This is a genomic window from Catonella morbi ATCC 51271 (assembly GCF_000160035.2).
Lineage (GTDB): Bacteria > Bacillota > Clostridia > Lachnospirales > Lachnospiraceae > Catonella > Catonella morbi.
The window spans coordinates 288,358-346,028 of the sequence record NZ_KI535368.1; the positions used below are offsets into that span (position 1 = coordinate 288,358).

A 57,671-nucleotide genomic window follows, 5' to 3' on the forward strand; every position below is an offset into this window, starting at 1 on the left:
AAAATACATACTTGAAGCTAATATAGCAGCAGGAAGTGCCTCAATAAAGTAAAAAAATATTAAATCAAATTATTCCCTGATTTTACCCAGGTAAGATCAGGGAGTTTTTATGAAAATTTACAGAATTTCCGGAAACAGTCTTACTCTTTTTTTCCAAAGAAATATGATACAACAGCGATTACTATAACTGAGCCAAGTACAGATGGTATAATAGCCATTCCTGCAAGGCGAGGTCCCCAGTGTCCAAAGAGACTTTGTCCGACAGCAGAGCCTATGAGTCCGGCTAAAATATTTGCAATCCAACCCATAGACTTATTCTTTTTAGTCACAAGACTTCCTAACCAACCTATAAATGCACCCACTAATAATGCCCAAATCATAATATCAACCTCCTCACGGTGATTTTATTTTAATCCAAGCAACTTATCTAAACCATATTATGATTTATATGGCTTGGATTTAAGTAGTATATCATATCCGGATTAAAATGTCTTTACTAATATATAGCTAAAGTATTAATTATTTGACAATTATTTGGCAGTAGACCGGAAATTGACTTGCAAATGTTGAAATTTAAGTGTAGGGTAATAGAAATAGCATATTAAAAAATAGTTATATAATTTCATACAAGAGGAGGGAAGAAAAGTGGAAGAAAAGCAAAATGCTGAGAATAAAATGTCAAAACAGGGGATTGACAGTGTAAAAAGTAACTCAGATTTTAGAACCAAAAAGATAATTCAAACAAGCATAGCAGGGATTGTAACCAATATATTGCTTGCTGTATTTAAGGCAGTTATTGGTATTATGACCAATTCAATAGCTATAGTACTGGATGCTGTAAACAATGCTTCAGATGTAGCAAGTTCTGTGGTAACGATAGCCGGAACGAAGCTTTCTAAAAAAGAGCCTGACAAGGCGCATCCGTTCGGACATGGACGAATAGAATATCTGAGTGCGATGATAATAGCTGTTATTATACTTTATGCAGGTATTACCTCTGCCGTTGAGGCGGTAAAGAAAATAATTACTCCGGACATTCCTTCGTATTCAACAGTTCCGCTTATAATTGTTGCAGTTGCGGTTGTTGTAAAAATAGTTTTAGGGCGTTATGTGAAAACAGTAGGAGTTATGGTGAAGTCAGACTCACTTATTAATTCAGGTATAGATGCGAGTATGGATGCAGTGATTTCTGCAGCAACTCTTGTCGCGGCAGTTATATATTTGAATTTTAATATTTCAGTTGAAGCTTATCTTGGAGTGATAATATCAATTTTTATCATAAAAGCGGGAATCGATATGCTGAGAGAAACACTTTCGCACATATTGGGAGAAGCCGCGGATTCTACGTTGGCACAGAAAATAACGGAAACAGTGATGGAATTTCCGGAAGTGACAGGAGCTTATGATCTGGTCTTACATGACTACGGACCGGATGTTTATCAAGGCTCACTCCATATAGAAATTCCTGACATATATACAGCAGATAAAATTGATATGTTAACAAGGAAGATAGCAGTGGCTGTGTATGAAAAACATAATGTTGTTCTTACTGCAATAGGCATATACTCATTAAACTCCACTGATAAACTTGCTGTTCAAATTAAAGATACTATTGAAGAGCTTGTAATGATGAATCCATATATTCTGCAAATGCATGGCTTTTACTTTAATAAGGAAGAAGCCTCTATACGCTTTGATTTGGTTGTCAGCTTTGAAGCAAAGGATAGAAGGCAAGTATATGAGTATGTTGTAGGTAAGATTCAGAAACACTATCCGGAGTATAAGGTAGAAGCTGTTATGGATACTGAATATAGTGATGTGACCGATAATAAATAAATTACTTGAAAATATTACCTATCAATAAAATTCCTTATCTACAGATTAAAAATATATCTTGTGATTATATTACGTGGATTGTGAAAACTGTAATTTATGGTGTGATTAATTTTACATAAAATACATGAAGAATAGTATAAAAACAGCATGCTGAGAGAATTGTTAAAAACATATCAAACTTATTTCAAAAAACTTTAAAATAGTTGTTGACAAATATGTCAGATCTGTGTTAGAATACTATCCGTTGCCCCACAAGAGCTACTTAATAAAAAGCTTCAAAAATGTAGTAAATAAGCGGCTCTTAAGGCAGAGAACCTTGATAATTAAATAGTGAGACAATCTTGAAAATTCAAACGAACGCATACAGATAGTAATATCTGTATAACCTAGACATTAAATTCTTAATGAATACAAGTCGAAGACGAAGTATGAATTTAGAATTTAAGTCGTTCTTTCGAAGCTTAGCGAGAAAGAACACCCTTAAAAACAGTAAAAATTATCAACTTTAGCCGGTTGATAACGGAATAAGCAAGAGATGATAAATGTCAGCTTGTTCTGACAAAGGCAAACACTTTTTATGAGAGTTTGATCCTGGCTCAGGATGAACGCTGGCGGCGTGCCTAACACATGCAAGTCGAACGGAGATTACGGACGGAAGTTTTCGGATGGAAGACTGTAATTCTTAGTGGCGGACGGGTGAGTAACGCGTGGGCAACCTGCCCTATACAGGGGGATAGCAGCTGGAAACGGCTGGTAAGACCGCATAAGTCGGTTAAATCGCATGATTTGATCGGGAAATGAGCAATCAGGTATAGGATGGGCCCGCGTCCGATTAGCCAGTTGGCAGGGTAAAAGCCTACCAAAGCGACGATCGGTAGCCGGACTGAGAGGTCGGACGGCCACATTGGGACTGAGACACGGCCCAAACTCCTACGGGAGGCAGCAGTGGGGGATATTGCACAATGGAGGAAACTCTGATGCAGCGACGCCGCGTGAGTGAAGAAGTATTTCGGTATGTAAAGCTCTATCAGCAGGGAAGATGATGACGGTACCTGACTAAGAAGCCCCGGCTAACTACGTGCCAGCAGCCGCGGTAATACGTAGGGGGCAAGCGTTATCCGGATTTACTGGGTGTAAAGGGAGCGCAGGCGGTTTTGCAAGTTGAGAGTGGAAGCAGGGGGCTCAACCCCCTGACTGCTCCCAAAACTGTAAAACTTGAGTATGGGAGAGGCAGGCGGAATTCCTAGTGTAGCGGTGAAATGCTTAGATATTAGGAAGAACACCGGTGGCGAAGGCGGCCTGCTGGACCAAAACTGACGCTGAGGCTCGAAAGCGTGGGTAGCAAACAGGATTAGATACCCTGGTAGTCCACGCTGTAAACGATGAATACTAGGTGCTGGGATGCATAAGCATTTCGGTGCCGTCGCAAACGCATTAAGTATTCCACCTGGGGAGTACGTTCGCAAGAATGAAACTCAAAGGAATTGACGGGGACCCGCACAAGCGGTGGAGCATGTGGTTTAATTCGACGCAACGCGAAGAACCTTACCCGGTCTTGAGATCCTCCTGAATACTGAGTAATGTCAGTAGTCCTTCGGGACAGGAGAGACAGGTGGTGCATGGTTGTCGTCAGCTCGTGTCGTGAGATGTTGGGTTAAGTCCCGCAACGAGCGCAACCCCTATTTTTAGTAGCCAGCGGTTAGGCCGGGCACTCTAAAGAGACTGCCGAGGATAACTCGGAGGAAGGCGGGGATGACGTCAAATCATCATGCCCCTTATGACCGGGGCTACACACGTGCTACAATGGCAGTTACAGAGGGAAGCGAAGATGTGAATCGGAGCAAATCTCAGAAAGGCTGCCTCAGTTCGGATTGTAGTCTGCAACTCGACTACATGAAGCTGGAATCGCTAGTAATCGCGAATCAGAATGTCGCGGTGAATACGTTCCCGGGTCTTGTACACACCGCCCGTCACACCATGGGAGTCGGAAATGCCCGAAGTCAGTGGCCTAACCGTAAGGGAGGAGCTGCCGAAGGCAGGTCTGGTGACTGGGGTGAAGTCGTAACAAGGTAGCCGTATCGGAAGGTGCGGCTGGATCACCTCCTTTCTAAGGAAGAAGAAGTAGAGATTGTCTTACTGTTTAGTTATCAACGAGCAACGTGGATGCGAAAGAAAAAATTGTGAAAGCTTGCTTTCAGACAAATTTTTATGAGCGGACACAGTGCGACTTACTCTAGCGAGGACGAACGAAGTGAGTTCAAGCTAGGAGGAAGGTGCGAGTTGTGGATAACGAAGTATTTCTAGTGACGATGCGTCCGGGGGTCACACCCGTTCTCATCCCGAACACGAAGGTTAAGGCCCGGGCGGCCGATGGTACTGCACTGGAGACGGTGTGGGAGAGTAGGTGGTTGCTAGATTTATGGGCTTATAGCTCAGCTGGTTAGAGCGCACGCCTGATAAGCGTGAGGTCGATGGTTCGAGTCCATTTAAGCCCACTCAGGATAATATCCTGAAATGTACCTTGAAAACTGCATACCGAAACATTGTTTTCTTATATGAATGCAAGCCGTAGGCGAAGCATGAATTTAGAAAACAAGTTGTTCTTTCGAACGTAAGTGAGAAAGAACTTCAACAACATCGAGCGTTCTTTTTTTGTAAAACAAAGAAAGAACAAAACAATGTATTAAAAAGATTTAATACTGATACGCTAGTCAGTGTTAAATTAAAGAGAACCAAAAGAGTTATCTAAAATACAGTTGAGATAGGTCACTCGCAGAAATACTTCGTATTTCCGCTCGTGATAGGCGTTTCGTAGAAACGCCACCATCTGTCTATAGACCGCCGTTTACAAGCAAGCTTGCAACGACGTCCCATAGACATCTGGCCTTCCCATCTCAACTCAGGTCAAGTTACAAAGGGCGCAGGGCGGATGCCTTGGCACCAGGAGCCGAAGAAGGACGTGATAAGCTGCGAAAAGCTGCGGTGAGGAGCAAATATCCATTGATCCGCAGGTATCCGAATGGGGAAACCCGGCAGAAAGAACTTCTGTCACCGTATGATGAATCCATAGTCATACGGAGGGAACCCGGCGAACTGAAACATCTAAGTAGCCGGAGGAAGAGGAAGAAACATCGAATCCCTAAGTAGTGGCGAGCGAAAGGGGACGAAGCCCAAACCAAGGATTTATCCTTGGGGTTGAGGACCACAGACGAAGAAGCAGTAGGTAGTAGAACGGTTTTGGGAAAGCCGGCCAAAGAGAGTGAAAGCCTCGTATACGAAACAGACTGTGATTCAGTGGTATCCGGAGTACTACGGGACACGAGAAACCCCGTAGGAAGCAGGGGGGACCACCCCCCCAAGGCGAAATACTACCTGGTGACCGATAGAGTATAGTACCGTGAGGGAAAGGTGAAAAGAACCCCGGGAGGGGAGTGAAAGAGAACCTGAAACCCTGTGTCTACAAGCTGCGGAAGCACGACTAACGTGCGACCGTGTACTTTTTGTAGAACGGTCCGGCGAGTTGCCGTTGCTGGCAGGTTAAGTACTTAAGGTACGGAGCCGAAGGGAAACCAAGTCTTAACAGGGCGATAAGTCAGTAACGGCAGACCCGAAACCGGGTGACCTACCCATGGCCAGGATGAAGTCTGCGTAAAAGTGGATGGAGGTCCGAACACACGTCTGTTGAAAAAGGCGGTGATGAGCTGTGGGTAGCGGAGAAATTCCAATCGAACTCGGAGATAGCTGGTTCTCCCCGAAATAGCTTTAGGGCTAGCCTCGGTATAGTCTAATGGAGGTAGAGCACTGAATCGCTGCGGGGGCGTCAAAGTCTACCAAAGCGTATCAAACTCCGAATGCCATATAGATGTTTACCGGGAGTCAGACTGTATGAGATAAGTCGGACAGTCAAAAGGGAAACAGCCCAGACCATCTGCTAAGGTCCCAAAGTGTATGTTAAGTGGTAAAGGATGTGGGGTTTCGAAGACAACTAGGATGTTGGCTCAGAAGCAGCCATTCATTCAAAGAGTGCGTAATAGCTCACTAGTCGAGAGGTCCTGCGCCGAAAATGTCCGGGGCTGAAACATAACACCGAAGCAATGGAACATACCGTAAGGTATGTTGGTAGGGGAGCATTGATAACACGAAGAAGCGGTACCGTAAGGAGTCGTGGAGAGTTATCAAGAGAGAATGCCGGAATGAGTAGCGAGATGAAGGTGAGAATCCTTCAGGCCGTATATCCAAGGTTTCCAGGGTAAAGCTGATCTTCCCTGGGGAAGTCGGGACCTAAGCTCAGGCTGAGAAGCGTAGGCGATGGACAACTGGTTGATATTCCAGTACCTCTGGCTATCAGAAATGTGGGGACACGGAGATTCAGGAAGTGCCTGTAAAGGATTCAGGTGCAAGCATGGTTTATGCCGGGCAGGCAAATCCGTCCGGGAAATTGAACTGTGTGATGCGGACCGAAATATAAGTAGGGAAGCTTCTGGGAGAGCCGTCAAGAAAAGCCGCTATTGTGTAGTCAGAGCCCGTACCGTAAACCGACACAGGTGGATGGGGAGAGTATCCCAAGGCCGGCGGGAGAAGCATTGTTAAGGAACTCGGCAAAATGGCCCCGTAAGTTCGCGATAAGGGGTGCCTGTAGAGATACAGGCCGCAGAGAATAGGCTCAAGCAACTGTTTAGCAAAAACACAGGTCTATGCGAAACCGTAAGGTGATGTATATGGGCTGACGCCTGCCCGGTGCTGGAAGGTTACGGGGAGTGCTTAGGAGTAATCCGAAGGTACGAACTTAAGCCCCAGTAAACGGCGGCCGTAACTATAACGGTCCTAAGGTAGCGAAATTCCTTGTCGGGTAAGTTCCGACCCGCACGAAAGGCGTAATGATTTGAGCGCTGTCTCAACAATGCACCCGGTGAAATTGAAGTACCAGTGAAGATGCTGGTTACCTGCGCCAAGACGGAAAGACCCCATGGAGCTTTACTCCATCTTGGTACTGGGATTAGATATATGATGTACAGGATAGGTGGGAGACTGAGAAGCAGGGACGCCAGTTTCTGCGGAGTCAATGTTGGGATACCACCCTTCGTGTATCTGGTTTCTAACCTTTGCCCGTGATCCGGGCAGGGGACAATGCCAGGAGGGGAGTTTGACTGGGGCGGTCGCCTCCGAAAGTGTATCGGAGGCGCTCAAAGGTTCCCTCAGAATGGTTGGAAACCATTCGCAGAGTGTAAAGGCAGAAGGGAGCTTGACTGCGACACCGACGGGTGGAGCAGGTACGAAAGTAGGACTTAGTGATCCGGTGGTATGTAAGTGGGAATGCCATCGCTCAACGGATAAAAGCTACCCTGGGGATAACAGGCTTATCACTCCCAAGAGTTCACATCGACGGAGTGGTTTGGCACCTCGATGTCGGCTCATCGCATCCTGGGGCTGTAGTAGGTCCCAAGGGTTGGGCTGTTCGCCCATTAAAGCGGTACGCGAGCTGGGTTCAGAACGTCGTGAGACAGTTCGGTCCCTATCTGGCGCAGGCGCAGGATATTTGAGGAGAGCCGTCCTTAGTACGAGAGGACCGGGATGGACGAACCGCTGGTGGACCGGTTGCAGTGCCAGCTGCACGGCCGGAGAGCCAAGTTTGGCAGGGATAAACGCTGAAGGCATCTAAGCGTGAAGCCCCCTCCAAGATAAGATATCCCATAGCGTAGGCTAATAAGACCCCTTAGAGAGTATGAGGTTGATAGGTCAGTGGTGTAAGCAGAGTAATCTGTGTGCCTTCTGATACTAATAGGTCGAAGGCTTGACCAAAGAAAAGGAAAAAAGATGTTGTATTCGGTTGCAGTTTTGAAGATATATGAGATAAAGGACACTTAGGTGTTCTTTTTTTTGTGTATATCACAATAAAAAGAAACCACCGGCTATGCCGGTGAGTCTCCAAATAGCTTTAGTTTCAAGAAAAGATTTCCTGTGATTAACAAAAAATTTTTCAAAATTTCCTATTAAACAAAAATCTATTCGATGGATGTAAAGCTTTCTGTAGCGAAGTTTGCATTGTGGTACTGCTTGAGTGCGAAGTGTGTGTTTGCACAACTTTTTAGAGAAATTTAAGTTAAAAGTAAATGAAAGTAAATAACCATATGCTAATATTAAATGTATGATATATATTCATTATAATAGTAAAGGAGAAGGATTTATGAAGAAAAAAATAGCTCTTTTAATGTGTTGTGCGGTTATGACATCAACACTTTTTGCCTGTGGAGGAAAAAACGATTCTAAAAGCAGTGCCAATGTGCCAAGTGCGGGTACATCCCAAAGTAAAAGTACAGCATCGGGGACAGGAAGTTCAGGTAATGGCAGTACAGCATCAGGTACTGATAATTCAAGCACCGGTAATTCTAAAGGTAGCAGCAGTACCTCAGGAACAGATATTTCCGGCTTGAGGGTAACCGAGCTTTTAAGTAAGATTTGTGAAGATACAAAGGTACCTGCTAATGATGTATTTGACTTGAATAAGGAGAGCTTTGAAGGATACAGCTTTATTAAATGGGTTGACGGAATTGAAGCTGCCTGCTCAGAGGGACAGATTACCACAGATGCCCATTCTTTGGTGCTTATAAAAGCAAATGGTGCTGATGCAAAGACTATGGCTGAGGACATAGCTAAGAAGGCGGATCCAAGAAAGTGGATTTGTGTCGGAGCAGAGGTAGGCAAGGTATTATATACTGATAAATATGTATTAATGGTTATGACATACGAAAGAGCCTTTGACGGAATTAAGACAAATTTTGAAAAACTTATGGGCGGAGATGAAGTTAAGGTTATTGACATGGAAAAATCCGGTAAACTGGAGTAAATGAGAGGAAACTAAATGGAATTAAAGAAAACTAAACAGCCGATTATGGGACTGGCAGCACTTCTTATTGTCTTATTTCATTTATTTCCGGCGTCAAGAAGTAATGATGTATTAAGCAGTGTTGTAAGATATATTGTAATGACAGGCTATATCGGTGTTGATATCTTCTTTTTTATGACAGGATATATGGCTCATTTTTCAAAGACTGACAATTACTTTCAGTATATTAAAAGGAAATTTTTAAATATATATCCGATATTTATCTTTTCCTGTATCCTGTTTGTTATTATGGGTAAGCTGTCAATAATGAAGGCGTTGTATACGGTTTTGGGAGTTGAACTTTTTTTAAGCGGGGGAGGATCTTTTCTATGGTTCATCCCTGCAATTATGATATTTTATCTTCTTGTACCGTTTTATAAAAAGCTTATAAAAAAAATGGGCAGTGCTCAGACTTTTGTGGCTTCTGTTATTGTTTGGGCTGCCTTGGTATTTGCCCTTGAAAATATCTTGACAAATCACAGTGTAAATATATTTTTATGCAGAATACCGATAATTCTGTTAGGAACAATGCTTGCAGCTTATGAAGGGAAATGGAAACAAACCTATAAGCTTACAGCGGGAGTTTTTCTGGTTGTCGTAGGAGTATTTTTGACTTGGAAATTTGGATATATGATAAAGGCGGATTTTTTTGTAAGTGATATATTTTATGTAATTGTAATTCCTAATATAATCGGAATTATCCTGCTTGCAGATGTAATCTTTGGAAAAGTCAAAACATATGTGTTTGAAGGTTTGGGCAAAATATCACTGGAATTATATTGCCTGCAAATGGTTTTTGGAAGCTTAATTTTCGGAAAAGTAATAAAATATGTAAGCAACAGTAAACTGGCTTTTTTAGTTGTATTTATATTGCTCATAGTTTTATCAGGTTTGATGCACACTGAAAAAAAGATTATAAAGCGATAAGTTTGGAAAACACTTTAAAAAAATATGTAGTTATAATAAAATAATACGAGTATGAGGTTCTTGAGATTTTTAAATTGGGTATAAGATAGGAGATTTATATGCTGGAAGAATTAATAAAGATTTGTGGGAACTGTGCCGAATTATTTTATCAGAATAAAAGTGAGGAAGCTTATAAAATATTGGATGGGATACTCACTTTTACAAAAACCAATCTTTTAAATATTTTTGAGGGATATTCAAACGAAATTGTGCAGTTGTTTATGGGGAAGTTAAGGATTCTCATAGATAGATATAATCATAAGGATAATCTTGGAATAGCAGATCTTTTGGCTTTTGAGCTCTTTGATTTTGAAAAGACAGTTTGCAAAGAAAGTGATTCTGAGAATGGTGTAAATCTGGGAGATGGATATTTTTACAGAGAATACAGTTTATATGACAGAAAGCTTGCAGGAAGAACCTTTGCTGAACAGTTTGTTAATTCAAAACCATATTCTACAGTAGTAGTGTTTGGAGATGATGAAACTGCAAATGATGAGCTTAAACATATTTTTGAGACAGATGATACAAAGACTCTGTATCTCGTGACAACTGAAATGGCAGGGAAGCCGGAAGTAGAGGAAAAATTATCTTCTGTTATAAATGTGCATAACAGAGAACTGGTGCAGCTTGTGTCATTTCCTAATTTTGATAGGATATACGAAAATAAATTTAATGAACTTAAAAGCAGGGTTAAATATTATATTAAACTGGAAACTTTTACGAAAAATTCGGGTATCAGAGATGCAAGTGAGATCGGGAAAAATATTTTAGACAATATTGAGTATATTTTAAATGGAAGCTCTGTAAACAAACTGATAGAGAGATTTAAATCAGAGGACTTGGGAGAGATTCCGGCTATCATAGTATCTGCAGGTCCATCATTGGATAAGAATATTAAAGAACTTAAGAAGGCGGAAGGTAAGGCTTTTATAATAGGTGTGGATTCTGCACTTCGTTCACTTCTTGATAACGGAATTAAGGTAGACCTGGCAATCAGTGTAGATCCTGCCAAGCATAGACAGCCTTTTGAACACGATAAAATTAAGGAGTTGCCTTTTGTATTCAAGGTGAATTCTCCTAACTTTGCTGTTAAAGCGAGCAAGAATAAAATCTTTTTTGAAGACGGTTATGGATTTAAGTATTATTCAGAAATGCTGAAATCTGTAGCTGGTGTAGAACTGGGAGAGACCAAGACAGGCGGCTCGGTTGCCAATAATGCATTTTCGCTGGCAGTGGATTTAGGCTTCAAAAAAATAATTTTTGTAGGTCAGGATCTGGCATTTACAGGCGGAAAGAACCATGTTACAGGATTTATAAATAAAGAAGTTTCTCTCAGAAATAAATCAATTCCAAGTATGGCAAAAGCAATAGGCGGAGGCATGGTAGAAACAAGTCTCCAAATGTCCTTCTACAGAGAATGGTTTGAGCAAAGAATACTTGAACTGGAGGGTGCTATAGAGGTAATAAACGCAACTGAAGGTGGAGCAGCTATAAAGGGAAGCAGTGAAATGTCTCTTGAAGCAGCTATTAAAGAAAATTGCAGCACAGAATTTGATTTTGAAAGTATAATTTCTTCAGTAGAACCTATATTATCAGAAGAAAAACAGCAGCAGATACATCTAAGACTTGATGGACTGAAAGAGGAGCTGGATGCCCTTGAAAATAAACTGAAGTCAGGGATAAGAGATTACCGGAAGCTGATTGAGTTTGAAAAGCTTGGTAAAGGAAATGAAAGTGAATACAGAAAGCTTATAAACAGGCTTGGTGAAATAAACCGCCTTGATGAAGAGGTAGCTCTGCTTGATTTTACAAGGCTCTTCTATAAGGAAGGCGAAGAGGGAATTACAGACGATATCTATACCGGAGAGGGACTTTCAGTTACTGATATAGCGAGGAAGGGTGAAGCCCTGCTTAAAAGCTATATCAAAGGAGTAGATAAATGCAGAGTGGCTATTGAGGGTAATAACTAATAAATTTGAAGTTATAGAGGTATTAAGATGGAAAACTGTGTTTATATTATTTCCGGTCCTCCGGGTGTTGGGAAAAGCAGTGTTAGTAATGAGCTGGCCTATACTTTTAATAAAAGTGCCGTAATAGAAGGAGACATGATTTATTTAATGGTCAAAGGCGGTTTGGTAGCACCCTGGGAAGATGACGGCTACTATATGGATTTGTTCTGGGATAATATAATCAGTATTACCAATAATTTAATTGATAGGAATATTACAGTAATAATAGAATACGTAATATTCGAAGAACAAATCAAAAAAATTAAAGAGTTTCTTCAAAAGCGGCAAATTAAATTAAAATACTGTGTTTTACTGGCAGAAGAACAGACTCTTAAAGAAAGAGATTTATCCAGAAAAGAGATAGAAAGAACCGGTGATTTATCAATTAAATCAAGAAATGAGTTTTTATCTAAAAATATTAATAAGAATAATTTGCTTTATACTGATAATTTAGATATTAAAGAAACTGCAAATATAATAAAATCTTCAGATAGATTCTTTGTTTAAGAGAGACAATACAGTTTTATAAATGTAATTATTTTAGTTGCAGAAGTCAGGTAAGCAAGCGCATTACCCGACTTCTGCAACTTCCATCATCAGCTCCAGTCTATGCTTATAAGTGTGTCCGGACTTAACCTTTTCATAAGCATTTCTTGCAATTTCAGCCCTTTCTTTATCATGGCTCAGGTAATAATCAATCTTAGCAAGAAGGCTCTCCTCACTGTCATAGAAGTCAAAATCCTCTCCGGGAGTAAAATAATCAAATAAATCAGCCTGATAGTTGGTTAAGAGGAAACCACCCGCACCGAAAATATCAAAGCATCTTAAAGGAATACCGGTCTGAATACTGCGAAGAGTAATGTTCAGGTTTATCTTGCTATTTTTAAATACAAAAGGCATGATATCATAATAATCCACAGCCCCCATGTTTTTGATTTTTGGAAGTTCGGGAGTTTTATTATGAGTGTAGAGTTTGGTTTCAAATCTATTTGAAACGGCAGTAAGTAAGCGCTTCCTTTCAATGGCAGTTATTTTTCTGGCTATGAAATAATTGGCGTATACATACTCTACAGTTTCAGTTCCGTATTTATTAGGGCTGTAGTCAAGCGATTTTTTCATAGCTTCAATTATATCTTTAGTCAGAAGTTCCTCAATAAAGAAATATCCGCTTATTTTAATCTGAGCCTCTATTATGGCATCTATATAGCCCCTGGTATAGTCGTCAAGGTCAGTCATTCTGTCAAGAAAATTATGCTTTTCGTTATAAAGAGAGCCTACAAATGAAACATCACTTGAAAGAATTTTATTTTTATCGGCGGGAAGAGCCATTTTATCAAGGCGTTTTACATTGGCACAAAGCGGAAGATAATAAACTGTGGTAATGCCGAGTTTTGCAAGTTCTTCGTAAGAATGTTTATCAAAAATAAATACATGGTTCACAGAACTTATAATAGTATAAGAGTAGAGTGAAGTCAGCGGGTTATCATAAACAAATGCCAGGTATTTTATATTATGCCTCTTGCATCCGTTTGAAACAGAAGGAAAATAATTAAAAGAGAATACAAAGAGATAATTCTTCTTTACAAACATATCATCAAAGGCCTTATCAAAGTCCGGGTCATTCGGATATGAAAATATATTGTCATGGTAAAAAAGTTCTACCTCAAAACCTTTTTCCTTCATTGCCTCTATCATATCAAGTTTACCAAATGAAGGAGAATCTATAAAAAGGATAGTTTTAGTCATTGTTTACCTCTTTTTTCTTTCCGAGAAATGCCATTTCAAGCATTTGCATTATTCTTTCAGGATAATTATGATACTTAACAAGCTTTTTATAACCGTTATTAGCTATTTCAAGTCTGTCATTTTCATGCGTAAGGTAATATTCTGCCTTATAAAGCAAATCTTCCTCACTTGTATAAGCTTCCAAATCTTCGCCTATGTTAAATATATCAGGCAGTTCAGTCTGATAGTTAGTTATTAAAAAGCCATCGCAGCCCAGCACATCAAAGATTCTAAGCGGAAGTCCTTCGCGTATAGATTTGGCGGTAAAGTTTAGATTAATCTTACTGTTATGAAATACTAACGGCATTTCGGTAAGAGTTTTAACCCTGCCTTTATTGTTTACCGGAATTCCATCAGTCAGACTCCCGGTATAAAAATCTACCTTAAATTTACTTCCGAGGGCAGTAAGTAGGTCTGTTCTTTCCATTGAAGTAATTTTATAGTCCATATAGAGGCGGACAACAGTCTTTTTATCCTCAAGAGTGTAGCTTTCGGGAGGAGTATAAAAGTCAGGCATATTTTTAATAAATTCTTTTATCGCCTCATCTGAAATTACTTCTTCTATAAAATGATAGCCGTAAATCTTCTGCTGGGCTTTCATTAGCCCCATAAGGTAGCCGCTTAGATAAGGAGACGGATTTAATCTGTCATAAGGACATTTCTCGGTATAAAGTGAGCCTACGAAAGAAATATCCGAAGTGAATCTTTGTTTCTGCCGGGGAGTGGCTGAGTTTATAACACTTGCCCATCTTTTTGGATTGGTGGCAAGAGGAAGATGGAAGATACATTCGGGATTCAGAGGGTGAAATTCCTTATATTGAGACAGGTCAAAAAGGAAAATTCTGTTCCATTCATTTTTTACAGTGCATGAAAAAAGCTCTATAACAGGACTGTCTACAGTCTGGCAGATATATCTTATCTTATATATATTACAGACTTCGGAAAGAAAGGGATAGTAATTTATACTGAATACAAAATCATAACTTTTTTTATTCAGTGCAGCAGAGACCAGTTCCACTCTCTTTGCAGCCGGAATATTTTTATCCTCTATTTCATAAGTTAATTCATCTACTGTATTTCCTAGCTCCTTAAAACCTTCAATAAAATCAGGTTCACAGATGCTTCCATAGCGGTAAAACAGAAGGTTCATAGGAACTCCTTTCAAAATCTGTCATAGTTTGGCCAAAGCTCTTAAATTGCCTGAACTTGTAACAAATTATAGGCCGGATAGCAGTTAAAAGTCAAGATTTCCATTTACAAATCACCTCAGTTCTGCTAAACTGATATAGTTACCAAGAATTTTAGATAAAGAAAAGGAGGCACAATTATGATTAAAATAAAAACAGATACCCATACTCATACCCTGGCATCCGGGCACGCCTACTCGACGATAGAGGAGAACTTAAGGGCAGGAAAAGAACAAGGGCTTGAGTTAGTTGGAACAACCGACCACTTTAGCTCTTTTTTTGTGCCTTCAACCACTTTTGCCTGCTATGGTTTTTTTATAAATAGAGGGGATTTGCCGGAGATTTGGCATGGTGTAAGGCTTTTATTCGGGGCAGAAGTGGATATAGTAGACCTTAAGGGAAATTTATTTGGGCATGATATTTATATCCCGTTCCCATATAAGAACGGAAACAAGGTTACCTATGAAGAAGGCATATTAAACAGGTTAGATTACCTTATTGCAAGTGTACATTTTAAAGAGTTTACAGCTAACTCTACTGTTGTAGAAAATACTGAACTTTATATTAAGGCACTTGAGCATGATAAGGTGAAAATCTTAGGCCATATAGGACGTTCAGGGCTTGAGTTTGATGTGGAAGAAGTTGTAAGAGCGGCTAAGGCTATGAATAAAATGATAGAAATAAATGAAGCCTCCTTTGGTCATGGTGATATTATAAAGGAGAGATGCCGCAGGATTGCAGTTACCTGTGCAGAGACCGGAACCAAGATAGCAGTAAACAGTGATGCACACTGCTCATTTAAGATAGGCAAATATCCTAACGCAATTAAGATGCTTGAGGAAATTGATTTTCCGGAAGAGCTTATAGGAAACAGAGATGCCGAAACTTTCTTAAGTATGGTGTGCCCTAAGTAGAATATAATTATTCACAGAATTTAAGGGTGAATAATACAGAAACATAGACTACAGTTGTAGTGTAATGAATATACTGTTATGGGGATTCTGCACTTAATATTGTTTGACAGGAGAAGATATGAAACAAAGTAAATTTAATACTAATAGAGAACTTCTTTTATACTTTTTAAGGGGAAGCAAGAGATATTTTATAACTGCGATAGTCTGTATTTCTCTTGTGAACCTGCTTACCCTTATAATACCGAGGGTAATAAGTTATGTTGTAGATACACTGATTACAGGTAAAGAGAGTAACTTTCCGAACTTTGTAACAAATTTTATAGAAAGTTTGGGAGGTGCGGCTCATCTTAGAGAGAATCTATATGTGGTGGCAATCTTTCTTATAATTATAGGAATATTGGCAGCAGTTTTTAACTATCTATACAGATATTACAATACCAAGGGAGCCGAAACTCTTGTAGAAACCATGAGAAATGATATCTTTGCGCATATAGCAAAGCTTCCTTTCTCGTGGCATACAAAGAATCAGACGGGTGATATAATCCAGCGTTGTACCTCAGATGTAGATGCAGTGAAAAACTTTGTATCCAGACAGTTGACCGAGATGGTGAGGACTGTATTAATGCTCGCCTTCTCTATTTATTTTATGTTTGGAGTAAATGTGAAGCTGGCTCTTATTGCCCTTGCAATTATTCCGATAAATATAGCCTATTCGATATACGGTCATAAAAAAATGGGCAAAATCTTTGAAGAAGCCGATGTGGAAGAGGGAAAGCTTTCAGCTGTTGTACAGGAGAATCTGACCGGAGTAAGAGTAGTAAGGGCTTTTGGCAGAGAGCTTTTTGAAAAGGAAAGGTTTGAAAAACAGAACCATGATTATTGGAAGATGTGGATTAGGCTTGACTGGGTACTTGCCTGGTTTTGGTCTATAGGAACATTTTTTCTCAGCATCCAGACCATGATAGTGGTCGTGCTTGGAGCAGTTTTTGCTGTTAAGGGAGAAATGCTTGCAGGTGAATATATTGCGTTTTTTTCATATAACATTATGCTTGTGTGGCCTATAAGAATGCTTGGAAGGCTGGTTTCAGGCCTTAGCCGAAGCGGAATCGCAGCAGAAAGAATAAGATATATTATGGCTTCGGAAGAGGAGGAAGATAAGGGAAAGAAGCTTACTCCTAAGATGACGGGGGATATAGTATTTAACAATGTAAATTTTGCTTATGATGATACAAAGGAAATTGTTAAAAATGTATCATTTACCATAAAGGGTGGTACTACAGTTGGCATACTCGGTGGAACAGGTTCGGGTAAATCCACACTTATGCATCTTTTAAACAGACTCTATGAACTTCCTAAGGAAAACGGAAGCATAACTATATCTGATGTGGATATAAATGATATTGAAATAGGCTATCTTCGTGAAAATGTAGGAATGGTACTTCAGGAGCCTTATTTATTTTCAAGAACCTTGGCTGAAAATATAGCACTTGGCGGTAAGGAGGCAGAGAGAGCAGACATAGAAGAAGCAGCAGGTACTGCAAGTCTTTTAGAGACTATTGAGAATTTTAAGGAAGGCTTTGAGACTACAGTTGGAGAAAGAGGTGTTACACTTTCGGGTGGGCAGAAGCAGAGAACAGCCATTGCCCGTATGCTTATCGGAAAGTCACCTATTATGGTATTTGACGATTCGCTTTCTGCCGTTGATGCGGAAACTGATGCAAAGATAAGAAAGGGACTTATGGAAAAGGGAAAAGACAGCACAGTTATTATCATTTCCCACAGAATTACAACCCTTATGGCAGCAGATAATATACTGGTATTTGATAAGGGGAGCCTTGCTGAATCAGGTACTCATAATGAGCTTTTGGCTAAAGAGGGCATTTACAAGAAAATCTATGACATACAGTCTGTAGCTCTTGACTACGAGTCGTAAGGAGGTTATATGCAGGATAAAACTACGATAAAGTTCCTGCCCTGGCTTGGCATACCTAAGCTTTGGCCATATTTTAGGGCATATAAAAAAGAGATGGTAATAATGTTTGTAACAGCGGCTATTTCGACCCTTTTTGAAATAGTATTCCCGCTTTTTAATCAATATGCAATAAATAATTTCATAGGGAAAAGAGAATTAAACGGAATTGGAATGTTTGTGGTTCTATATTTTATAGCAATCGTGATTCAAATTATAATGCAGTTTATTTCGCCTTATGTTGCTTCAAATATAGAGATAAGTGTTGCAAGAGATTTAAGAAATTCAAGTTTTAATCATTTACAGTCACTTTCATTTTCATATTTTAACCAGAATAATGTAGGCTATATACACGCAAGGGTAATGAGTGACACCGGAAGAATCGGTGAGATTGCAGCCTGGTACTTCTTTGACATTATGTGGTCAACAGTCTATATTGTAGGTGCTTTTGCGGTAATGTTCAGTTTAAATGCAAAACTGGCACTTGCAATAGCAATCATTTTGCCGATTGAAGCCATAATAGTTTCAATCTTCCAAAAAAATCTCTTGCACCTGAATCGTGAAGTAAGAGAGATAAACTCTGCAATTACAGGAAATTTTAATGAAGGAATCACAGGTGCAAAGGAGATAAAAACTCTCGTTGCAGAAGGAAGAATGAAAGAAAATTTTGACAGAGATACTCTCAACATGAAAAGAAAATCTATAAGAGTGGCTCATTTTTCAGCACTTTCTTCTTCTTTGGTTTCACTTGTAAGTTCGGTTGTAATTGCGCTTGTACTTATGCAGGCAAGTATTTTAAGTCTTGAAGGAGTTATGCTTATAGGAACCCTGTCTGTATTTATGTCCTATGTGCAGGGGATAATAGAGCCTATAAGTAATATCACACTGACATTTGCAGATCTCATTGCTTCATCTGTAAATATTGAGAGATTTACAGGGCTTATGGCTACGGAATCGGATGTGGCAGACAGCAAAGAAGTTGTGGAAAAATACGGAGATATATTTAATCCAAAGAAGGAAAACTGGGAAGAGCTGCATGGTGACATAGAGTTTAAGGATGTGACTTTTAAATATCCCGACGGAGATGAATATGTGCTTGAGAATTTTAATCTGAAAGTTCCACAAGGCACTAATGTGGCTATTGTGGGAGAAACAGGTGCGGGAAAGTCAACCCTTGTAAACCTCGTCTGCCGTTTCTTTGAGCCTACCAAAGGGCAGGTGCTGATAGACGGCAGGGATGCAAGGGAGCGTTCCGGACAGTGGTTACATTCAAATATAGGCTATGTATTGCAGTCTCCGCACCTTTTTTCAGGTACAATCAGGGAGAACCTGAGATATGGCAAGCCTGATGCAACTGATGAGGAGATAATGAAGGCGCTGGAGCTTGTGTCTGCTACAGAAGTAGTAGAGAAGATGGACAAGGGGCTTGACAGTGAAGTGGGAGAAGGCGGAGACCTGCTTTCAACCGGTGAGAAACAGTTGATTTCATTCGCCAGGGCAATAATTGCAGAGCCTAAGATACTGGTACTTGATGAGGCTACTTCTTCTATAGATACTGTGACCGAAAAGATAATTCAGGACGCGATAGATAAGGTAATCACAGGAAGAACTTCCTTTGTAATAGCCCACAGACTTTCAACCATAGTAAACGCTGATGTAATCCTTGTGGTAAAGGACGGTAAGATTATAGAGCAGGGAAAACATAAGGAGCTTATGAGGCAGAAAGGATATTATTACGGGCTGTTTACAAGACAGTTTGAGAACAGTGTGGTGGATGAGATAGGATAAATTTTGATTTAAAGTAAATAACAGACTGACTTGGAAGCAATTCTTGGTCAGTCTGTTATTTACTTTGCAGAAACATTTGTAATCTGCCCCAATATACCAATAAAAGGGATATTTTACCGGCTTAGCTGATTAAATACTTAGCTAAAGCGGAATAATACCTGTCTTATGGGTAAGGTATGACTAATAGTTTTACAAAGCCATAACTACTTCCATTGGCAGACCTGTAAATTTTGTTATAAGTTCGGGGTTAACTCCTTCTTCCCTCATACTTCTGGCTATTTTGAATTTTTCCTTTTCAGCACCTTGTTCTTCACCACGAGCTTTACCACGAGCTTCACCCTCACTAATCCATTCCTCTTTCCATCTCTGTAAAGTTTCGTCCATTTTTACAGCACCTCCTTCATCAAACTTAAATCTGGCTTTAATTTCGCTTGTCACAGGGAATTCTTCCGTATTATAAGTATCATTTTCAGTAAACACTTTCATCAGTTTGGAAAATTTAGAGCCGTTGTCGATTACTGCATTTGCGTATATTTCGGTAAGCCCGTCTTCAACAACCTGTCCTGTTTCCATAACCACTTTTTTCACATGATAGAGTGGGAGTCCACTCTTAAACATATCAAAGGTAGAGATAAAGATTACGCAGACATCAGGAACAAATTCAAACTTTGTTCCGGTTTCTGTTATATTTGTAGTTAAGATAGAACCGTTATATCTGACTCTTCTAAGATGGTCATCATTATCTGCCTTCTGCACCTCAATATTAATATGTCGTCCGTCCCCGGTTATACATTTTGCATCCATAATTATAGAACGCCCATGAAGATTTTCCACCTTGCATTGAGGTATATTCTCAGTAACTATGAGTTCATCATCATCTAGGATGACTCGGAGTATTTCTTCACAAAACTCCCTGCTTTCCGCCATCTTGCTAAACATCAAGTCATCAATCGGGTTCAGCCCTCTGGCATACTCTTCAAATTCTTTCTTGGTTGGCATTGTAGTCCTTTCTTTTTTGGATTTGCTATAATGCCTATGTGGCTATTATAACAGATATTTTGAAAAATATAAACTTAGAAATTCCTGCTAAGTAGAGAAAAGATATACTCAGTTTAGAATTAACATAGATATGAGCCACAATAATCAAAAAGAGTTTGAGACCTTGATAGAAACTTACAGAATGAATGAAATTTATAAATCATAGTGATTATTATGACTCATATTTACAAGTAAAATTATAAGATATTTTAAGTTTTTAGCCAATGGTAAAGTGTACAAAAATTAGGGAGTTTACTATACAAAGTAAACAAAAAATAACAGACTGATTTAGAAGTAATCCGCTATCAGTCTGTTATTTAATTTGTAACAATATTTTTAATATGCTCATTTTTACAAAGATGACGGTATATGAATATCTTTTGATATTTATATACTATAGCCCAATTATTCACGCCATAGGTCACAGACCTCTTATCATGCATAGTATAGTAGGGTAAACCGTTTTTGGTCTGTGACTACGGGGGATATTACCAAACAACTGTGAAATATCGTAAATCAAAGACTGCGTCTTTATTACGATACTTCAAAAGATGTTTCGTGAATAATTTGGGCTATATTATTTTACGTATACCTTCGCATATTTTTCTGGCAACGAGGGGATTGTTCATTGTATATAAATGAATTCCGTCTATGTCACTTGCAAGGAGGTCAATAATCTGGCTTAGAGCATAGGACATTCCTGCTTCGAAAAGTGCTTCCTTATTATCCTCATACTTGTGTATAATTTTTTGAAAGCGAAGAGGAAAAGCAGCCCCGCACATCGTTATCATTCTCTTTATTTGTGCGGCATTTATTACAGGCATAATGCCCGGAATAACAGGAACATTTATATCTGCAACCTTGCAGTTTTCCTGAAAGCGAATGAAGATATCGTTATCAAAGAATAACTGAGACAGCAGAACCTCTGCCCCTGAATTAACCTTTGTTTTTAAGTGCTTTATTTCGTTAACCACACCGTCTGATTCAGGATGACACTCAGGATAGCAGGCAGCCAAAAAGCAGAAATTCCATCTTTCCTTCATATAAGCAATCAGGTCGGAGGCATGCTTAAAATCATCTTTTTCCGGGAAGTTTGGATTCTTATCTCCTCTGAGAGCAAGCACATTTTCAAGTCCCGCATCTGAGAGAACCTTTGCAAACTCATCAATTTCAGCTTTGTTGTAGTGAAGGCAGGTAAGATGAACTACAGGTTCTACATGGTACTCGTGTTTTATTTTCCTGGCTAATTCTATGGTGCGGTTGCAGTTTGAACTGCCCCCGGCACCAAAGGTTACACTTATATAATCGGGCTTAAGTTCACAAAGAACAGCCAGAGTTTCATCTATATTTTTTAACTCACTATCCTTTTTGGGCGGAAATATCTCAAAGGATAGAACCTTTTTATCTTTCTTTTCTTTGTAAACTTGGGAAACTTTCATAAATTATGCCTCATTCCTAATTATTTTTGCCGCAGCCACCATATTTTTCAGGCTTTCTTCTGTCTCAGGAATGCCTCTGGTCTTTAATCCACAGTCAGGATTTACCCAAAGTTTATCTCTGTCAATTTTAGAAAGCATAGTATGAAGGGTGGCAACAATTTCATCAACTGAAGGTACCCTAGGTGAGTGAATATCGTATACACCCGGACCAACCTCTGTTTCAAAATTATGTTCTTTTAATGCTGTAAGTATCTGTAAGTCGGAGCGGGAAGCCTCAAAGGTAATAACATCCGCATCCATATTGTCAATAGCAGGGATAATATCAGTAAACTCGCTATAACACATATGTGTGTGAATCTGAGTTTCAGGTCTTACTCCGCTATGTGTAAGGCGGAAAGCAGGGATAGCAAAGTCAAGGTATTCCTTCTGCCAGTCGGATTTTCTGAGAGGAAGTTTCTCTCTGAGAGCTGCCTCGTCAATCTGAATGATTTTAATTCCGTTCTTCTCTAAATCAAGAACCTCATCTCTTATTGCAAGAGCTATCTGAGAAATGGACTCCTTGATTGATATATCCTCTCTTGGGAATGACCAGTTAAGTATAGTAACAGGGCCGGTAAGCATTCCTTTCATGATTCTTTTTGTAAGTGACTGGGCATAAGCAGACCATTCTACTGTAATAGCCTTCTTTCTGTAAACATCACCCCAGATAACAGGAGGTTTAACGCATCTGGTACCGTAAGACTGTACCCAGGCTTTCTCGGTGAAGAGGAAGCCACCAAGAGCCTCACCAAAGTACTCAACCATGTCATTACGCTCATATTCACCATGGACAAGAACATCGATATCAATGTCTTCCTGGAATTTTACACAGTCGGCAATCTGCTTTTTGTTAAACTCTTTATATTCTGCCTCTGTTATATCGCCCTTTCTGAAAGCTGAGCGGTTTGCCTTTACCTCTCTGGTCTGCGGGAAGGAACCGATAGTAGTAGTCGGGAACTCAGGAAGACCAAATTCCTTTTTCTGTAATTCCTGACGTTTCCTGCGCTCAGGGCTTCTTGTATAGTCACTTTCAGTAACAAGTGAAAGCCTTTTATGTACATCTTCGCTATAGCAGTCTCTTTCTCCGGCAAACAGCTTTACATTAGCCTGATATGAAGCCTCATTCTTATAATTTGCATTTTCAGCAAGTGCCTTAAGTTCAGCTAGCTCGCAAAGCTTCTCTTCAGCAAATGCAAAGTATGAAAGATGATTTGCTGATAACTTGGTCTCGTGCTTTGTTGTATATGGAACATGTAAAAGTGAGCAGGAGGTAGATAAAACGCAGTTTATTCCCTTTTTCTGTAATCTTGTTAAGGTCTGTAAAGTCTTATCGTAGTTGTTTCTCCAGATATTCTTTCCGTTTACAAGGCCTGCAAATAAAAGTTTGTCCTCCGGGAAACCATGCTTTTCAACAAGAGAGAAGGTTTCCTTTCCCTCTATGAAATCAAGACCGATTCCGTCAAAAGGAAGTTTAATTAAATCTTCGTAAATGTCTCTTACATCACCGAAATATGTCTGAACTAAAACCTTAGAACTATTCTTGGATGAGAGAAAAGCAGAATAAATCTTATTAAATAATGCGATATCTTCGCTATCTGTATCTCTTACAAGAGCCGGCTCATCAAACTGAATCCAGCTTATGCCGGTTTCTTCAGCTTTCTTAACATAACTCTGATATGCACTGATAAGAGCATCTACAAAATCATTTGAAGATTTCTCACCGGTAAAGCGGCATAGTTTAAGCAAGGTGTAGGCACCGATTACAATAGGCTTAGTCTCTATACCAAGTGACTTTGCCTCGTTATACTGCTCAAACGGCTTGTTGCCTGATAACTTGATTTCTGTATCATCTTCAACCTCAGGCACTATGTAATGATAGTTTGTGTTAAACCATTTTTTCATTGCAAGAGCCTTTACATCGCCGGAAGCCCCCTGATAACCGCGAGCCATTGCAAGATAGGTATCAAGCTCCGAGAGATTAAGTTCCTTATAACGCTTAGGAACAATTCCGAATAATACTGCTGTATCAAGCAGAATGTCATAAAATGAAAAATCATTACTTGAAATGAAGTCTATACCTGCTTCTTTCTGGGTATTCCAGTGGATTTTTCTAAGTTCCTTTCCTGTCTGTAGGAGTTCATCTGCTGTGATTTCTTTCTTAAAATATTTTTCAGAAGCGAATTTTAATTCGCGTAAAGTACCAATTCTAGGGAATCCGATTACCGATGTTTTCATAGTTTCCTCCAACTCATATTTATTCTTTATCTGTAAACTAGGTTTATTATACGTGGTAAGCCTTACTTTGTATAATACATATTAATATAGGATTGTTATAAGATAAAACTATATCAAATTCGAAAGATAAGGGAGAAACTTTTACAGTAAGTTGAGAAGATTAACCGAGGGAGCAACCCAAAATTATTAATTATATAAAACAATAAAAAGGCTAAATATCTATTTGTTTTATTCATTGAATGTACGGCTTTTATCTTATGTGCATTGCTATCATATCAAAAATCTGTAAAGAATTTTGATATAATTGATTTGCAGACAAAAACATATGAGATAATGCTTGAATGCGGGGAATGAGCGTTACTTGAATTATACTTGCCATACAACCAGCTTTCAGATAGAATATAGATGTAGTTTAAGCTGTAAAGCTAAACATAAAAAATTCTAAAAAGAATAATTGGTTGACAAACAGTGGGCTCTCGTGACAACGGGCTCTATGGAGAATTATAACAGTTGTAACATAAGCCGGGGAACTCTTGGAAATATCCGGAGTATAGACGGGAAAAGATGGAAATAAAGCAGAGCAACAGGGTTTACGCCTGTTAAAAATTTTAACAAATAGGAAGTAAGTCGGGTAGGATAGGGGGATTAACTATGCTTTGGCTTGAGATAAAGAAAAATACAATTACTTACGCATTCGTATTGGCAGTAGGACTAATGGTGGCTTTTACATTACAGTTGCTTACTCCTCGTACAGATTATTATTACGACAAGCCTCTAAGCTCCGGAGAATATACATATTTTAAATTGAAGGAAGATATAAAATACGGTAGTATAATTGTTTACGGCGGAGAAGAAGGAAACGGAATACCTGTTGAGTTAGAGCTTAATGATGAAATCAGGGACAGGATAAGAAATATAATAACAAAGATAAATCCGGATTACAAAGCGAATGAGAAAATGCCGGATGTCAATATAGCTCTAAACGATGAAGAAATCATAAAACTGGTACGGGAATTTGAGAAAACCATAGGGTACAGAACAAACTACCATTATGGTGATAAATCAAGACTCTATGTCGCATATAAGAATAGAAGATTTGGAATAAACAGAACTCATGAAGACGGCCGCAATACTATAGAAGAAGAAAGAGCGGATTTTGAATCTTCATTAAATGAAGGCCTGTCAGAGGGCTACGCAAGATATTTAATGAACTACTTGGGTATTCTGGCAGTACTTTTGTCTGCTATTATATCAGCCACTGTTTTTATCAAAGACAGGAAAAGTCGTATCAGTGAATTCTTATATACTTCAAATAGAAAAAGCAAAGAGATTGTAATAACAAGGCTTGTATCCGTTATTTTGCCAATGCTTGTTGTAACCTTAGGGATTACAAAAATTGGTATGCTGCCTTTTTATGATTCGGCAAGAGAGTACGGGCACAGCTTGTCTGACATTACATTTATTAAATATTGGCTGATATGGATAGTCCCGTCAATAATAATTGCAGTCACACTTTCTGTTTTTCTGGATATTTTATTTAATAATATATTTGTGGTTGTCGGTGTACAGTTCATATTGTGGCTGTTATCTGTATCTGCATTTATTGGAAACTATGAGCCATGGAGAATCGTAATAAGATTTAACTCCTTTGGGATGAGCAAATATTATGACAGCATAAAAAATGCCATATATGTAAATCGTCTGTTCATGGTAATTTTGTCAATTTTGATTTCAACAGCTTCGGTATATTTGTATGATAGAGCAAGGAAGGGTAAAAGAATCAGGATAAATGCGTTTAATAACCTGTGGAAGCGACTGATTCTTGGAATAAGCTTAAGAAAACAACAAAGTATAAACTTCAGAAGCAGAAGTTTTTTATCTTACCAGCTCGATTTTGCCTGTAATATAAATGTTTTGATGAGCATATTGTTTTTAACACTGATACTTGTCGGAACCTGCGTAGGCAGAAGCTTGACAGAATCTGATATAAAAACTGCGGGGGAGAGTATAGTTATATATTTTTCAATGTTTATGCTTATTCCACTCTGCAACATAGAAAAGAAAAACAGTATGTCAGAATTTACATGTGTAAGTAATACAGCATATACTAAAATATTTTTTACGAGGCTTTTATCCGGAGTCATAATGACTGTGGTGCTGATAACATTTTCACTATACTTTATGTCAACACTTAATAACGTAGCTTTAGGCTTGTGGGTATTATCAATCTGCGTAAGTTCACTGTATCTTGGGTTGCTTGGGGTAATATTCTCTGAAGTAACAGGTACGGATAAAACAGGCTATATATCTTATCTGGGATATTATTTTTTTTGTGTGAAAGAGAAGGAAAATTTCAAATTATTTAATGTATGCTGTTATACCAATAGGCTTAAATACTCGGTAATATCTCTGATAGCAGGTATTGTTATAATGTCGGTAATACTATTTTTCATAATAAAGAGGAAGGGATTGGGTAGGAAATTATGGAATTGCAGGTAGAAAGACTGTGCAAATCTTATGTATATAGCAGGGCACTTAAAGAAGTAAGCTTTCATATAAAAGAGGGAATGTACGGACTGCTTGGAAAAAACGGAGCCGGGAAAACTACACTTATGAAGATATTGGCAGGTATTCTTGAAAAGGGTTCGGGCGAAATTTATTTCGATGGCAGTGAAGTAAAAGATATTAATGAAATCAGACACAGAATAGGGTACATACCTCAGAAATTTTCATTTTATCCAAATATGACCGTATTTGAGATTATGGATTATTTTTCGGTATTAAATAAAGTAAAAAAAGATAAAAAAGGCAAAATAGAAAAATTACTTGACTTAGTTCATCTCGTGGGGCAAGAGCATACTAAAACTAAAAATCTTTCCGGAGAAATGAAGCAAAGACTTGGGATAGCGGTTTCTCTTATAGGAGATCCCGACCTGCTTCTGGTGGACGAGCCGACAATGGAACTTGATCCGATGGAAAGAACAAATTTAGGTAATGTGCTGGCTTCTTTAGCAAAAAACAGGACTATTCTGCTCTCATCACATATAGTTTCAGACTTTGAAACTACCTGTAAAAGGCTGATTGTTCTCGATGAAGGAGAAGCTGTGTTTGCAGGAAGCAAGGATGAACTTATGGAAAGATGCAGGAGAAATGTATGGGAAATAAGAGTAGCGGAACATGAGTTAATAAAATACGAAAATGAATATCTTATTTCGAAAAAAGAACTGTTTGAAGAAGGCTTCCTTCTAAGAATAGTTTCGGTGGAAAAGCCTATGGGAATGGCTTATGAAGTATCCCCGACTCTTAATGATGCTTATATGTATCTGGTCAGGTGACTGAAATCAGACAAAATGACTGTGAATTCCCTATGACACAGGATAAAATGTAAGCAGGATATAAAACAGGAGAAGAAAACATTAAGCTCATCAATAAGATATGTTGCTTTTTCGCGGAGAATGTTATTCTTCTTTAGTCGGAGTACATAACCGGCGCCGTTTTCTTCACACTGTTTATAAAGTTCAGATCTGGCAAATCTGCTGTTACCTTGAAGCAAAAGTTTAACGGACGGATAATCTTCCAAATATTCATCCAAGATTGGCTGCAGGAAATTCCCACACCTGTACAGAATATTGGATTCCATCATGAAGCTGTATTTTGATAAGTTCTCTTGCAAGTCGGAAAGAATTATAATAATTTTGACACTTGTATAATGACATTTAAAATTACAGTATTTTAACTATATTTAATTCTTTATCAAGAAGTAATAAATCTGCGTAGGCACCGGGTTTGATTATACCGGCTTTGTCACCGAGACCTATGCTCTTTGCAGGGTTGGTTGAAGCCATTTTAACCGCCGATTTAAGCGGAATTCCTATCTCAACCACGTTCTTAAAGCAGGTGAAAAGGTCTGTGCAGGAGCCTGCAATTATACCGTTCTCAAGGGTTGCTTTGTTGCCTGTTTTATTTACCTTCTGTCCGCCGAGAGAGTAAGTTCCGTCCTCCATTCCGGTAGCTTCCATAGAATCACTTATAAGAATGATTCTATCCTCACCAAACAGGCGGAAGGTACTTCTTATCATACAAGGATGGATATGTACCTTATCGCAGATAAGTTCAGCCATAACTCCTGTATTTTCAAAGGCTGCACCGACTATGCCGGGATCTCTGTGGTTAAAGGCAGGCATAGCGTTGAAAAGATGGGTTACATGGTTTGCGCCATTCTTAAAAGCCTCGTCAGCCTGTTCAAAGTTAGCTTCAGAATGTCCGACAGAAATGGACACATCATTTGCAAGTTCTTTAATAAAGAGGTTAGCACCCTCTGTTTCGGGAGCAAGTGTCACGAGACGGATATTGCCGCCGCTTACCTTGTTTAGCCTTCTAAATACTTCTACATCTGAATTCATTATATATTCAGGGTTCTGAGCACCCTTTTTGGAAGGAGAGATGAAAGGACCTTCCATATTGATACCAAGTACCCTTGCATGCTTTTTCTCGGGCTTGTAATCATTGATTGTAGCAAATATTCCTGTAAGCATTTCTTCTGAAAGAGTCATAGAGGTTGGACAAAAGGCTGTCACACCCTGACTTTTTTCAAACTCAGCTATCTTATAAAGCCCGTCAAGGTCTGCATCACAGAAGTCATGCCCTACTGCTCCATGCGTATGCACATCTATAAGCCCGGGAATTACATAAAGTCCTTCTGCATCAATAACTTCGTTGTCAGCAGGTGCTTTATCTGTGATAAGTTCACCATCTATATAAATCTCTCTTTTTTCAAAGTCGCCATTCTCATTATATACTAATCCGTTTTTAATTATCATGATAACCTCCGTATTTCCTTGCAGGCTAAGCTTATTTCTTTGCGATAAGAGCATAAGCAGCCTCATCAGCAACTATAGTTACATTATTGTGGAACTGAAGTGCGGAAGCCGGAACCTCAGGAGTTACAGGTCCGTAAAGCGCCTTGCAAAGTGCATCTGCTTTTTTCTCGCCTGAAGCTATAAGTAAAATCTGCTTAGCAGAGAAGATACTTCCTACACCCATAGAATAAGCAAACTTAGGAACTTCATCTATGGAATTAAACAGTCTTGAGTTGGCATTAATGGTGCTCTCTGTAAGGCTTACCTTGTGAGTACCCTTTGCAAAAGAAGTATCAGGCTCATTGAAACCGATATGTCCGTTTTCGCCAAGTCCGAGAAGCTGTAAATCAATAGGACCACGGGTTTTTATAACCTCATCATATCTTGCACATTCCTTAGCCTCATCAGCCTCCATACCGTTTGGAAGAAATACATTTTCCATCTTTATATTTACATGATTAAAAAGATTATCCCTCATAAAATAAGCATAACTCTGATTGTGCTCTGCAGAAAGCCCCACATATTCGTCAAGGTTAATGGAAGTAATCCCGGAAAAATCTAAATCACCCTTCTTATAGCCCTCTACAAGCAGCTTATATGCCCCAATAGGTGATGAACCTGTAGCAAGACCAAGCACAGAATCAGGTTTCATTACAACCTGTGCAGCTATAATATTTGCAGCCTTTTTGCTCATTTCCTCATAGTTTTTAGTAACAATTATCCTCATAAAACCCTCCTAAATAATAATAAGTGTTATATAATTAATTTACCCCAATTATCCTACTATACTATGCAGAATAAAAGGTCTGTGACCTATGGTGTGGATAATTTGGGATTTATTAACCTATCAGCATATTGGATATAAATTGCTGATAAAACATACAAAATAAGTATACCCCTTTGTTAAAGTAAAAGCAATCTCAATTAGAGCCTACTTACAATTTAAGATAGAATTGATTATTTCTTCAGTCTGCATTCCTCTTGAACCCTTAACTACAATGGCATCCCCTTTTTTAAGTAAAGATTTAAGGTAATCAGACGCTTCTACATTTGTAGAAAAATGTCTGGTAACGGGATTGGTTTCAAGGTCTTCTGATTTTACACCAAGTATGATTTGCTCACTGTCTTTGCCTACTGTTATAAGGCAATCTATTTTATTTTCTGTATTTTCTTTATTGTAAAACTTGATATATTCTCCAACCTTATAATGCTCGGTTTCAGCGTATTCACCGAGTTCAAGTACATCTGCAAAGACTACAAACCTTCTGTTAATAGGTTCTGTGCCTCCACGCATTTCACCGATAATCTGTACCGAGGCCTTCATGGAATCGGGGCTTGCATTGTAGGTATCATCTATTATGGTAAGCCCGTTAGACTTGATGATGTTGCCACGTCCCGGAAGAGGCTCGTATTCAGCAAGGCCTTTCTTTGAAACAGCAGGTGAGATACCAAGCTTAAGGGCTACAGCTATGGCAGCAAGGGCATTTCTTACATTGTGAAGCCCGAGAGTTTTAAGGTGAATCTGTTCCGATACAGCTTCTCCGTTTTCAGACTTATAGTTTGCCACAAAATCAGTACCGCTGTCAGAGATTGTTATAGAAGAAGCATAAAAATCAGCCTTTTCATTTATTCCAAAGGTGACTATGTGTTTTACGTTCTTAGGTCTGAATTCGCTGTTTTCTGCGGCGACTTTCATAAGCAGCTCATCATCTGCATTTATAAAAAGCACGCTGTCCGCAGTAAAACAGTCAGTTATATGCAGTTTTTCTTTGAGAATATTTTCTTTGGAACCAAGGTTTCCTATATGGGCGGAGCCAACATTGGTAAAGATTGCATGGTTTGGTCTGCCTGCCTCCACTAGTTTTTCCATTTCGTGAAATTCACTTATGCCCATTTCTATAATAGCTGCTTCATTGCAAGGTTCAAGTCCAAATAATGTCAAAGGAAGCCCTATGGTTGAGTTGGCATTTCCTTTGGTTTTGTGGATATTTATTGAGGAGAGGGCAGCGGCAACCATCTCCTTTGTAGTAGTTTTACCTACACTTCCGGTAATACCTATAAAGGGGATGTTAAATTTCTCACGATACCAGAGTCCGGTATCAAGCAGAGCTGCTTCTGTATCTTCAACTTCAATGGCGGCAGTTTCGCCTATGCCGGAAGGCAGTTCATGCCCTTTTTTTATAAAGAAGGCCTTTGCACCGTTCTCAACAACCTGAGGGATAAAGTTATGGGCATCCACCCTTTCGCCTATAATAGGCACAAAAAGTGCATTCTTAAAGGGAAGACTTCCGATTTCTCTTGAATTGGTAAAAAAGCCGTTTATTACGGTATCGGCACTTCCGTTTAGCAGCCTGCCATTTGTAGCATTTAATATGTCTTGTACTGTAACTTGCATAAATACTCCTTATTGTATATCTCAATTTATCCTGCTGTACTATGCAGGTTAAAAGGTCTGTGAACTGGCGTGAATAATTGGGATTGATATATATTTCATTTTATACTACAATGCTGCCGCTAAAGACGGTTTCACAAGGACCGGTCATAAAAATGTGACCTGTAGCCCTGTCATATTTTATAATTAAATCTCCTCCTAAAAGATGTACGGTTACTTCATCTTCCACAAGATTATTTAATATGGCAGCATAGGCGGATGCACAGGCTCCCGTACCGCAGGCAAGGGTTTCGCCCGAACCGCGCTCCCATACACGCATTTCAAGTTCAGTACGGCTTATTACCTTTATAAACTCAGTATTGGTACGGTTTGGGAAAATCTCATTAAACTCAAATTTTGGACCGATAACAGGCAGGTCAAGGCTCTTTGTATCATCTACAAAGGTTACTGCATGTGGATTGCCCATCGAAACACAGGTAAAATACCAGTCTTTTCCTTCGATATTTATAGGCTCATTTATGAATTCATTTTTAGCTGATACAACAGGGATTTCACTTGGAGTTATGATAGGTCTTCCCATATCCACAGTAGCAGCCCTTACGTTCCCGTTTTCAACCTTAAGTTGTAATACTTTTATACGGTTTTCAGGGATAATTCCTGTTGTTTCTTCTTCGTTACTTCGGACTCCGGTTTCTATGCGGACCTCTTCTTTGTCAGTAAGGCCGAAATCATAGACAAATTTTCCTACACAACGGATACCGTTTCCACACATTTCTGCTTCTGAGCCGTCTGCATTGAAAATTCTCATTCTAAAATCAGCTGCTTTAGAAGGACAGATGAGGATGATACCGTCACTTCCGATTCCGGTATGTCTGTCAGACAGTTTAACGGATACTTCCGTCGGGTTATACAATTCATTTTTAGTACAGTCTATGTAAAGATAGTCATTTTTACAGCCATGCATTTTTGTGAAATTTATTTTTTGCCTGTTATTTTCCATAAAATTCTCCATTCATATATGCTTTTTCATGACTGTATAATTATAATACAAAATAAAGTGGAATAAAACCCATAAGAAAATATAAAGAACAATTCATATTGAAAACTAATAAAAACTATGCTATTCTTAAGTAGAACTTATTATAATTTTGAAATATAAAAAACTAAAAGTGTTTGGAGTGAAATTTCAGGAGGGTATTATGATTTCAATCGGTGAAGTATTGGCGGCTAAAACTTATCCCGGCAGGGGAATAGTTGTGGGTAAGAGTAAAGACGGGCATTATGCTGTGACAGCCTATTTTATTATGGGAAGAAGTGAAAACAGCAGAAACAGAATCTTTGTAGGTGATGGCGAAGGTATAAGAACGGAAGCTTTTGATGAAACTAAGCTTTCAGACCCAAGCCTTATTATCTATTCGCCTGTTAAGGTAATAGGAAATAAAACCATAATTACAAACGGTGACCAGACTGATACCGTCTATGATTTTATAACTACCGGAAAATGCTTTAATAAAGCTCTTATGAGCAGAGAATTTGAACCTGATGCACCTAATTATACTCCTAGAATCTCAGCTATAGTGGATATTGAAAAAGAAAAACTTCATTTTAGAATGAGCATACTTAAAAGTAATGCAGGTAATCCTGATTGCTGTAACAGATATTTTTATGATTATGACAATATACCTGCCGGTGAAGGCAGATTCATCCATACTTATAAGGAAGATATTGAGCCGCTTCCAAGCTTTGAGGGTGAGCCTGTGAGAGTAGAACTTTCAGGCAATATAGATGAATTTACTGAAAATATCTGGAACAGCCTTAACGAAGCCAATAAGGTGTCATTATTCACAAGATTTATTGATATAAAGACAGGAAAATATGAAACTAGGATTGTAAATAAAAATAAGTAATAGCCTAAGGGAGAGAGTTAAAATGAATGAAATGGAACTTAAATATGGCTGTAATCCAAATCAGAAACCAAGCAGGATATTTATGGAAAATGGAGCTGAGTTACCTGTAAAGGTACTATGCGGCAAACCGGGATACATTAATTTTTTAGATGCCTTCAACGGTATCCAGCTTGTTATGGAACTTAAAAAGGCTACAGGACTTCCTGCTGCAACCAGCTTTAAGCATGTATCTCCTGCAGGAGCTGCTATAGGTAAACCGCTTACAGAGGAGTTAAAGAAAGTTTACAGAGTAGAAGACAGGGGAGAAATGAGTCTCTTAGCCTGTGCTTATGCAAGAGCAAGGGGAGCGGACAGGATGTCCTCCTTTGGTGACTTTATAGCACTTTCAGATGTGTGTGACTTAGATACGGCTATGATAATAAAAAAGGAAGTTTCAGACGGTATCATAGCGCCGGGCTATACTGATGAAGCCCTTGAAATACTTAAGGAAAAGAAAAAAGGTAATTATAATATTATTCAGATAGATGAAAATTATAAACCTGAGCCTATCGAGAAAAAGCAGGTTTTTGGTATTACCTTTGAGCAGGGCAGAAATGAATTTAAGATAGATGAGGAACTTTTTAAGAATATAGTCAGTGAAAATAAGAATCTTCCTAAGGAAGCACTTAATGACCTTATTGTTGCTATGATTACACTTAAATATACCCAGTCAAACTCGGTCTGCTATGCAAAAGACGGGCAGGCTATCGGTATAGGAGCAGGGCAGCAGAGCCGTATTCATTGTACCAGACTTGCGGGAAGCAAGGCTGATGTATGGTGGCTGAGGCAGGCTCCACAGACACTAAATCTCAAATTCCTTGAAAATTTAGGAAGGGCAGACAGAGACAATGCAATAGACCTCTATGTTGGTGATGAAAGTGAAGACCTGCTTCAAGACGGTGTATGGGAGAAGTTTTTTGAAGTTAAACCTCCTGTATTTACAAGAGAGGAAAAGAAGGAATGGCTTAAGAAAAATGAAAATGTAGCACTTGCTTCCGATGCCTTCTTCCCATTTGGAGATAATATTGAAAGAGCCTACAAAAGTGGAGTAAAGTACATAGCTGAGCCGGGAGGTTCTATAAGAGATGATAATGTAATAGAAGTATGTAATAAATATGGTATGGTACTCAGTTTTACAGGAATGAGACTCTTCCATCATTAATTATCCTAAATTATGCAATCTAACTGTTATAAAAAATAACAGTGAAAATTATAACTGCCACAGTCGGAATAATTAACAGGTGAATACATAATCCTGATTAACTTGAGATTACATTCTGTTATATTTTACCGGCTGTGACAGTTATTTTGGTTACTGACTATCTTCGGTTAGGAATATAGGAAACAATGTCTTCGATTCGGCAATCAAGAATCTGACAAAGTCTGCCTAAGGTTGCAGTAGTAACAGACTCATTCATTTTCAATCTATGAAGCTGAGAGTGGCTTAAACCATAATAAGTGATAAGTCTGTACTGTGAAAAACCTTTTGATTTCATAGTTTCCCATAGCTTGTCATAAGTTATAATAGTAATCACCTCTTGCTTAAGATAGAATAATAAAGTGAGATTGGCAAGAGGAAATTAAATAAATTTTTTGAATAAGAATTCAATCTGACTTTATATGTACAAGGCAATGTATAATTTGTTTAGAGCAGAGTACCTCCATCTCTGTAAAGTTTCATCCATTTTTACAGCACCTCCTTCATCAAACTTAAATCTGGCTTTAATTTCACTTGTCACAGGGAAATCATCTGTATTATAGGTATCATTTTCTGTAAACACTTTCATCAGTTTAGAAAACTTAGAACCGTTGTCAATTAATGCATTTGCATATATTTCAGTAAGTCCGTCTTCGACAATCTGTCCTGTTTCCATAACAACTTTTTTCACATGGTAGAGTGGTAGTCCACTCTTAAACATATCAAAGGCAGATATAAATATTACGCAGACATCTGGCACAAACTCAAACTTTGTTCCTGTTTCTGTTATGTTAGTAGTTAAGACAGAGCCGTTGTAGCGGACTCTTCTCAGATGGTCATCGTTATCCGCTTTCTGTACCTCAATGTTGATATGTCTTCCGTCTCCGGTTACACATTTTGCATCCATAATTATGGAACGTCCATGCAGATTTTCCACCTTGCATTGAGGTATATTTTCAGTAACTATGAGTTTGTCATCTTCTAATATGACTCGGAGTATTTCTTCACAAAACTCCTTACTTTCTGCCATCTTGCTAAACATTAAGTCATCAATAGGATTCAGCCCTCTGGCATATTCTTCGAATTCTTTCTTGGTTGGCATTGTAGTCCTTTCTTTTTGAGATTTGCTATAATGCCTTTACCGGTATTATAGCAGATAATTTGAAAAATATAAATCAAATTTATTCTTGTCATAGGTCACATAGTTATAATTTGAGGGATACTGTCATAAAAATTTGCTCTGTGGCTTGGTAATATTTTATGAACAATTTGGGATAAATATAGAAATTCCTGCTAAGTAGAGAAAAGATATACTCAGTTTAGAATTAACATAGATATGAGCCACAATAATCAGGGAGAATTAGATGCCTTGATAGAAACTTATAGAATAATATGAAACATATAAAACATAATAATTATTGCAGCTCATATTTACAAATATAATTATAAGATGTTTTACGCTTTTCGCCAACGTTAAAGTGTACAAAAATCAAGGAGTTTACTATACAAAATAGACAAAATTTCAGAATATTGGAAATTAATATATCCTATGTGAATTAGTTAGTTAGCGGGGAAATTTACATTAAAAATAAAAAAGAACGGACTGTCACATTAAAGGAAAACACTACAAAATATGATAAATCTACTTTTAACTAATCACAATATTTTGATATCTTTTTCCTTGTGTGACAGCCCTGTCTTCATAATTAGCCCTAGGAGCGTAGTCAACAGTTGCTATATTGGTGCGAGATAGGTGAGCATTAGCTGTTCGATTATCCTCTTTCTAACTACGTAGTCAGGGTGCTGCTAAGGTATTTGTGAGTTAATGCTTATAGATTTTAAGGAAATGTTAAAAGTCTATAAAATAAATTTTATAATATCAGGTTTTGTATATAAAATTATATATAACATGAGGGTACAATAATAGAAGGATGAGATAAGTACTACAATTTTACCGATATTTAATGATAAAATCTTAAAATTATAGCGTTTATTGACAGAATTTCGTATAAATGCTATGCTTGTGGAAAATAATATTCTACGAGGAGGATTGATATGAAGAAAATTAGGAAAATATGTGCTGTAGTAACAGCAGTAACACTGTGCTTTAGTTATCTTATAACCCCGATTTATGCCTCAGATGAAAGGATAAACCCTAAGGACATATCAGAGATTTTAAATGAGGCAACAATTGCAGGTAAGGCTTGGGAAAGCATAGGATTTAAGGCTGAGGACATAGCTGAGCTAACAAGAATGAAGAGAAATGAAAAGCAGACCGTCTTGATAAATTACTTTTTGGCTAAAATAAATAACAGACTCAGGATTACGGAAAGTCAGGTGTAATCTTGAGTTTGTTTATTTTCTGATGTTCTGTAAAAGACAATAATGAGATAAATATAATAAACAGGCAATATATTGGAGATTATAAATGTATAGAAGAGAAGATGATATTATAATTATATATAATTTAGCAACCTTAATCTATCTGCCTATTTGGCTTGTGATGGCTTTTGTGTATCAATATGAATTCCCACCACCATCGCATTTAGCTTCATACTCAGGAACTGATAGAGTAATTGTATTTATTATTGTTTATGTGATTGAATATATATTAGGTTTTGCACTTAAACTTAACAAGTATATTGTAATACTATGCAATCTGATAACTTTTTATTTACTTATAAAGCTTGCAGGATATTTTTTCTTAGAAGCAAAAGAGTTGCCGATTACATATTGCTTTATTTTTGTCCTTGTGACGGTAGCGGCATTTTTAAATATACTTATTGAATTAAGTGAGGAACTTAAAAATTACCTTCTGCTTCTTGAAGATGTCGAATGGTTCTCGCCTATGTTTACAGGGTATAGATATGAAGCGGCCTGTAAAAAATATTGGATAGGTATTGTTCGCTTGTTTTTGCTTGCTATTGTAATTAAAACTATATATTATTGGGTTAATGGAATAAACTAAAGGCTTATGGTACAGTTTAATAACCGGAGTTTAAAATGAACAGAAGACTAAAAATTTCTGTAGTTATATACAACATACTTTTTTTATCATTTTTAGGATTGCTATTTATTATAACAAAAATTTATGACAAAGAAATACCTTCAAACTTTTATGATCATACTATTGTCGAACATAGGTATATTGAAATTCTGATTTTTTTTGCGCCTATTTATCTTGAATATTCGCTAGGATTGTGTTGCAAATTTAACAGAGGTTTTGTTATAGGCTGTGAAATTATAGCTTTTTTATTGCTTAAAAGTGTGATGGGATATTTTTTTATAGAAAGTGTAGAAGCTGTAAATACATATCTCTGGATTTGCGGTGTTTTAGTTTTTAATATGTTTTTCTGTCTTTATATTGAATTTAATACAGAGCTTAAAGAATACCTTCTAAGCTGCAAAATGAAAGAATGGTGTGTTGTAGAAATTCCGGGTTCTAAATACAATGGAATATTTAAAAAAATTTCTTTCCTAATTTTTGGTATATATATATTGATACTTCTAATTTAACCCATAAAGATAGCCCCACATTTTAATGGGACTATCTTTATATATAGTCTTAGCTCCTAAGTAACTCATTTTCTGCGGTAGCAAGCATCAGTTTAATTCTGTTAAGCTGATTTACCTCACTTGCACCAGGATCGTAGTCAACGGCTACTATATTGGTACCCGGATAATTAAGCCTTAGTTGCTTGATTACACCCTTTCCGACTACATGGTTAGGCAGACAGCCAAACGGCTGGGTACAGATAATATTGGTTGCGCCGGATTTTATAAGCTCTATCATTTCGCCTGTAAGGAACCAGCCTTCGCCTGTCTGATTGCCGAGAGAAACTATAGGCTCGGCAAATTTTGCAAGCTCGGTTATGTAGCTTTGTTCTACAAAATGTTTACTTTTTCTTAGAGCCTTTCTGGCAGGCTTTCTAAAGAACTCTATAAGGTCGATGGCTCTGTTGCTTATAAAGGCATTGCGCTTACTCTTGCCGAGAGTTTCAGCCTTAAAGTTGGTGTTGTAGGCACTGTAGAGAAGGAAGTCTATAAGGTCAGGTACAACAGCTTCAGCTCCCTCATTTTCAAGCAACTCTACAACTCCGTTATTTGCACTTGGCAGGAATTTAACAAGGATTTCTCCCACTATACCTACCTTGGTTTTGGTAAGTCCTTCTACACGAGGCAGATTGTCAAAATCAGCAACTATTTGCTTACAGTTTTTATTAAAGGTAAGCATATTAGCCCTTTTCAGACTTTCTATACACTTTTTCTCCCATTTTCTGTGTAGCTCGTCAGCAGAGCCTTTTACAAGCTCATAAGGTCTTGTAGCATACAGTACCCTCATAAACAAATCACCATACACCAGAGCCTGTAAACAGCGAAGCAATATAGGAGGAGTGGCACTAAAGCCCGGATTCTTCTCAAGTCCCTGTACGGAAAGTGAAATAACAGGTATATGAGCCAGTCCTTCCTTTTTCAATGCTCTACGGATAAAGCCTATATAGTTGGAAGCACGACAGCCTCCGCCGGTCTGGCTTATAAAGACTGCCAGCTTGTTTACGTCATATTTGCCTGACTTAATCGCACTCATAATCTGCCCTACCACTATAAGTGAAGGGTAGCAGGCATCATTGTTTACATATTTAAGTCCTGTATCTATTACAGAATGTTCATCAGCAAGCAGTTCGATATGGTAGCCGCCCCATTCAATGGCAGTCTTAAGCATTTCAAAATGAATAGGTGACATCTGAGGACAGAGGATGGTATAATCCTTCATTTCCTTTTCAAATACAGCCCTGTCGGTAGCTGAGGAAATATCAAAGTTTTGCTGTGGATTAGCTTCCCTGTCTTTAACTGCTGAAAGTAATGAACGGATTCTTATCCTTGCAGCACCGAGGTTATTTACCTCATCTATCTTAAGTACGGTATAAATCTTGCCGGCTCTTTCAAGGATGTCACTTACCTGATCGGTAGTTACCGCATCCAGACCACATCCAAATGAGTTGAGCTGGATTAAATCAAGGGCAGGATTGGTCTTTACATAGCAGGCAGCCTTATAAAGTCTTGAATGGTACATCCACTGATCCATAACCACAAGAGGACGTTCTACCTGACCTAAGTGGGAGATAGAATCTTCTGTAAGTACAGCAACTCCGAATGAAGTGATGAGTTCAGGTATGCCGTGATTAATCTCAGGATCTACGTGGTATGGTCTTCCCGCAAGAACTATTCCCTTTTTGCCGGTTTCTTTCAGGTAAGCAATGACTTCCTCTCCCTTTGCCTCTGTATCCTTTTTGGACTGGAGAAGTTCATTCCAAGCCTCTTTAGCGGCGGCTTTTATCTCACTCTTTGGAATTCTTCCTTCAAATATTTTCACAAGTCTGTCGGTAAGTATTTTCTCGGACTCAAGTGAGAGGAAAGGATTTTCAAATGTAATGGAAGGATCTGCAAGTTCTTCCATATTATTTTTTATATTTTCACCGTAAGAGGTTACAATAGGGCAGTTATAATGGTTATTTGAGTCAGGTGTTTCGTTACGCTCGTAGATTACACAAGGGTAGAAAATATGCTTAACACCCTTTTTAAGCAGCCACATAACATGACCATGTGCAATCTTGGCAGGATAACATTCTGACTCGCTAGGTATTGACTCTATTCCAAGTTCGTATATGCTTCTGCTTGAACGTGGAGAGAGTACAACTCTGAATCCGAGCTTGGTAAAGAAGGTAAACCAGAGAGGATAATTCTCATACATATTAAGCACTCTTGGTATACCTATGGTTCCCCTAGGGGCTTCTTTTTCAGTCAGAGACTTGTAACCGAAGATTCTCTGCATCTTGTACTCAAAAAGGTTAGGAATATTGTCCTTGTTCTTCTCAAGACCAAGTCCTCTTTCACATCTGTTACCCGATATATAATTTCTTCCGCCTGTAAATGTATTTACTGTGAGCATACAGTGGTTATTACATTTCTGGCATCTTTCCATATTTGTTTCATAGCTTAAGTTTTTAATCTGCTCATAGGAAAGAGTAGTGGTTTCGTCACCCTTTCTGTAATGCTTTCTTGCTATAAGGGCAGCACCGAAAGCGCCCATTATACCTGCGATATCAGGTCTTATAGCCTTTGTGCCGGACACCTTTTCAAAACTGCGAAGCACTGCATCATTATAAAAGGTTCCGCCCTGAACCACTATATTTTCGCCAAGGTCTTTTGGATCGGTAAGCTTAATAACCTTAAGCAGGGCATTTTTAATAACCGAATATGCAAGACCTGAGGAAATATCTGCTACACTTGCACCCTCTTTCTGAGCCTGCTTAACCTTGGAGTTCATAAATACAGTACAGCGTGAGCCGAGGTCGATAGGGTTTTCTGCCAAAAGTGCAACTTTTGCAAAGTCTGCTACCTCATAATTAAGTGATTTAGCAAAGGTTTCTATAAATGAGCCACAGCCCGATGAACAGGCTTCATTTAGCTGAATACCGTCAACCGTGCCGTCTTTTATTTTGATACATTTCATATCCTGGCCGCCTATGTCAAGGATACAGTCTACCTTAGGATTGAAGAAGGAAGCTGCGGTATAATGTGCCACAGTTTCAACTTCACCCTCATCCAAAAGGAAGGCAGCCTTAAGAAGAGCTTCACCATAGCCTGTAGAACAGCTTCTTGCAATCTTACAGTCCTTAGGCATAAGCTCATGTATTTCGTTAAATGCCTTAATAGAAGTCTTAAGAGGGCTTCCGTTATTACTGCTGTAGAATGAGTACAAAAGGGTTCCGTCCTCTGCTACAACTGCTACCTTTGTAGTTGTAGAGCCTGCATCTATACCTAAGAAGCATTTTCCATGGTAATCTGCAAGATTTCCTTTTTTTACCTCAGCCTTTTTATGTTCAGCCTTAAATGCTTCATAATCTTCTTCGCTGTTAAAAAGCCGTTCAAGTCTGGCTACTTCAAAGTCCATGCTTACCTTATTATGAAGGGTGTTATGGAGATTAGCTAAAGTTGTAGCTTTCTCATACTTAGAACTCATTGCAGAGCCCATAGCTGCAAAAAGATGTGAACCCTCAGGGGCAACTATATTTTCAGGGCCTAATTTAAGGGTTCTTACAAAAGCAGCCTGAAGTTCAGTAAGGAAGTGCAGAGGGCCACCAAGAAAGGCTACATTTCCCCTGATTGGCTTACCACAGGCAAGACCGCTTATAGTCTGGTTTACAACTGCCTGAAAGATAGAAGCTGCAAGGTCAGGCTTTGTAGCGCCGTCATTTATAAGCGGCTGTATATCGGATTTTGCAAATACACCGCAGCGGGCGGCTATAGGGTAAATGGACTGATAACTTTTTGCATACTCATTAAGACCGGCAGCATCAGTCTTTAAAAGACTTGCCATCTGGTCGATAAAGGAGCCTGTACCACCGGCACAGATTCCGTTCATTCTCTGTTCTATACCGCCTGTAAAGTAAATGATTTTAGCATCTTCTCCACCCAGCTCAATAGCAACATCAGTCTGAGGAGCAAAAGTTTTAAGGGCGGTGGCTACTGCTATAACTTCCTGCACAAAAGGAATGTCAAGATGTTTGGAGAGAGTAAGCCCGCCTGAGCCTGTTATCATAGCGTAGACCTCTGCATTTCCACAGACCTTTATTGCATCGTGGAGAAGGCTCGCAAGAGTTTCCTGTATGTTGGCATAATGCCTCTGATAATCTGAAAAAAGAACTTTCAAATCATTGTCTATAAGTGCAACTTTAACTGTGGTAGAGCCTATATCTATACCTAAACGGTACTTTGTTTCTGACATATATTATACTCCTGTCTAATAATGGTGCTTTTACATAGGGGTACAAATTTTCACAAATTTGACACTTTATACCATTAAAATGTATTTGGCACAATTAGTTTGAATACACGCTATTATACCACAACGAAAAAAAAAGGGTAGTATAAAATTTTTACAAAAATGTGCTTTTTGTAGAACATTTTTATATCATAAAATCCCACCATTGTTGACAAGGGTTTTGTTAGAAATTATAATAGTAGGGTGCATCCGTTTTAGGGATGATAGATTAGGAGAATATTGAATGAATAATTTTCTGGATAAGATGGAAAGGAAGCTTGGAAGATTCGCTGTTAAGAATCTTATGCTGTATATAATAGGTATATATATTATAGGGGCACTGCTTTCCGTAGTGGCACCGACATTTTATTACTTATACCTTTCTCTTAATATAGAGAAGGTAATGCAGGGCGAAGTATGGAGGCTTGTTACCTTTATTCTTGAGCCTTTAAGCAGTATGAGAGGCGGAACTTCGGTAATTTTCTTCTGCATAACTCTTTATTTTTACTGGATACTGGGTACAAATCTGGAATATGCCTGGGGCACGTTTAGATTTAATGTGTATTATATTTCGGGAATCTTACTTAATATAATAGCTGCGGTAATCACCTATGCAGTAACCGGAGATGCAAGTTCCGGTATGTATTTTGGATTAAACTACATAAATGAGTCATTACTGTTAGCCTACTGTGCAATGTATCCTGATTATCAGGTACTGCTTATGTTTGTACTGCCTGTAAAGATGAAGTACTTAGGTATATTTTACGGAGCATTTGTAGTGCTCCAGATAGTGCAAAATGCGGCAGCAGGTAATTTCATGTTTGCGATAGCAATAATTGTTGCCCTTCTTAACTTTATTTGGTTTTTCTTTTCAACCAGAAATTACAGGCAGAAATTTAATAATAAAATGCGCAGGATGAAGTTTGAAGCGAGAAGAAAAACAGCGGAAAAAGGCTTTAATACCGAAAAAGGTGTTGCAAGGCATAAATGTGCGATTTGTGGCAGGACAGAGCTTGATGATCCGAATCTTGAGTTTAGATTTTGCTCAAAATGTGAGGGAAACTATGAATATTGTAACGAGCATTTATTCACCCATCAGCATATAACAAAGTCTTAAGTATGGTAAACCCGTATCGAAGAGGATATAAGGGTTTGCTATTAATTAAATATATTAAGTGAGGAAATTAAAATGAGTAAGAGAACAAATGCTATGTTAGATATTAAGAAGGGCAAAAATCTTGAAAGAAGCCTTTCTGCCTTTGCTGAGGAGTTATCGGCGGTTTACGGAAGTTCTGCTATATTGAACCTTTCTATGAATTATGCAAATTACTTTGTAAATTCAAAGGAAAAAGAGACAGACAGAAGCTTTGCGGGGCTTGGAGATAAAATCAACGCTCTTATTAAATCTACTATTGTAGAAGGAAATGTTTCTAAAAAAAGCATAGAAGAAATTGAAAGTATAAGAGAGGAAGTAAAGGCCCGGGTAGATGCAGCTACAGCCTTCTTAAGTGCATTTGAGAACTTTAATTATGTACTTTCCAGGAAACTTCCTAACAAGGAATATGACGGTAAAGAATTTGATACTGATGATGAATCCAGAAAAATTCTTGCATATATTTTTGAGGATGATGATAATATATTGATTAACTCCAAAATTCAAAGAGTAATTTCAGAGCTTCCGATCAGATATACAAAGGGTAAGTTTTTTGATATAATTGAGTCTTCGGTAGACCGCTATGCGGGTGCTGAGAAGAAGGCTCTTAAGGCTTTTGCTTACATGGTAAGACAGGCAGGTATGATTTATGATTTAGATAATATGCAGAAATTATATCCTGAGCTGGCTGATGAATTTGAATATTTTAAGAATTTTGAATTTGATAAGGCTACAAAGAAACAGATTCTTACTGAAAGTGTAAAACTTAATTCTACTATAGCCAGATGTTCAGAACTTACTGATGACGGTATTTTGGTTATGGAAGTAGTAAATGACTTATATGCTGTGCTGATTAATTGGGACAGTATTAATAAAGAAGATGCAGAGCTTGAAACAGAAATGATAACCTTTACAAATGAGAGCTTTGCAAATGAGGATAGAAGCCTTGAGGAATTTGAGGCAAAGGTGGTCGAAATCTTTACAAAACTTGAAGGAAAGCTTGAAGCTGTTTATGAAGATTTAATGAGTTATGAAGGTACACTTTTTGATGTTCAGAGCAGATTTGTTAAGGAAGCTTCCGAATATGGATATAAAGATAAATATGATGACCTGTATAAGTGCAGTATCTTAAAACAGGGTAGTTTATTTGCTGACTTAAATGACCTTGAAGATACAGGACTTACAGAAACTGCAGACTTAGACAAGCTTAAGGACACACTTAAGAGTGAATTTGACAGAATTTTTAACGAAGTGGACAGAAGTGTAAGGCGCGGAATTATGGCTCAGGTAATCGGAAGTATACCGGTTTACTTTGAGAATCGTACAGAAGTTATGGACTATATAAGATCTTCTCTTGCATCCTGTAACAGCAGGGAAGAACTTGTAGGAACTATACATGCAGTAACTGAAATTATTTGTGAATAAATGGTGATATAATGATAATAATAGGCGAAACTCTCATAACAGAAGGATTGATGAAGTCTGATATGATAAGGGGAAAAGTTATTTCTTCCCTTAAAAAGGGGAAGTTTTCGCCTATTGGTGCATTCGGAATATTTGAACCGCAAAATCCCTCTAATTTATATGAAATAATTTCACTGAATGAGCTTAGAAAACTTCCGTACAGAAAAGGGCATTATAAAATGATAGGGCTTACAGGCTCAAGGTTAGAAGCGATTATGCTTGTTGCAAAGCTTTGGATGAAAAAAGAGAAGCAGAAGGAGTGAGGGAGTTGGGAATTATAGCTGTAATACTGACCGGTCTTAAAATTATAGGCTTGATTTTACTTGCTCTGCTGATAATTCTGCTTGTAATAATAGTATTATTTTTATTTGTCCCCTTTGTCTATAGAATCAGAGTAAAATATATAGCCGAAAAATTAAGTTTGCAGGGAGAAATCAGTTTTTTATTTAAGCTTATATATGCCGGGGTTTTATATGACAATGAATTATCCTATGGCTTAAAGCTGGCATTTCATACACTGGCATCAAGCGAAAAAAAGCCTGACAAAAAGAAGGCAAAGTTCATAAAGGAAGCCCCAATTAAGGAGAAAACAAAGGAAGAAGACAAAAAAGAAAATGCTGTAGCTGAGCAAATAAAAAATGAACCCCAAAAACAAAATATAAGTAAAGACTCTAAGGTAAAAACAGAGTATGAATCCAAAGAAAAGTCTGAAACAGGTATTAAGGAAGATATGGTATCAGAGAAAAGATCTGAATCAGATATTAAGGATGAAGTGATACCGGAGAAAAAGTCTGAATCGGATATTGGTGAAGATGTAAAATCAGAAAAAAAATCTGAAGTTAATAAAGAAGCTGCTTCAGAAGAAAAAATACTGCCTGATGAAAATAAAGAAAAAAATGAAAATAAGACAGCAAAGAAGAAGGTAAAGAAAACAAAGAAAATAAAAAAGAAATTTAGTATAATTTCAAAAATAAAACAGATAGCAGAAAATATTAAAGCTAAATGGAAGGCATTTAAGGACAGATTTAAATCACTTAACATAAAAAAAGATGCAATAATCCGGTTTCTGAATGCTGATGGTACACTTAGCGGAGCGGGTTATCTGCTGACACAGGGGAAAAGACTTCTAAAAATGGTTTTTCCTAAAAATATAGAGGGATGGCTTAGATTCGGAACAGGAGATGTATATACGGAGGGGCAGTATTTATCCTATCTGTGTCTGCTTTATCCGTTGTATGGCAGAAAATTTGAAATATGGCCGGAATGGGATGAGGAAGTGTTTGAAACAGACGCTGCTTTTTCAGGAAGAATTACCATGTTTATAGTACTTTTAGTAGCTCTGAAAGTATTATTTAATAAAAAAGTCAAGCAGTTACGGAACAATTACAATAGGTGCAAGAAAAGTATGGAAAATAGCTAAGGGGAGGAAGTATGGCTGCTAATAATTTTGATGAAACAATGACTGCCTTATTTAAGGGAATGGATGGATTTATAACCAGTAAGACTGTGGTCGGAGATGCAATAAAATTTGAAGATGGAACTACCATACTTCCGCTTGTTGATGTCTCCTTCGGAGCCGGAGCCGGTGCTTTTGCCAGTGAGTCCAAGAAGAAGGATAACGGAGTGGGAGCTATGTCCGGTAAAATCACTCCAAGTTCAGTGCTGGTTATAAAAAACGGAAATGTAAAACTGGTTAATATCAAAAACCAGGATACAATTACCAGGCTATTAGATATGATTCCCGATCTTTCAGAGAAATTCTCAAAAATGCTGAAAAAGGATAAGGAAGATAAAACAGTGGCAGAAGAAAAGGTTCAGGATATGCCTGAGACAGAAGAAGATGTTGCAAAAAAAATTAATTCATAATTGGGTTAGTAAAAGTTTAAGGAAAAGAGGAAAAAATGTTAGAAAATCTTACTTTGCTCACAGATTTTTATGAGCTTACAATGATGCAGGGATATTTCAAAAATAAGAAGGATCCTGTAGTGGTTTTTGATATGTTCTACCGCCATAACCCTTCCGACAACGGATTTGCTATAGCGGCAGGACTGGAGCAGGTGATTGAGGTAATCAAAAACCTGAATTTTAATTATGAGGATGTGGAATATCTTCGTTCTCTTAAAATATTTGATGAGGATTTTTTGGATTATCTTTCCGGATTTCATTTTACCGGAGATATATATGCGGTACCTGAAGGAACAGTGGTCTTTCCTATGGAGCCTATTGTCAAGGTGGTAGCCCCTATTATGCAGGCTCAGCTTGTAGAGACGGTAATTCTTAACCTGATTAATCATCAGAGCCTCATAGCTACCAAGGCTTCCAGAGTGTGTCACGCTGCACAGGGGGACTTTGTGATGGAGTTTGGATTAAGGCGTGCTCAGGGACCCGACGCGGGCACTCTCGGCGCGAGGGCGGCTGTGATAGGCGGTTGTGCAGGTACAAGTAATGTAATCTGTGCAAAGAAGTTTGGAGTACCTGCACTCGGAACCCATGCACATAGTTGGATAATGAGTTTCCATGATGAATATACGGCTTTTAAGGAATATGCAAATCTTTATCCTGAAAATGCCATTCTTCTGGTTGACACCTATGATACCCTTCGTTCGGGAGTTCCTAATGCGATTAAGGTGTTTAATGAAATGAGAGAAGCAGGTATAAAACTTGGCAGATACGGAATAAGAATTGACAGCGGTGACCTTGCCTATCTGTCAAAAAAGGCAAGGAAAATGCTCGATGCGGCAGGCTTTAATGATGCCAGTATAGTAGCATCTTCTGATTTGGATGAAAATTTAATATCTTCACTTAAATTACAAAATGCCAGAATTGATTCATGGGGAGTCGGAACCAAACTTATTACAAGTGCAGATTGTCCTGCTTTTGGAGGAGTCTACAAGCTTGCGGCTATACAGAATGAAGACGGAGTTTTTGAGCCTAAGATTAAACTTTCCGAAAATACTTGGAAGATAACCAATCCGGGAAATAAAACCATATTCAGAATTTATGATATGGAAGGAAAGATTAAGGGAGATCTCATTGCATTTGCAGATGAAAAAATAACTGAGAATGAAGAATATATGATGTTTGATCCTATAGAAACATGGAAAAAGACTCTTTTAATTCCGGGTGAATTTAAGGTAAGGGAACTCCTTGTACCTGTATTTATTAAAGGACAGTGTGTATATGCTTCTCCAAGCGTGATGGAAATAAGAGAGTATTGTAAAAAAGAAATGGATACTCTTTGGGATGAATCCAGAAGACTTGTGAATCCACACGAGGTTCACGTTGACCTGACACAGAGTCTTTGGGATGTAAAGAAAAAATTACTTGATGATTATAATAATGCTCTTCAGGTGAATAAGCATGCTACAGCGCTATAATAGGAGACAGGATGAGAATTATATTAGTAGGTTTATATTTAACTATATTTGGAATTTTTAGTATAATAGCTTTACCCCTGCTTTGGTTGACAGGTAAATTTAATTCGGGATTACAGCATAGAATAAGCCAGCGGATAGTGAAACTTGCGTTCGGTAAAGTATTGTTTTTGTCAGGAATCAAAAAAAAGGTCATAGGAGTTGAACGGGTTCCCAAGGACAGGTCTGTACTTTTTATAATTAATCATAGAGGATTTTTTGATGTAATATTAGCTTTTTATACAGTACCCGTACTTTCAGGTTTTGTTTCTAAAAAGGAAATTGCAAAGGTTCCGGGACTTAGGCTGTGGATGAGGCTGATCAGATGTGTATTTTTAGATAGGGAGAATCCTCGCGAGGGTATTAAAGCCATACTTAAAGGTATTGAAAATATAAAAAACGGAACATCTATGTTTATTTCTCCGGAAGGTACCAGATATAGCGGAGACGGACTGTTGGAGTTTAAGCCGGGAAGCCTTAAGATGGCGGAAAAGGCAGGCTGCCCTATAGTACCGGTTGCAATTACAAATGCAAATAAGGTATTTGAAGACCATCTGCCTTGGATAAAACCTGCCGAAATGACTATCGAGTACGGTGAACCTATCTACATACAAGAGCTTTCAAAAGAAGCAAGAACAAAGCTTCTGGAACATTGCAGGGAGAAGGTTTTGGAACTATACGAAAAAAATCTATAATTGGCACCATAAAAAAGTTAAAAACTGGATATTTATAACATGCCAAAAAACCTTTATTATATAATTACTGAAGAGTTAAAATACTATGAGGTATGAAAGGAGTTTTGGTATGAGTAAAACGGAAAAAGAGTTGGTAAGAACCGGAGTTTCCGGTGAGAATGTAAAAAAGCTTGCGCTGGCAGCTTTGTTTGCAGCCTTATCTTATATAGGCTTTCAGGTGTTCAGATTTGATATACCGGTAGGAACTGAGAAAACGGCATTTCACCTGGGCAATACCTTTGTAGCCCTCGGAGCTTTATTTATCGGAGGAGCTATGGGCGGAGCAGCAGGAGCGGTAGGTCTTACAATAGCGGACTTAACCAGCGGCTATGCCACAAGCGCACCCAAGACATTTATCTTAAAGCTTCTAATAGGTCTTATTGTAGGATTTATGGCACATGCTGTATTTAAGATAAATGAGATTACCGAAAAGAAAAAGCTTTTAATGGCAACGGTTTTATCTGCAGCCTGTGGTCTTGCTTTCAATATTGTTGCAGATCCTCTGGTGGGCTATCTCTATAAACAATATGTTCTTGGTATACCTCAGGAAATATCCGCAGCCTTTGCAAAGATTGCAGCACTTACTACTTCGGTAAATGCAGTGGCTTCGGTGATATTTGCAACTATTCTCTATATTGCATTAAGACCGGTGCTTAAGAAAGAAGGCTTCTTAAACTGAATAGTACGTAGAAAGTATAAGCACATAATGAATTTGGTTATGTGCTTATAATATTTTTAAACTATGTGAAAATTTTGTAAACATCTTGACTTTTTTTTGCCACCTTTGTAGAGTAGTCTGTATAAAGAATGATGTTAATAAATTACATAGATATTGGAGAGCTTATGTTTAAAAAAAGTTTAGTTAAAGGTATATTGTCGGTATTTGTAATAGGTGCTTTTTGCAGTAGTGCACCATATATTGCTACAGGTTTAGGTAACATAACAACTGTGTATGCTGCCACAAAGAAGGTTGCAGTATGTACTGTTGATAAACTTAAGGTAAGAACTGATGCGGGAACTGAATTTGCACAGCTTACTTCTGATGGTGTAAATGTTTATCTTCTTTTAGACGGGAAGGCCGATGTTAAAGGCGAGAAGAAAGATAAAGATGGTGTAACATGGTATAAGATAAGTTTTAATTTCAGTGGGAAAAATGTAACAGGCTTTGTAAGAAGTGATTTTGTAAAACTTGAAAATAAAACTGTAAATTCCGGAAATGCCGAAAATAAAGGAAAGGCGGGAAAGACCGGAAAGATAGGAAAAGCCGGAAATGCAAAGGATACCGGAGATAATACCGGTTCGGTAACTAAGATAAAAGAAACCTCAAGTTATACGTATAAGGGTGAGGTAAAGACTAAAGGACTCAGGGTCAGAACAGGTGCAGGCACGGATAAGCCTCAGTATAAGCTTGATAATGCAGGTGTGGTTCTGCCAAACGGTCAGATACTCAATGTAACCGGTGAGAAAAATGACGCTAAGAAGATAAGATGGTATAAAATAAATACCAAGATTAACGGAAAGACTGTTAAAGGTTATGTGCTCAGCAGTTTTGTCAAGCTTTCCGTCAATAAACAGACTCCGGCCTATGCAAAGGTTATAGCCAATAAGGGCGCTGTTATAAAGTCAAAGGCTACATCAAAAGGAAATGAGCTTAAGGACAGTAAAGGCAGGAAGGTTGTACTTAAAAAAGGTACCATAGTAAGTGCATTTTATGAAATTACCTTAAGTGATGTAAAATATTATAAGGTAAGCTTCTCTTTGAACGGAAAGACCGTAACCGGATACCTTGTAGCAAATCAGGTAAAATTCGTGGGTGTTGCCAAGGATACGTCAGACGGAGATAATTCAGATGATACAGATAATTCGGATGATAACACCGATGATACGGATGGCGGAGAAGGCGGTAACGGAAATGATCAGGGAGGAACAAATAACAGTGGTCAGTTTGCCCCACAAAGGGCGTATATAACTTCGGATAAGGTTGAACTTTACAATGAGGCAGACTATAAGGCAGACATCTTAAAGGAAAGCGAAACCGGAATTTCTTATAAACTTAACATGAACCAGGAAGTAATAGCCAGAAAGCAGTACACAGTCGGAAATGAAAAATGGTATTTGATTACTTACATAGTAAATGACAGTACCGGCAAACAAGTAATCGGAGCCGGATTTATACCGGAAAAATTTATTAAACTAAGCGGAGAGCCTGTAGATGATTCTACAGGCTCTAGTAATAAAAAGAAACTAAGCGAGAAGCAGTTTGAGAAGTCATTAACTGCTCAGGGTTTCCCTGAGGATTATAAGCCGTTTTTAAGAGAACTTCATAAAGCTCATCCTTATTGGCATTTTGAAGCAAAACATTTGGGACTTGACTGGGAATATGCGGTAGCCGGAGAAAGCGTGGTTGGACTTAATCTTTTACAGAATTCAAGCAATTATGCATGGAAGTCAATGGAGGATAAGGCTTATGACTGGGCAAATGATGCCTTCATAGCCTATGACGGCAGTACCTGGGTTACAGCTTCAAACAAGGCTGTAAGGTATTATATGGATCCGAGAAACTTCTTAAATGAGGACTATATATATCAGTTTGAATTGCTTACGTATAAGCCCGAACACCATACTGAGAAAGGTATATCAGCCATACTTTCGGGACCGCCTATGAAGGATACGGTTTTTGATTATATATCAGGTGACGGAACAACAAAAAGCTTAAGTTATGCAGAAACTTTTTTGCTTGCAGGAGTATATTCCGGTGTTAGCCCTTATCATCTTGCGAGCAGGGTGAAGCAGGAGGTTGCAGGTGCAGGAAGATTTTCAACAAGTGTAACCGGTACAGTACCGGGATATGAGGGATATTATAATTTTTACAATATAGGGGCCTATAATAATACCGCTCCCGGAGGAGCTGTTGCAAGCGGACTAAAATTTGCTGCAAATGGCAGCTCATCTAAGGCAATAATAGGGAATAAGAGTTTTAATGATTTTATCAAAATTCCCTGGAGCAACAGGTACAATGCAATACTTGGGGGGGCTGCTTATATAGGTCATAATTACATTATGAGGGGACAAAATACTCCTTATTTGGAGAAATTTAATTTTACAGAGAAAAATACATTTTCTCATCAATACATGTCAGCCATATTTTCACCGAGTTCCGAGTCTCTGCTTACAAAGAAGGCTTATGCAGAGCTAAAAGATGAGCCTTTGGTATTTTCAATTCCTGTATTTATAAATATGCCTGCTGAGATAAGCGAAAGACCGGTTGATATACCAAGTCCAAATAACTGGCTGACAAGTTTACAGGCTACAGGTTATTCCATAACACCAAATTTCAGACCTGATACTACCGAGGGTTACAGTATAGTAGTAGGGAAAGATGTGGATGTTATAGAATTTACGGGAAAAACAGCCAACAGAAGGGCAACGGTAAAGGGACTGGGGCAGGTCAGACTTGCTCCGAATGCAGTTAATGAAGTCAATATAGAAGTAACTGCAGAAGATGGGACTGTAAGGGTGTACAAAATTCTTGTGGCAAAGGAGGGATGAGGATATGAGAAAAAATATATTGTGGATATTAATTTTTGTATCTGTATTTTTTCTGAACGGAGAAAAGACTTTTGCTTCAAGCGCCAATGTTGAGCTTAAAAGTGACGGAGCTGTAATTGTCGGTGATAAATTTGATGTGACAATGGAAGTAGATTCAGAAGAAACTCTGAGCGGTATAGAAACTTATATTTCCTACGATGCGGATATGGCTGAATTTCTCTCTGCGGATGATGGTATAGCAGGAGGGAAGGGGCTTTTGAGGGTGAATATAAAGAACTTTGAGGACTTGGAGGGAAAACTTAAATATAAAATGAAGTTTTTGGCACGGAAAGTAGGAAGCTTTACAATGAATTTTTCAGATGAAGTACATTTATATGCGGTAGATACAGATAATGAAATGTCAGTAGCATCAAGAGATTTGGAAATGCGTATAAAAAGCAAGAGAGATGCTTCATCAGACAGTTCGCTTGCAAATATCAAAATAGCAGGAGGAAAGCTTGTTCCGTCATTTTCAAAAAGTATACTTGATTATACGGTAAATGTAGGTTCTGATGTAGAAAATATTACCATAGGAATAGAACCGTCTGATGGGAATTCGAGCTATAGTTATCGCTCTAGTGATGGAGATAAGCTACAAGAGGGAGAGAATAAAAGAAGTATTATAGTTACGGCAGAGGATGGAAGTACAACAACCTATACAATAACAATTATTAAAGCGGCTATGTCAGAAAAAGAGAATAATGGAGTGACAGGAGCAAGTGTGAAAGAAGGAGATGAGATTTCATCTAAAACAGCCGGTGAATCTGCTGTATCGGAGATACCGGAGTATGTGCCCGATCCTCCTAAAGAAGAATCTCAGACAGAAAATAATATAAAGGATAGTAAACAGACAGTCTTATATGTTATAATAGGCGCTGTAATTGTTTTAGGTATTATGCTTGTTTTAGGAATAGTACTTTATACAAAGAATAACAGAAATGATGAAGATGAGGACTAATGCCTCATGGAGGTAAAATGCAGGATAAATTTACAGATAATGCAGTAAGCGCAATAGAAGCGGCTAACTCTGCGGCAATATCCCTGTCACAAAATTATGTGGGATCGGAGCATCTTTTAATAGGGCTTTTGTCGGTGGACGGAGTTGCAAAGAGGGTATTGGAGGAAAACGGAGTTTCTTATGACAGATTTATGGAACTTGTCAATAAGCTGCTTACTCCGGGCAATGTAGCAGTAGGTTCTACAGAAGCCATGACTCCGAGAGCAAAGAGAATTATCTCTTTAGCTGCGACAGAAGCTTACAGACTGAATTCAGGAAAGATTGGTACAGAGCATATTCTTATAGCTATGCTAAAGGAGGGAGACAGTATTGCTGTCAAGCTTCTAAATACCATAGGAGTGAACTTGCAGAAGGTATACATAGACATACTTACGGCTCTCGGACTTGACATATCTCAAGCAAGAAATGATTATGCCAACTTTAGAAATTCAGGAAATAACAATAAATCCAAAACTCCTACCCTTGACCAGTACTCAAGAAATCTTACGGAGTATGCAAGAGAAGGAAAACTTGATCCTGTTATAGGAAGAGAGGCTGAGATACAGAGAGTAATTCAGATTCTTAGCAGGAGGACAAAAAATAATCCTTGCATCATAGGTGAGCCGGGAGTCGGAAAGACAGCTATAGCTGAGGGTCTTGCACAGAGAATAGTAGAAGAAAGAGTGCCTGATGTAATAAGAGGTAAGCGTGTAGTAACCCTTGATATGTCCGGTATGGTTGCAGGCTCTAAATACAGAGGTGAATTTGAAGAAAGAATAAAAAGAGTTGTTGATGAAGTAATAAAAAGCGGGAATGTACTGCTTTTCATTGATGAAATGCATACTATAATCGGTGCAGGCGGAGCAGAAGGTTCGTTAGATGCATCCAATATATTAAAGCCGTCCCTTGCTAGAGGAGAGCTTCAGGTTATAGGTGCCACAACAAGGGAAGAATACAGAAAACGTATAGAAAAGGATGCCGCTCTTGAGAGGAGATTCCAACCGGTGGTAATAGAGGAGCCTTCGGAAGAGGAGTCTGTTCTTATCTTAAAAGGACTTCGTGAAAAATATGAGGATCATCACAAGGTAAGAATTACCGATGAGGCTTTAGAGGCTGCGGTCAAGCTTTCTGCAAGATATATAAATGACAGATACCTGCCGGATAAGGCGGTGGATCTTATGGATGAGGCGGCTTCCAAGGCAAGGCTTATGGTATTTGATTCAAAGCCTCAAAGCGCGGAATTGGAGAAGAGAATTTCAGAGCTTGAGACAGAAAAAGAAAACGCTATAAAGAATGAAGCCTATGATAAAGCAAGCAATCTAAAGAAAGAGCAGAATAAGCTCAGACAGAAGCTTAGTGAGCTTAGATTATCGGAAGAACAGAAAAAACAGCAGAAAGTTCTGGTTGTAGACTATGATGAAATAGCGGGAGTGGTTGCAGATTGGACCAAAATTCCTGTAAATAAACTTAAGCAGGCTGAAACAGACAGGCTTATCAAGCTTGAAGCCGTTCTTCATGAACGTGTGATTGGTCAGGATGAGGCTGTAGTAGCAGTTTCAAAAGCTATTAGGCGCGGCAGGGTTGGCTTTAATGTGGCAGACAGACCGATAGGTTCCTTCCTTTTCCTGGGGCCTACAGGTGTAGGAAAAACAGAGCTTAGTAAAGCACTTGCAGAGGCTATGTTTGGCAGTGAAAACTCTATGATAAGGGTGGATATGTCGGAATACATGGAGAAGCACAGTGTCTCTAAGATGATAGGTTCACCTCCGGGCTATGTCGGACATGAAGAGGGCGGACAGCTTTCAGAAAAGGTAAGGCAGAACCCTTATTCTGTCATCCTTTTTGATGAGATAGAAAAGGCACATCCGGATGTATTCAATATACTTTTACAGGTGTTAGACGATGGTAGAATAACAGATTCTCAGGGAAGAATGGTAAGCTTTAAGAATACCATCATCATTATGACATCAAATGCCGGGGCTCAGAGAATAATCACACCTAAGAAGCTTGGTTTTAAGGCGGAAGAGAATAAAGAGGCCGATTATAAACTTATGAAAGATGGGGTGATGGAAGAAGTTAAAAGAATCTTCAAGCCGGAGTTCTTAAACAGAATAGATGAAACCATAGTATTCCACACACTTTCAGAAAATGAGCTTAAGAAAATAGTTAAGATTATGCTTAAGGGGCTTGCTACAAGGGCAAAGGAACAGATGGGGCTTAAACTTAAGTTTACGGAGACGGCAGTTAAGCATCTTGCAAATATTGATAAAGAGGCGAATTACGGTGCAAGACCATTGGCAAGAAAAATAAAGACCGAGGTAGAGGATTTACTTGCGACAGAAGTGCTCTTAGGACATATTAAAGAAGGAAATGAAATTAAAATCGGTTGTAAAGATGGCAAAATTGATGTAAAATTATCTTAAGATACAAGTGTCAAAAGTATAAAAATTTCATTGAGATTTGCCTGCAAAAGAATTTATTATCTTTTGATAACTACATCATCTTGATAAAAATTGAAACAAATACATATAAAAGGAGATTAAAATGGCAATCGTAGAAGAATTAATCCGTAAATCAGAAGAAGGAATTGACTTTGGAAATTATAAGCTTGAGGGGAAGGCTAAGCTTGAAGGATTTTCCTTTGAGGGAGATGTGTATAAAATAAAAACTTTTAAGGAAATCACAAAGCTTGAGAGAAACGGACTTTTCGCCTATGAATCAGTACCGGGAACTGCTGTTTTTAACTATAAGCGCAGTGAAAACGGAGTGAGTTTTAGCGTTGAGGGAGAGTCGGATGCGCAGATTACCCTTGAACTTGGTGAAGAAAAAGAATACGAAATAGAAGTTGACGGAGTAAGTGCAGGCAAGATGAAAACAAACCTTGGCGGAAAGCTTACTATAAGTGTAGAAACAAAAGAAGACAGAGAAACCCGTGTAGTAGTAAAAGAGGCGTAATGGCAAAGAGTAAATCAGTATTTTTTTGTGGGAAATGTGGCTATGAGTCGGCTAAATGGCTCGGTCAATGCCCTGCTTGTAAGGCTTGGAATGCTTTTTGTGAAGCTCCGGCAGTAAAGAAAGGAGGCAGCAGCCTGAAACAAGGCGTGGCTGCCTCTTTGCCGATTAAAATAAAGGATGTATCACTTGAAACTGATGAGAGAGTAACCACAGGTATCTCGGAACTTGACAGAGTATTGGGGGGTGGAATTGTAAAAGGCTCGCTTGTTCTTGTGGGCGGTGATCCGGGTATAGGAAAATCCACCCTGCTTTTGCAGATGTGCGCAAAGCTGGCTGATAAAAATATTTCCGTACTTTATGTGTCGGGAGAAGAATCTGAAAGGCAGATAGCCCTTAGAAGCGAACGACTTGGAGGTAAATTTTCGGATATGCTCCTTTTTTGTGAGACGGATATAGAAAAGATTGAAGCAGCTATAGAGTCGGAGAAGCCGGAGGTGGTAATAGTCGATTCCATTCAGACTATGTATTCTTCCAAGGCTGATTCGGCGGCAGGAAGTATATCACAGGTAAGGGAAGTGACCTCTACCCTGCTCCGCATATCCAAAGGACTTGGAGTGTCTATCTTCATTGTAGGTCACGTTACCAAAGAGGGAACTGTAGCAGGTCCAAGAACTCTTGAGCATATGGTGGATACTGTACTTTATTTTGAAGGAGAAGATGTGGCTTCCTACAGGATACTTCGTGCAGCAAAAAATCGTTTCGGCTCTACCAATGAAGTCGGCGTCTTTGATATGGGACAGACCGGACTCAGAGAAGTAGCCAATCCTTCTGAATATATGCTTAAGGGGATGCCTGAGAATGCACCCGGCTCAGTAGTTGCCTGTACTATGGAGGGCAGCAGGCCTATATTGGTTGAAGTTCAGGCTTTGGTTTGTCAGACAAATTTTAACTTTCCAAAGCGAACTACAGCAGGAGCTGATTATAACAGGGTGAACATCTTAATAGCAGTTCTTGAGAAAAGACTGGGGCTGAATCTTGGTAACTGTGATGCCTATGTAA

The 57,671-nt window shown here is 38.4% G+C and carries 41 protein-coding genes, 1 tRNA gene, 3 rRNA genes and 1 pseudogene (2 of these 46 only partly in view); 32 read left to right on the plus strand and 14 right to left on the minus strand.

Annotated features, from left to right (window positions below; translation table 11 throughout):
• Nucleotides 1-52, plus strand: the 3' portion of a protein-coding gene (locus tag GCWU000282_RS08385) for a carbohydrate ABC transporter permease (protein WP_023354649.1). It extends 800 nt beyond the left edge of the window; the window shows 52 of its 852 coding nt (coding positions 801-852); the start codon falls outside the window, past its left edge; it ends in the stop codon at nucleotides 50-52.
• An 88-nt stretch (nucleotides 53-140) separates the two neighbouring features.
• On the opposite strand, the gene GCWU000282_RS08390 is transcribed toward GCWU000282_RS08385, so the two are convergent.
• Complete coding sequence (locus GCWU000282_RS08390; RefSeq protein ID WP_023354650.1) at nucleotides 141-380, minus strand: GlsB/YeaQ/YmgE family stress response membrane protein; 240 nt, start codon at nucleotides 378-380, stop codon at nucleotides 141-143.
• Nucleotides 381-645: 265 nt separating this feature from the next.
• Between GCWU000282_RS08390 and GCWU000282_RS08395 the strand changes: the two genes are divergently transcribed.
• From GCWU000282_RS08395 to GCWU000282_RS08435, 9 genes are all read left to right on the plus strand, one after another.
• Nucleotides 646-1,836, plus strand: a complete 1,191-nt coding sequence (locus tag GCWU000282_RS08395) for a cation diffusion facilitator family transporter (RefSeq protein WP_023354651.1) — start codon at nucleotides 646-648, stop codon at nucleotides 1,834-1,836.
• Nucleotides 1,837-2,409: 573 nt separating this feature from the next.
• Nucleotides 2,410-3,943: ribosomal RNA gene (locus GCWU000282_RS08400) — 16S ribosomal RNA — on the plus strand.
• 192 nt (nucleotides 3,944-4,135) lie between these two features.
• Nucleotides 4,136-4,253, plus strand: a 5S ribosomal RNA gene (gene rrf, locus GCWU000282_RS08405).
• 4 nt (nucleotides 4,254-4,257) lie between these two features.
• Nucleotides 4,258-4,331 (plus strand) — tRNA-Ile (locus GCWU000282_RS08410).
• A 407-nt stretch (nucleotides 4,332-4,738) separates the two neighbouring features.
• Nucleotides 4,739-7,635, plus strand: a 23S ribosomal RNA gene (locus tag GCWU000282_RS08415).
• Together the 16S, 23S and 5S rRNA genes with 1 tRNA gene alongside form the textbook arrangement of a ribosomal RNA operon.
• A gap of 385 nt (nucleotides 7,636-8,020) precedes the next feature.
• Nucleotides 8,021-8,680, plus strand: coding sequence for a hypothetical protein (locus GCWU000282_RS08420; protein ID WP_035040090.1), 660 nt, complete (start codon nucleotides 8,021-8,023; stop codon nucleotides 8,678-8,680).
• Nucleotides 8,681-8,695: 15 nt separating this feature from the next.
• Nucleotides 8,696-9,646, plus strand: coding sequence for an acyltransferase family protein (locus tag GCWU000282_RS08425; RefSeq protein ID WP_023354653.1), 951 nt, complete (start codon nucleotides 8,696-8,698; stop codon nucleotides 9,644-9,646).
• A 98-nt stretch (nucleotides 9,647-9,744) separates the two neighbouring features.
• Nucleotides 9,745-11,655, plus strand: coding sequence for a motility associated factor glycosyltransferase family protein (locus GCWU000282_RS08430; protein ID WP_023354654.1), 1,911 nt, complete (start codon nucleotides 9,745-9,747; stop codon nucleotides 11,653-11,655).
• Nucleotides 11,656-11,682: 27 nt separating this feature from the next.
• The gene (locus GCWU000282_RS08435) at nucleotides 11,683-12,201 is read left to right on the plus strand and encodes an ATP-binding protein (RefSeq protein WP_023354655.1); all 519 of its coding nucleotides are present in this window, start codon (nucleotides 11,683-11,685) and stop codon (nucleotides 12,199-12,201) included.
• 63 nt (nucleotides 12,202-12,264) lie between these two features.
• Here GCWU000282_RS08435 and GCWU000282_RS08440 read toward each other — a convergent pair whose 3' ends face one another.
• Both GCWU000282_RS08440 and GCWU000282_RS08445 read right to left on the minus strand, forming a co-directional pair.
• The gene (locus GCWU000282_RS08440; protein WP_023354656.1) at nucleotides 12,265-13,440 is read right to left on the minus strand and encodes a CgeB family protein; all 1,176 of its coding nucleotides are present in this window, start codon (nucleotides 13,438-13,440) and stop codon (nucleotides 12,265-12,267) included.
• Nucleotides 13,433-14,629: a glycosyltransferase family protein gene (locus GCWU000282_RS08445; protein ID WP_023354657.1), complete on the minus strand. Its 1,197-nt coding sequence runs from the start codon at nucleotides 14,627-14,629 to the stop codon at nucleotides 13,433-13,435. The genes GCWU000282_RS08440 and GCWU000282_RS08445 overlap by 8 nt, the downstream gene beginning before the upstream one ends.
• 177 nt (nucleotides 14,630-14,806) lie before the next feature.
• On the opposite strand from GCWU000282_RS08445, the gene GCWU000282_RS08450 reads away from it, so the two are divergent.
• From GCWU000282_RS08450 to GCWU000282_RS08460, 3 genes are all read left to right on the plus strand, one after another.
• Entirely contained in the window at nucleotides 14,807-15,580 is a 774-nt protein-coding gene (locus tag GCWU000282_RS08450) for a phosphatase (protein ID WP_023354658.1), read from the plus strand.
• Between the two features lie 118 nt (nucleotides 15,581-15,698).
• Nucleotides 15,699-17,513, plus strand: a complete 1,815-nt coding sequence (locus tag GCWU000282_RS08455; RefSeq protein ID WP_023354659.1) for an ABC transporter ATP-binding protein — start codon at nucleotides 15,699-15,701, stop codon at nucleotides 17,511-17,513.
• A gap of 9 nt (nucleotides 17,514-17,522) precedes the next feature.
• Nucleotides 17,523-19,337, plus strand: a complete 1,815-nt coding sequence (locus tag GCWU000282_RS08460) for an ABC transporter ATP-binding protein (RefSeq protein WP_023354660.1) — start codon at nucleotides 17,523-17,525, stop codon at nucleotides 19,335-19,337.
• Nucleotides 19,338-19,526: 189 nt separating this feature from the next.
• Here the strand turns inward: GCWU000282_RS08460 and GCWU000282_RS08465 are convergent, their stop codons facing one another.
• The 3 genes from GCWU000282_RS08465 to metE form a co-directional block, all read right to left on the minus strand.
• Complete coding sequence (locus tag GCWU000282_RS08465) at nucleotides 19,527-20,336, minus strand: Rpn family recombination-promoting nuclease/putative transposase (protein ID WP_023354661.1); 810 nt, start codon at nucleotides 20,334-20,336, stop codon at nucleotides 19,527-19,529.
• A 611-nt stretch (nucleotides 20,337-20,947) separates the two neighbouring features.
• Nucleotides 20,948-21,814: a methylenetetrahydrofolate reductase [NAD(P)H] gene (gene metF, locus GCWU000282_RS08470; RefSeq protein ID WP_023354662.1), complete on the minus strand. Its 867-nt coding sequence runs from the start codon at nucleotides 21,812-21,814 to the stop codon at nucleotides 20,948-20,950.
• A gap of 3 nt (nucleotides 21,815-21,817) precedes the next feature.
• Nucleotides 21,818-24,088, minus strand: coding sequence for a 5-methyltetrahydropteroyltriglutamate--homocysteine S-methyltransferase (gene metE / locus GCWU000282_RS08475; protein ID WP_023354663.1), 2,271 nt, complete (start codon nucleotides 24,086-24,088; stop codon nucleotides 21,818-21,820).
• Nucleotides 24,089-24,739: 651 nt separating this feature from the next.
• Between metE and GCWU000282_RS08480 the strand changes: the two genes are divergently transcribed.
• Both GCWU000282_RS08480 and GCWU000282_RS08485 read left to right on the plus strand, forming a co-directional pair.
• Nucleotides 24,740-26,587, plus strand: a complete 1,848-nt coding sequence (locus tag GCWU000282_RS08480) for an ABC transporter permease (protein ID WP_023354665.1) — start codon at nucleotides 24,740-24,742, stop codon at nucleotides 26,585-26,587.
• The gene (locus GCWU000282_RS08485) at nucleotides 26,572-27,423 is read left to right on the plus strand and encodes an ATP-binding cassette domain-containing protein (RefSeq protein ID WP_023354666.1); all 852 of its coding nucleotides are present in this window, start codon (nucleotides 26,572-26,574) and stop codon (nucleotides 27,421-27,423) included. Before GCWU000282_RS08480 ends, GCWU000282_RS08485 begins: the two co-directional genes overlap by 16 nt.
• Nucleotides 27,424-27,503: 80 nt before the next feature.
• Here GCWU000282_RS08485 and GCWU000282_RS17095 read toward each other — a convergent pair.
• The 5 genes and pseudogenes from GCWU000282_RS17095 to dapF all read right to left on the minus strand — a co-directional run.
• Nucleotides 27,504-27,753, minus strand: a pseudogene (locus tag GCWU000282_RS17095) (transposase); the annotation flags it as partial.
• A 57-nt stretch (nucleotides 27,754-27,810) separates the two neighbouring features.
• Nucleotides 27,811-28,908: an N-acetylglucosamine-6-phosphate deacetylase gene (nagA, locus tag GCWU000282_RS08490; protein ID WP_035040100.1), complete on the minus strand. Its 1,098-nt coding sequence runs from the start codon at nucleotides 28,906-28,908 to the stop codon at nucleotides 27,811-27,813.
• A gap of 31 nt (nucleotides 28,909-28,939) precedes the next feature.
• Nucleotides 28,940-29,674, minus strand: a complete 735-nt coding sequence (nagB, locus tag GCWU000282_RS08495; RefSeq protein ID WP_023354670.1) for a glucosamine-6-phosphate deaminase — start codon at nucleotides 29,672-29,674, stop codon at nucleotides 28,940-28,942.
• A 204-nt stretch (nucleotides 29,675-29,878) separates the two neighbouring features.
• Complete coding sequence (locus GCWU000282_RS08500) at nucleotides 29,879-31,342, minus strand: UDP-N-acetylmuramoyl-tripeptide--D-alanyl-D-alanine ligase (protein WP_023354671.1); 1,464 nt, start codon at nucleotides 31,340-31,342, stop codon at nucleotides 29,879-29,881.
• A 100-nt stretch (nucleotides 31,343-31,442) separates the two neighbouring features.
• Entirely contained in the window at nucleotides 31,443-32,318 is an 876-nt protein-coding gene (dapF, locus tag GCWU000282_RS08505; protein ID WP_035040376.1) for a diaminopimelate epimerase, read from the minus strand.
• 220 nt (nucleotides 32,319-32,538) lie between these two features.
• Between dapF and GCWU000282_RS08510 the strand changes: the two genes are divergently transcribed.
• A complete protein-coding gene (locus tag GCWU000282_RS08510) occupies nucleotides 32,539-33,246 on the plus strand; it encodes an IMP cyclohydrolase (RefSeq protein ID WP_035040102.1) in 708 nt (235 codons plus the stop codon).
• Between the two features lie 22 nt (nucleotides 33,247-33,268).
• Nucleotides 33,269-34,447 (plus strand): phosphoribosylaminoimidazolecarboxamide formyltransferase, encoded by a 1,179-nt coding sequence (locus GCWU000282_RS08515; RefSeq protein ID WP_023354674.1) that lies wholly within the window; start codon nucleotides 33,269-33,271, stop codon nucleotides 34,445-34,447.
• A gap of 157 nt (nucleotides 34,448-34,604) precedes the next feature.
• Here GCWU000282_RS08515 and GCWU000282_RS16310 read toward each other — a convergent pair whose 3' ends face one another.
• Both GCWU000282_RS16310 and GCWU000282_RS08520 read right to left on the minus strand, forming a co-directional pair.
• Entirely contained in the window at nucleotides 34,605-34,820 is a 216-nt protein-coding gene (locus tag GCWU000282_RS16310) for a helix-turn-helix domain-containing protein (protein WP_023354675.1), read from the minus strand.
• Nucleotides 34,821-34,901: 81 nt separating this feature from the next.
• Nucleotides 34,902-35,585 (minus strand): PD-(D/E)XK nuclease family transposase, encoded by a 684-nt coding sequence (locus GCWU000282_RS08520; RefSeq protein ID WP_023354676.1) that lies wholly within the window; start codon nucleotides 35,583-35,585, stop codon nucleotides 34,902-34,904.
• A gap of 953 nt (nucleotides 35,586-36,538) precedes the next feature.
• Between GCWU000282_RS08520 and GCWU000282_RS08525 the strand changes: the two genes are divergently transcribed.
• Nucleotides 36,539-36,826: a hypothetical protein gene (locus tag GCWU000282_RS08525; protein ID WP_023354677.1), complete on the plus strand. Its 288-nt coding sequence runs from the start codon at nucleotides 36,539-36,541 to the stop codon at nucleotides 36,824-36,826.
• An 85-nt stretch (nucleotides 36,827-36,911) separates the two neighbouring features.
• A complete protein-coding gene (locus GCWU000282_RS08530; protein WP_023354678.1) occupies nucleotides 36,912-37,451 on the plus strand; it encodes a hypothetical protein in 540 nt (179 codons plus the stop codon).
• Nucleotides 37,452-38,048: 597 nt separating this feature from the next.
• On the opposite strand, the gene GCWU000282_RS08540 is transcribed toward GCWU000282_RS08530, so the two are convergent.
• Nucleotides 38,049-42,272: a 2-hydroxyacyl-CoA dehydratase gene (locus tag GCWU000282_RS08540; protein ID WP_023354680.1), complete on the minus strand. Its 4,224-nt coding sequence runs from the start codon at nucleotides 42,270-42,272 to the stop codon at nucleotides 38,049-38,051.
• Nucleotides 42,273-42,552: 280 nt separating this feature from the next.
• Between GCWU000282_RS08540 and GCWU000282_RS08545 the strand changes: the two genes are divergently transcribed.
• The 13 genes from GCWU000282_RS08545 to radA all read left to right on the plus strand — a co-directional run.
• On the plus strand, nucleotides 42,553-43,425 hold the full coding sequence (locus GCWU000282_RS08545) for a rhomboid family protein (protein ID WP_023354681.1): 873 nt from the start codon (nucleotides 42,553-42,555) through the stop codon (nucleotides 43,423-43,425).
• 72 nt (nucleotides 43,426-43,497) lie between these two features.
• Nucleotides 43,498-44,886 (plus strand): hypothetical protein, encoded by a 1,389-nt coding sequence (locus GCWU000282_RS08550; protein WP_023354682.1) that lies wholly within the window; start codon nucleotides 43,498-43,500, stop codon nucleotides 44,884-44,886.
• Nucleotides 44,887-44,897: 11 nt separating this feature from the next.
• The gene (locus tag GCWU000282_RS08555; RefSeq protein WP_023354683.1) at nucleotides 44,898-45,188 is read left to right on the plus strand and encodes a hypothetical protein; all 291 of its coding nucleotides are present in this window, start codon (nucleotides 44,898-44,900) and stop codon (nucleotides 45,186-45,188) included.
• 5 nt (nucleotides 45,189-45,193) lie between these two features.
• Nucleotides 45,194-46,345: a hypothetical protein gene (locus GCWU000282_RS08560; protein ID WP_035040109.1), complete on the plus strand. Its 1,152-nt coding sequence runs from the start codon at nucleotides 45,194-45,196 to the stop codon at nucleotides 46,343-46,345.
• Between the two features lie 11 nt (nucleotides 46,346-46,356).
• A complete protein-coding gene (locus tag GCWU000282_RS08565; RefSeq protein WP_023354685.1) occupies nucleotides 46,357-46,791 on the plus strand; it encodes a GerW family sporulation protein in 435 nt (144 codons plus the stop codon).
• Between the two features lie 35 nt (nucleotides 46,792-46,826).
• Nucleotides 46,827-48,302 carry a nicotinate phosphoribosyltransferase gene (locus GCWU000282_RS08570; RefSeq protein WP_023354686.1) on the plus strand — a complete coding sequence of 492 codons (1,476 nt, stop codon included), beginning with the start codon at nucleotides 46,827-46,829 and terminating at the stop codon, nucleotides 48,300-48,302.
• Between the two features lie 11 nt (nucleotides 48,303-48,313).
• Nucleotides 48,314-49,033, plus strand: coding sequence for a lysophospholipid acyltransferase family protein (locus tag GCWU000282_RS08575; RefSeq protein ID WP_023354687.1), 720 nt, complete (start codon nucleotides 48,314-48,316; stop codon nucleotides 49,031-49,033).
• Nucleotides 49,034-49,142: 109 nt separating this feature from the next.
• Nucleotides 49,143-49,751 carry an ECF transporter S component gene (locus GCWU000282_RS08580; protein ID WP_051384163.1) on the plus strand — a complete coding sequence of 203 codons (609 nt, stop codon included), beginning with the start codon at nucleotides 49,143-49,145 and terminating at the stop codon, nucleotides 49,749-49,751.
• 164 nt (nucleotides 49,752-49,915) lie between these two features.
• Nucleotides 49,916-52,621, plus strand: coding sequence for a cadherin-like beta sandwich domain-containing protein (locus GCWU000282_RS15935; RefSeq protein ID WP_051384164.1), 2,706 nt, complete (start codon nucleotides 49,916-49,918; stop codon nucleotides 52,619-52,621).
• Nucleotides 52,622-52,625: 4 nt separating this feature from the next.
• Nucleotides 52,626-53,618, plus strand: coding sequence for a cadherin-like beta sandwich domain-containing protein (locus GCWU000282_RS08590; RefSeq protein ID WP_023354690.1), 993 nt, complete (start codon nucleotides 52,626-52,628; stop codon nucleotides 53,616-53,618).
• 17 nt (nucleotides 53,619-53,635) lie between these two features.
• Nucleotides 53,636-56,080: an ATP-dependent Clp protease ATP-binding subunit gene (locus GCWU000282_RS08595; protein ID WP_035040381.1), complete on the plus strand. Its 2,445-nt coding sequence runs from the start codon at nucleotides 53,636-53,638 to the stop codon at nucleotides 56,078-56,080.
• A 121-nt stretch (nucleotides 56,081-56,201) separates the two neighbouring features.
• Nucleotides 56,202-56,612, plus strand: a complete 411-nt coding sequence (locus GCWU000282_RS08600; RefSeq protein ID WP_023354692.1) for a hypothetical protein — start codon at nucleotides 56,202-56,204, stop codon at nucleotides 56,610-56,612.
• A protein-coding gene (gene radA, locus GCWU000282_RS08605; RefSeq protein ID WP_023354693.1) for a DNA repair protein RadA crosses the window boundary here: on the plus strand, nucleotides 56,612-57,671 show its 5' portion. It continues 287 nt past the right edge of the window; 1,060 of the gene's 1,347 nt are visible here — the first part of the coding sequence; its start codon is at nucleotides 56,612-56,614; the stop codon falls past the right edge of the window. The genes GCWU000282_RS08600 and radA overlap by 1 nt, the downstream gene beginning before the upstream one ends.

What these genes read in the sequence shown, in the direction of transcription:
- GCWU000282_RS08440 (WP_023354656.1), bottom strand. Translation starts at nt 13,440, where the DNA reads ATGACTAAAACTATCCTTTTTATAGATTCTCCTTCATTTGGTAAACTT.
- GCWU000282_RS08455 (WP_023354659.1), top strand. Translation starts at nt 15,699, where the DNA reads ATGAAACAAAGTAAATTTAATACTAATAGAGAACTTCTTTTATACTTT.
- nagB (WP_023354670.1), bottom strand. Translation starts at nt 29,674, where the DNA reads ATGAGGATAATTGTTACTAAAAACTATGAGGAAATGAGCAAAAAGGCT.
- GCWU000282_RS08575 (WP_023354687.1), top strand. Translation starts at nt 48,314, where the DNA reads ATGAGAATTATATTAGTAGGTTTATATTTAACTATATTTGGAATTTTT.
- GCWU000282_RS15935 (WP_051384164.1), top strand. Translation starts at nt 49,916, where the DNA reads ATGTTTAAAAAAAGTTTAGTTAAAGGTATATTGTCGGTATTTGTAATA.
- GCWU000282_RS08565 (WP_023354685.1), top strand. Translation starts at nt 46,357, where the DNA reads ATGGCTGCTAATAATTTTGATGAAACAATGACTGCCTTATTTAAGGGA.
- GCWU000282_RS08480 (WP_023354665.1), top strand. Translation starts at nt 24,740, where the DNA reads ATGCTTTGGCTTGAGATAAAGAAAAATACAATTACTTACGCATTCGTA.
- GCWU000282_RS08460 (WP_023354660.1), top strand. Translation starts at nt 17,523, where the DNA reads ATGCAGGATAAAACTACGATAAAGTTCCTGCCCTGGCTTGGCATACCT.
- GCWU000282_RS08390 (WP_023354650.1), bottom strand. Translation starts at nt 380, where the DNA reads ATGATTTGGGCATTATTAGTGGGTGCATTTATAGGTTGGTTAGGAAGT.
- GCWU000282_RS08435 (WP_023354655.1), top strand. Translation starts at nt 11,683, where the DNA reads ATGGAAAACTGTGTTTATATTATTTCCGGTCCTCCGGGTGTTGGGAAA.
- GCWU000282_RS08485 (WP_023354666.1), top strand. Translation starts at nt 26,572, where the DNA reads ATGGAATTGCAGGTAGAAAGACTGTGCAAATCTTATGTATATAGCAGG.
- GCWU000282_RS08595 (WP_035040381.1), top strand. Translation starts at nt 53,636, where the DNA reads ATGCAGGATAAATTTACAGATAATGCAGTAAGCGCAATAGAAGCGGCT.
- GCWU000282_RS08570 (WP_023354686.1), top strand. Translation starts at nt 46,827, where the DNA reads ATGTTAGAAAATCTTACTTTGCTCACAGATTTTTATGAGCTTACAATG.
- GCWU000282_RS08600 (WP_023354692.1), top strand. Translation starts at nt 56,202, where the DNA reads ATGGCAATCGTAGAAGAATTAATCCGTAAATCAGAAGAAGGAATTGAC.
- GCWU000282_RS08525 (WP_023354677.1), top strand. Translation starts at nt 36,539, where the DNA reads ATGAAGAAAATTAGGAAAATATGTGCTGTAGTAACAGCAGTAACACTG.
- metF (WP_023354662.1), bottom strand. Translation starts at nt 21,814, where the DNA reads ATGAAAGTTTCCCAAGTTTACAAAGAAAAGAAAGATAAAAAGGTTCTA.
- GCWU000282_RS08555 (WP_023354683.1), top strand. Translation starts at nt 44,898, where the DNA reads ATGATAATAATAGGCGAAACTCTCATAACAGAAGGATTGATGAAGTCT.
- GCWU000282_RS08450 (WP_023354658.1), top strand. Translation starts at nt 14,807, where the DNA reads ATGATTAAAATAAAAACAGATACCCATACTCATACCCTGGCATCCGGG.
- GCWU000282_RS08430 (WP_023354654.1), top strand. Translation starts at nt 9,745, where the DNA reads ATGCTGGAAGAATTAATAAAGATTTGTGGGAACTGTGCCGAATTATTT.
- metE (WP_023354663.1), bottom strand. Translation starts at nt 24,088, where the DNA reads ATGAAAACATCGGTAATCGGATTCCCTAGAATTGGTACTTTACGCGAA.
- GCWU000282_RS08590 (WP_023354690.1), top strand. Translation starts at nt 52,626, where the DNA reads ATGAGAAAAAATATATTGTGGATATTAATTTTTGTATCTGTATTTTTT.
- GCWU000282_RS08425 (WP_023354653.1), top strand. Translation starts at nt 8,696, where the DNA reads ATGGAATTAAAGAAAACTAAACAGCCGATTATGGGACTGGCAGCACTT.
- GCWU000282_RS08445 (WP_023354657.1), bottom strand. Translation starts at nt 14,629, where the DNA reads ATGAACCTTCTGTTTTACCGCTATGGAAGCATCTGTGAACCTGATTTT.
- GCWU000282_RS08550 (WP_023354682.1), top strand. Translation starts at nt 43,498, where the DNA reads ATGAGTAAGAGAACAAATGCTATGTTAGATATTAAGAAGGGCAAAAAT.
- GCWU000282_RS08515 (WP_023354674.1), top strand. Translation starts at nt 33,269, where the DNA reads ATGAATGAAATGGAACTTAAATATGGCTGTAATCCAAATCAGAAACCA.
- GCWU000282_RS08510 (WP_035040102.1), top strand. Translation starts at nt 32,539, where the DNA reads ATGATTTCAATCGGTGAAGTATTGGCGGCTAAAACTTATCCCGGCAGG.
- GCWU000282_RS08580 (WP_051384163.1), top strand. Translation starts at nt 49,143, where the DNA reads ATGAGTAAAACGGAAAAAGAGTTGGTAAGAACCGGAGTTTCCGGTGAG.
- GCWU000282_RS08420 (WP_035040090.1), top strand. Translation starts at nt 8,021, where the DNA reads ATGAAGAAAAAAATAGCTCTTTTAATGTGTTGTGCGGTTATGACATCA.
- GCWU000282_RS08500 (WP_023354671.1), bottom strand. Translation starts at nt 31,342, where the DNA reads ATGCAAGTTACAGTACAAGACATATTAAATGCTACAAATGGCAGGCTG.
- GCWU000282_RS08465 (WP_023354661.1), bottom strand. Translation starts at nt 20,336, where the DNA reads ATGCCAACCAAGAAAGAATTTGAAGAGTATGCCAGAGGGCTGAACCCG.
- GCWU000282_RS08520 (WP_023354676.1), bottom strand. Translation starts at nt 35,585, where the DNA reads ATGCCAACCAAGAAAGAATTCGAAGAATATGCCAGAGGGCTGAATCCT.
- GCWU000282_RS08545 (WP_023354681.1), top strand. Translation starts at nt 42,553, where the DNA reads ATGAATAATTTTCTGGATAAGATGGAAAGGAAGCTTGGAAGATTCGCT.
- GCWU000282_RS08540 (WP_023354680.1), bottom strand. Translation starts at nt 42,272, where the DNA reads ATGTCAGAAACAAAGTACCGTTTAGGTATAGATATAGGCTCTACCACA.
- nagA (WP_035040100.1), bottom strand. Translation starts at nt 28,908, where the DNA reads ATGATAATTAAAAACGGATTAGTATATAATGAGAATGGCGACTTTGAA.
- GCWU000282_RS08530 (WP_023354678.1), top strand. Translation starts at nt 36,912, where the DNA reads ATGTATAGAAGAGAAGATGATATTATAATTATATATAATTTAGCAACC.